This window comes from Sodalis sp. (in: enterobacteria) (genome assembly GCF_051710625.1).
Classification (GTDB): Bacteria; Pseudomonadota; Gammaproteobacteria; order Enterobacterales; family Enterobacteriaceae; genus JBPESN01.
In genome coordinates, this window is the sequence record NZ_JBPESN010000018.1 from 1 (window position 1) to 42758 (window position 42758).

At 56.1% G+C, this 42758-nt stretch carries 30 protein-coding genes, 17 pseudogenes and 1 other annotated feature; of the genes and pseudogenes, 23 read left to right on the forward strand and 24 right to left on the reverse strand.

From position 1 onward, the window contains the following. The first annotated feature begins 290 nt into the window (after nucleotides 1-290). Both ACTBDU_RS06845 and trpR read left to right on the forward strand, forming a co-directional pair. Nucleotides 291-1813: pseudogene (locus ACTBDU_RS06845) on the forward strand (transglycosylase SLT domain-containing protein). 79 nt (nucleotides 1814-1892) lie between these two features. Next, complete coding sequence (gene trpR / locus ACTBDU_RS06850; protein ID WP_438805966.1) at nucleotides 1893-2222, forward strand: trp operon repressor; 330 nt, start codon at nucleotides 1893-1895, stop codon at nucleotides 2220-2222. Here trpR and yjjX read toward each other — a convergent pair. Beyond that, the gene (gene yjjX / locus ACTBDU_RS06855) at nucleotides 2219-2755 is read right to left on the reverse strand and encodes an inosine/xanthosine triphosphatase (RefSeq protein WP_438805967.1); all 537 of its coding nucleotides are present in this window, start codon (nucleotides 2753-2755) and stop codon (nucleotides 2219-2221) included. The genes trpR and yjjX overlap by 4 nt on opposite strands. Before the next feature lie 49 nt (nucleotides 2756-2804). Between yjjX and gpmB the strand changes: the two genes are divergently transcribed. Next, nucleotides 2805-3452 (forward strand): 2,3-diphosphoglycerate-dependent phosphoglycerate mutase GpmB, encoded by a 648-nt coding sequence (gene gpmB / locus ACTBDU_RS06860; protein ID WP_438805968.1) that lies wholly within the window; start codon nucleotides 2805-2807, stop codon nucleotides 3450-3452. On the opposite strand, the gene robA is transcribed toward gpmB, so the two are convergent. Next, nucleotides 3449-4318: an MDR efflux pump AcrAB transcriptional activator RobA gene (gene robA, locus ACTBDU_RS06865; RefSeq protein WP_438805969.1), complete on the reverse strand. Its 870-nt coding sequence runs from the start codon at nucleotides 4316-4318 to the stop codon at nucleotides 3449-3451. The genes gpmB and robA overlap by 4 nt on opposite strands. A gap of 230 nt (nucleotides 4319-4548) precedes the next feature. Between robA and creA the strand changes: the two are divergent. Further along, nucleotides 4549-4967: pseudogene (gene creA, locus ACTBDU_RS06870) on the forward strand (protein CreA). A 212-nt stretch (nucleotides 4968-5179) separates the two neighbouring features. On the opposite strand, the pseudogene arcA reads toward creA, so the two are convergent. After that, nucleotides 5180-5869: pseudogene (gene arcA, locus ACTBDU_RS06875) on the reverse strand (two-component system response regulator ArcA). Nucleotides 5870-6617: 748 nt separating this feature from the next. Then, nucleotides 6618-6737: a sequence feature (Thr leader region), on the forward strand. Nucleotides 6738-6763: 26 nt separating this feature from the next. Here arcA and thrA point away from each other — a divergent pair. After that, nucleotides 6764-7051 (forward strand): annotated as a pseudogene (gene thrA / locus ACTBDU_RS06880) (bifunctional aspartate kinase/homoserine dehydrogenase I); the annotation flags it as partial. 77 nt (nucleotides 7052-7128) lie between these two features. Here thrA and ACTBDU_RS06885 read toward each other — a convergent pair. After that, nucleotides 7129-8138: pseudogene (locus ACTBDU_RS06885) on the reverse strand (IS3 family transposase); the annotation flags it as partial. 452 nt (nucleotides 8139-8590) lie between these two features. On the opposite strand from ACTBDU_RS06885, the pseudogene ACTBDU_RS06890 reads away from it, so the two are divergent. Then, a pseudogene (locus ACTBDU_RS06890) lies at nucleotides 8591-8905 on the forward strand (HdaA/DnaA family protein); the annotation flags it as partial. 334 nt (nucleotides 8906-9239) lie between these two features. Here ACTBDU_RS06890 and ACTBDU_RS06895 read toward each other — a convergent pair. The 3 genes and pseudogenes from ACTBDU_RS06895 to ACTBDU_RS06905 all read right to left on the reverse strand — a co-directional run bounded on the left by ACTBDU_RS06895 (nucleotide 9240) and on the right by ACTBDU_RS06905 (nucleotide 11857). After that, nucleotides 9240-10718 carry a M48 family metalloprotease gene (locus ACTBDU_RS06895; RefSeq protein ID WP_438805992.1) on the reverse strand — a complete coding sequence of 493 codons (1479 nt, stop codon included), beginning with the start codon at nucleotides 10716-10718 and terminating at the stop codon, nucleotides 9240-9242. A 93-nt stretch (nucleotides 10719-10811) separates the two neighbouring features. Beyond that, entirely contained in the window at nucleotides 10812-11279 is a 468-nt protein-coding gene (gene bcp / locus ACTBDU_RS06900; protein WP_438805970.1) for a thioredoxin-dependent thiol peroxidase, read from the reverse strand. 20 nt (nucleotides 11280-11299) lie between these two features. Further along, nucleotides 11300-11857 (reverse strand): annotated as a pseudogene (locus tag ACTBDU_RS06905) (glycine cleavage system transcriptional repressor). Between the two features lie 143 nt (nucleotides 11858-12000). Here ACTBDU_RS06905 and dapA point away from each other — a divergent pair. The 9 genes and pseudogenes from dapA to ACTBDU_RS06950 all read left to right on the forward strand — a co-directional run bounded on the left by dapA (nucleotide 12001) and on the right by ACTBDU_RS06950 (nucleotide 17833). Further along, nucleotides 12001-12879, forward strand: coding sequence for a 4-hydroxy-tetrahydrodipicolinate synthase (dapA, locus tag ACTBDU_RS06910; protein WP_438805971.1), 879 nt, complete (start codon nucleotides 12001-12003; stop codon nucleotides 12877-12879). Nucleotides 12880-12895: 16 nt separating this feature from the next. Then, nucleotides 12896-13946, forward strand: a pseudogene (bamC, locus tag ACTBDU_RS06915) (outer membrane protein assembly factor BamC). A 73-nt stretch (nucleotides 13947-14019) separates the two neighbouring features. Further along, the gene (purC, locus tag ACTBDU_RS06920) at nucleotides 14020-14733 is read left to right on the forward strand and encodes a phosphoribosylaminoimidazolesuccinocarboxamide synthase (protein ID WP_438805972.1); all 714 of its coding nucleotides are present in this window, start codon (nucleotides 14020-14022) and stop codon (nucleotides 14731-14733) included. Between the two features lie 96 nt (nucleotides 14734-14829). Next, nucleotides 14830-15689: pseudogene (gene ypfJ, locus ACTBDU_RS06925) on the forward strand (KPN_02809 family neutral zinc metallopeptidase). A 21-nt stretch (nucleotides 15690-15710) separates the two neighbouring features. Next, a complete protein-coding gene (locus ACTBDU_RS06930) occupies nucleotides 15711-16163 on the forward strand; it encodes a DUF441 domain-containing protein (RefSeq protein ID WP_438805973.1) in 453 nt (150 codons plus the stop codon). 1 nt (nucleotide 16164) lies between these two features. Beyond that, nucleotides 16165-16380 (forward strand): hypothetical protein, encoded by a 216-nt coding sequence (locus tag ACTBDU_RS06935; RefSeq protein WP_438805974.1) that lies wholly within the window; start codon nucleotides 16165-16167, stop codon nucleotides 16378-16380. Continuing rightward, on the forward strand, nucleotides 16347-16919 hold the full coding sequence (locus ACTBDU_RS06940; RefSeq protein ID WP_438805975.1) for a tRNA(Met) cytidine acetyltransferase TmcA domain-containing protein: 573 nt from the start codon (nucleotides 16347-16349) through the stop codon (nucleotides 16917-16919). Before ACTBDU_RS06935 ends, ACTBDU_RS06940 begins: the two co-directional genes overlap by 34 nt. Beyond that, nucleotides 16832-17419, forward strand: coding sequence for a hypothetical protein (locus ACTBDU_RS06945; protein WP_438805976.1), 588 nt, complete (start codon nucleotides 16832-16834; stop codon nucleotides 17417-17419). Before ACTBDU_RS06940 ends, ACTBDU_RS06945 begins: the two co-directional genes overlap by 88 nt. A gap of 54 nt (nucleotides 17420-17473) precedes the next feature. Further along, complete coding sequence (locus tag ACTBDU_RS06950; RefSeq protein WP_438805993.1) at nucleotides 17474-17833, forward strand: tRNA-binding protein; 360 nt, start codon at nucleotides 17474-17476, stop codon at nucleotides 17831-17833. A gap of 106 nt (nucleotides 17834-17939) precedes the next feature. On the opposite strand, the gene ACTBDU_RS06955 is transcribed toward ACTBDU_RS06950, so the two are convergent. The 5 genes and pseudogenes from ACTBDU_RS06955 to acrD all read right to left on the reverse strand — a co-directional run bounded on the left by ACTBDU_RS06955 (nucleotide 17940) and on the right by acrD (nucleotide 24232). After that, nucleotides 17940-18110, reverse strand: coding sequence for a YpfN family protein (locus tag ACTBDU_RS06955; RefSeq protein ID WP_438805977.1), 171 nt, complete (start codon nucleotides 18108-18110; stop codon nucleotides 17940-17942). 4 nt (nucleotides 18111-18114) lie between these two features. After that, nucleotides 18115-18762, reverse strand: a pseudogene (locus ACTBDU_RS06960) (M15 family metallopeptidase). After that, complete coding sequence (locus ACTBDU_RS06965) at nucleotides 18759-19475, reverse strand: M20/M25/M40 family metallo-hydrolase (RefSeq protein WP_438805978.1); 717 nt, start codon at nucleotides 19473-19475, stop codon at nucleotides 18759-18761. The pseudogene ACTBDU_RS06960 and the gene ACTBDU_RS06965 overlap by 4 nt, the downstream one beginning before the upstream one ends. Further along, nucleotides 19472-20053 (reverse strand): ArsC family reductase, encoded by a 582-nt coding sequence (locus ACTBDU_RS06970; protein ID WP_438805979.1) that lies wholly within the window; start codon nucleotides 20051-20053, stop codon nucleotides 19472-19474. Before ACTBDU_RS06970 ends, ACTBDU_RS06965 begins: the two co-directional genes overlap by 4 nt. A gap of 1036 nt (nucleotides 20054-21089) precedes the next feature. Then, a pseudogene (gene acrD / locus ACTBDU_RS06975) lies at nucleotides 21090-24232 on the reverse strand (multidrug efflux RND transporter permease AcrD). Nucleotides 24233-24447: 215 nt separating this feature from the next. On the opposite strand from acrD, the pseudogene nudK reads away from it, so the two are divergent. Then, nucleotides 24448-25033: pseudogene (gene nudK, locus ACTBDU_RS06980) on the forward strand (GDP-mannose pyrophosphatase NudK). 156 nt (nucleotides 25034-25189) lie between these two features. Here nudK and ACTBDU_RS06985 read toward each other — a convergent pair. From ACTBDU_RS06985 to ACTBDU_RS07010, 6 genes are all read right to left on the reverse strand, one after another. Further along, nucleotides 25190-25708: an ankyrin repeat domain-containing protein gene (locus tag ACTBDU_RS06985; RefSeq protein WP_438805980.1), complete on the reverse strand. Its 519-nt coding sequence runs from the start codon at nucleotides 25706-25708 to the stop codon at nucleotides 25190-25192. Continuing rightward, a complete protein-coding gene (locus ACTBDU_RS06990) occupies nucleotides 25699-26157 on the reverse strand; it encodes an ankyrin repeat domain-containing protein (RefSeq protein ID WP_438805981.1) in 459 nt (152 codons plus the stop codon). Before ACTBDU_RS06990 ends, ACTBDU_RS06985 begins: the two co-directional genes overlap by 10 nt. A 1176-nt stretch (nucleotides 26158-27333) precedes the next feature. Then, nucleotides 27334-27657, reverse strand: a complete 324-nt coding sequence (locus ACTBDU_RS06995; protein WP_438805982.1) for an ankyrin repeat domain-containing protein — start codon at nucleotides 27655-27657, stop codon at nucleotides 27334-27336. Continuing rightward, on the reverse strand, nucleotides 27654-28046 hold the full coding sequence (locus ACTBDU_RS07000) for an ankyrin repeat domain-containing protein (protein WP_438805983.1): 393 nt from the start codon (nucleotides 28044-28046) through the stop codon (nucleotides 27654-27656). Before ACTBDU_RS07000 ends, ACTBDU_RS06995 begins: the two co-directional genes overlap by 4 nt. Continuing rightward, nucleotides 28043-28960: an ankyrin repeat domain-containing protein gene (locus ACTBDU_RS07005; RefSeq protein WP_438805984.1), complete on the reverse strand. Its 918-nt coding sequence runs from the start codon at nucleotides 28958-28960 to the stop codon at nucleotides 28043-28045. The genes ACTBDU_RS07000 and ACTBDU_RS07005 overlap by 4 nt, the downstream gene beginning before the upstream one ends. A 457-nt stretch (nucleotides 28961-29417) precedes the next feature. Beyond that, nucleotides 29418-29624 carry a hypothetical protein gene (locus ACTBDU_RS07010; RefSeq protein WP_438805985.1) on the reverse strand — a complete coding sequence of 69 codons (207 nt, stop codon included), beginning with the start codon at nucleotides 29622-29624 and terminating at the stop codon, nucleotides 29418-29420. Nucleotides 29625-31475: 1851 nt separating this feature from the next. On the opposite strand from ACTBDU_RS07010, the pseudogene ACTBDU_RS07015 reads away from it, so the two are divergent. Then, nucleotides 31476-31667, forward strand: a pseudogene (locus ACTBDU_RS07015) (ankyrin repeat domain-containing protein); the annotation flags it as partial. 39 nt (nucleotides 31668-31706) lie between these two features. After that, on the forward strand, nucleotides 31707-32471 hold the full coding sequence (locus tag ACTBDU_RS07020) for an ankyrin repeat domain-containing protein (protein ID WP_438805994.1): 765 nt from the start codon (nucleotides 31707-31709) through the stop codon (nucleotides 32469-32471). A gap of 248 nt (nucleotides 32472-32719) precedes the next feature. Here the strand turns inward: ACTBDU_RS07020 and tkt are convergent, their stop codons facing one another. From tkt to hemF, 4 genes and pseudogenes are all read right to left on the reverse strand, one after another. Continuing rightward, the gene (gene tkt, locus ACTBDU_RS07025) at nucleotides 32720-34714 is read right to left on the reverse strand and encodes a transketolase (RefSeq protein ID WP_438805986.1); all 1995 of its coding nucleotides are present in this window, start codon (nucleotides 34712-34714) and stop codon (nucleotides 32720-32722) included. Nucleotides 34715-34780: 66 nt separating this feature from the next. Then, a pseudogene (gene tal / locus ACTBDU_RS07030) lies at nucleotides 34781-35684 on the reverse strand (transaldolase). A gap of 227 nt (nucleotides 35685-35911) precedes the next feature. Beyond that, the gene (locus ACTBDU_RS07035) at nucleotides 35912-36367 is read right to left on the reverse strand and encodes a YaiI/YqxD family protein (protein WP_438805987.1); all 456 of its coding nucleotides are present in this window, start codon (nucleotides 36365-36367) and stop codon (nucleotides 35912-35914) included. Between the two features lie 4 nt (nucleotides 36368-36371). Then, entirely contained in the window at nucleotides 36372-37286 is a 915-nt protein-coding gene (gene hemF, locus ACTBDU_RS07040; protein ID WP_438805988.1) for an oxygen-dependent coproporphyrinogen oxidase, read from the reverse strand. 265 nt (nucleotides 37287-37551) lie between these two features. Between hemF and ACTBDU_RS07045 the strand changes: the two genes are divergently transcribed. Continuing rightward, complete coding sequence (locus tag ACTBDU_RS07045) at nucleotides 37552-37977, forward strand: GNAT family acetyltransferase (RefSeq protein WP_438805989.1); 426 nt, start codon at nucleotides 37552-37554, stop codon at nucleotides 37975-37977. Nucleotides 37978-38019: 42 nt separating this feature from the next. On the opposite strand, the gene ACTBDU_RS07050 is transcribed toward ACTBDU_RS07045, so the two are convergent. After that, nucleotides 38020-38166 carry a hypothetical protein gene (locus tag ACTBDU_RS07050; protein WP_438805990.1) on the reverse strand — a complete coding sequence of 49 codons (147 nt, stop codon included), beginning with the start codon at nucleotides 38164-38166 and terminating at the stop codon, nucleotides 38020-38022. Nucleotides 38167-38319: 153 nt separating this feature from the next. On the opposite strand from ACTBDU_RS07050, the gene ACTBDU_RS07055 reads away from it, so the two are divergent. From ACTBDU_RS07055 to ACTBDU_RS07070, 4 genes and pseudogenes are all read left to right on the forward strand, one after another. Next, nucleotides 38320-38985: an RpoE-regulated lipoprotein gene (locus ACTBDU_RS07055; protein WP_438805995.1), complete on the forward strand. Its 666-nt coding sequence runs from the start codon at nucleotides 38320-38322 to the stop codon at nucleotides 38983-38985. A 271-nt stretch (nucleotides 38986-39256) separates the two neighbouring features. Next, a pseudogene (gene cysP / locus ACTBDU_RS07060) lies at nucleotides 39257-40280 on the forward strand (thiosulfate ABC transporter substrate-binding protein CysP). After that, nucleotides 40280-41264: pseudogene (cysT, locus tag ACTBDU_RS07065) on the forward strand (sulfate ABC transporter permease subunit CysT). The pseudogenes cysP and cysT overlap by 1 nt, the downstream one beginning before the upstream one ends. Nucleotides 41265-41297: 33 nt before the next feature. Further along, nucleotides 41298-42217 (forward strand): annotated as a pseudogene (locus ACTBDU_RS07070) (ATP-binding protein); the annotation flags it as partial. A gap of 322 nt (nucleotides 42218-42539) precedes the next feature. On the opposite strand, the gene ACTBDU_RS07075 reads toward ACTBDU_RS07070, so the two are convergent. Continuing rightward, entirely contained in the window at nucleotides 42540-42710 is a 171-nt protein-coding gene (locus ACTBDU_RS07075) for a hypothetical protein (protein ID WP_438805991.1), read from the reverse strand. Nucleotides 42711-42758 lie beyond the last annotated feature (48 nt).

Sequence of the window (42758 nt, forward strand, 5' to 3'; positions counted from 1 at the left end):
CAACCAGTTGAGCGGATTCGCGTTTGAATTCAGGACTAAAATTTTTTCTTTTCATTGGTGCACCCGTGTTGTTCTGAGGTGAGCATATCACCTCTGTTCAGGTGGCCAAATTCAGTGTGCCACTACATGCAGACTAAAAACATTAATAAATAATATTTGAATTCTTACATGTGGCTGGCGCGATTTCGCCAGCGTGTCTAGCATGTGAACGGAACCCGGTCGGTCAAGCGCGCAACGAAGTCCCCCCGATGGGACGGGTAATCAGCTGAGAATGTGTAGAGATGGTCAAAGTGGACAAATGGCGGTTGTGGGTAGCGGTAATCGGGATGATGGCGCTGCCTGTGCTGGCGCAGGCGGATTCCATTGATGCCCAGCGGCAGCGCTATCTGCAGGTGAAGCAGGCTTGGGACGCGCATCAGATGGACGTGGTGGCGCAATTGCTGCCTACGCTGCGTGATTACCCGCTGTATCCCTATTTGGCATACCGGCAGCTCTCGCAAGATCTCTCCCAGGTCAGTCCCGATCAAATCAATGCCTTTACCGAGGCTTACCCGACGACGCTGCCGCCGGTACGTTCGTTGCGTGCGCGCTATGTCAACGAACTGGCGAATCGCCAGGACTGGTATAGCCTGTTGGCTTTCAGCCCCCAACCGCCTAAACCAATGGCGGCGCGCTGTAATTATTATTATGCCAAATGGCCTACCGGCAAGCCGCAGGAGGCCTGGAACGGCGCGCGCGATATCTGGCTGAACGGCCATTCTCTGCCGGACAGCTGCAATAAGTTGTTTGGCGCCTGGGATCAGGCCGGCGAACGCAGCCCGCTGGCGACACTGGAGCGGATCCGGATGGCGATGAACGAGGGCAATGACCGGCCTGGTTAATTACCTGTCGAAACAGTTGCCTGCCGAATACCAGACCATGGGGAATGCGCTGGCGGCGCTACAAAATAACCCGGCGACGCTGGCGGATTTCGTCCGCAGCGTCGGCCCCACCGATTTGACCCGCCAGGCGACGCAGATAGCCTTCACCCGTCTGGCCCGTAGCGATGTGGAAAACGCCCGTTCCCTAATCCCGATTGTGGCGCGCGCCGCAACACCGGATCCGGCCTTGGCGCGGGAGCCGGCTATTATCGCCAGGGTGCGCGAGCTGATGTATTGGAATATGGACAATTTGGCGCGCAGCGAATGGGCCGCGTTGGTGGTGAGCCGTAGCCGGCCTGAACAAGAGCAGCTGGCACGCTATACGTTTTTACAGCAATGGCCGGATTTAAGCGTGCAGGCCACGATCAGCGGCAAGCTGTGGGACCATTTGGAAGAACGATTTCCGCTGGCCTGGCATCAAACGTTCCGTCAGGCGACTAACGATAAAGGGATAAGCCAGAGTTACGCTATGGCCATCGCCCGCCAGGAAAGTGCCTGGAATCCGAAAGTGCGTTCGCCGGTGGGCCGCTGCCGGACTGATGCAATTGATGCCTGCCACCGCGCAGCATACGGCGCAGATGTTTAATATGGCGAACTACACCCAACCCGGCTAACTGTTGGATCCGCAAATCAATATTGCCCTCGGCACGGCCTACCTGGAGTATGTTTATCAGATGTTCGGCCGTAATCGCATCCTTGCCAGTATCGCCTATAACGCCGGACCTGGCAGAGTTAACACCTGGCTCAATGTCAGTGCCGGCCGTGCCGACGCCATCGCCTTTATCGAAAGTATTCCATTTTCCGAAACCCGCGGCTATGTCAAAAATGTGCTGGCCTATGACGTGTTTTACCGCTACTTCCTGCCTGCGCCAGCCGGCGAAACTGCTGACTGACGCCGAGTAACAGCGCCGCTACTGAGCGGCAAAAAGTATGATAAGCTACTGTACTAGTTCAATGGTATTGCGGTAGCTTATGAACGCGACATCTTCCACCCCCGGCGGCGTCGCCGAACGTCTGGAGGAGGACTGGGGCACCTTCGCCCGCCTGCTGGGCCAGGCCTATGACGACGAGCTGCACGTACCGCTCTTGCAACTGATGCTCACCCCCGACGAACGCGAGGCGCTGGCGACGCGTATCCGCATCATTCAAACCCTGCTGGCCGGCGATGTCAGCCAGCGGGAGCTGAAAAATGAGCTTGGAACCGGTATCGCCACGATAACCCGAGGATCGAACAACCTGAAGTCCGCGCCGCCGGAGCTGAAACGCTGGCTCATACAGCAACTGCGGGACACGCCGCTCTAATTGCGCGGTCGGCGTAATTCCTGAAAGATAGCGTTATGGAAAGGCACCAACGCCAGTAATAGCGCTTGATGGTATACGCTAGCGCGCGTCAGACGGTCTTCCGTGAAGACGTTAATAGCCCCGTCGCGGCGCTTTATGTCCTCAATACCGGTTAATCGTGCCATTTTATGACCTAATTCTCGCCCTTCTGCGATTCCCTGTAATACACTATTAGGTAACATTAAACTGGCGGAGCGCGATTCACCCCGCAGATGTGCATTTTCAATCACCATCCAGGCAAAGGTCATATTCTCTTCCACGCCGGCTTCGACGCCGACCCAGAAGTCCGCCTCCGGATTGACCTGGCAGGCGGCCATCACCCGGTTGCGCGCGTCGCTGCGGGTTTGATGATCGCCCATCGGCTGGGACAGCTCGCCGCTGTCAACATCAATGCCCTCCACTCGGCAATTGCCCGCACCAAACGTATCGTCAAAAGCGTGCTGAATGGCGTCAATCTTGACCGGATTATGGGTGGCAGCGATTACATTGTACATAGTATCTGGTTAACTCCCGTCTCTTTCACGCAGTATAACGGAAAAAAGTATGTTACAGGTTTATCTTGTTCGTCATGGCGAAACTGAATGGAATGCGCTGCGCCGTATTCAGGGGCAATCCGACAGTGCATTAACCGCCAAGGGTGAACGCCAGGCGGAACAGGTCGCAGAACGGGCCCAATCATTGGGTATCACCCATGTTATCAGCAGCGATTTGGGCCGGACACGCCGTACCGCAGAGATCATCGCCGCCGGCTGCGGTTGTCCGATGACGATCGATGCGCGGCTGCGCGAGCTGGATATGGGGGTATTGGAAACCCGCGATATCGCGACCCTGACCGACGAGGAAGAAAACTGGCGTCGGCAATTGGTCAACGGCACCGAAGGCGGCCGCATCCCCGGTGGCGAGTCGATGACTGAAATGGCGACGCGTATGCATGCCGCCCTGAACGGCTGCCTGTCGCTGCCCGAGGGCAGCGCGCCGCTGCTGGTCAGCCACGGCATGGCCCTTGGCTGCTTGATAAGCACCATTCTGGGGCTGCCGGCCTATGCCGCGCGCCGACTCAGGCTGCGCAACTGCTCCCTATCGCGCATGGATTACCAGCAAAGCCTGTGGCTGGCACCCGGTTGGGTGGTGGAAACGGTGGGCGATGTCTTCCATCTGGATATGCCCGCCCTGGATGAGCTGCAGCGTTAACGCCGTACCGGAATCAAATACTCGCAGCGGATCGTGTGCGGCAGTTTCGCGTCCGGTTTGCGCTCCGGCGGAAAGAAGCGTTCGATATCGCATTCCTTACGGCGCACCAGGCTTTGCGACGGCAGGCAGGTGCCGGCCAGCGCCAGGATAAAGTCCTGCAGGTCGTGGGGCGGGCCCTGATAAATAAAGCGGGCATATTCACCGCCTTCCAAATGGAAGGGCTCGCCGCCGTGCACATTTTCCGGCATATGCTGCGGTTCGATGGCGGTGGTGTAAAGCACTTCCTGCTCGTCATCCTTTTCCAGACTGGGCCGGGTATGGTTCAGTCCGTACAGGGTGGGGGGCAGGCATTTGGCCTCGCCGAGATACTGGCGCCAAAAATGGATGCGCAACTCGGTACGGAAACTGCTCAGCTGCTCAAGGGTGCAGGTATAGCTTTGCGTAACGCCGACCAGTTCCATCGCCGGCAGCCGGATGAACTCCACCTGCGGCAGCGCGAAGTGTTTCAGGCGAAACGGCGGTCTAATGCCGGCGGAATCCCACTCCTCTTTGCGAGGATACAGCGCCGGCGTCTGGGCGAATTGCTTCTTGAAAGCGCGGGTGAACGTCTGCTGAGAATCGAAACGATATTGCAGCGCGATATCCAATATCGGCCGGCTGGTCAGCCGCAGGGCCACCGCGGCCTTGGACAACCTGCGCGCGCGAATATAAGCGCCGATGGCGTGGCCAGTCACTTCTTTAAACATACGCTGCAGGTGCCATTTGGAATAGCCGGCCTTGGCGGCGACATTATCCAGCGATAGCGGCTGGTCCAGATGGCTATCGAGCCAGCTTAACAGGTCACGAATAATACCGACTTGATCCATAAGAATCCTCAGAAAGCGGTGGTGGCGTCATTAGAAAAGTGTCGACGCATGATAGCAATAATTTGGCTAACAGGTCGCCAAAGGTTTATCATTTTATTATTTTCAGTTGATATTAACTAGTCCTGCCGACGTCTTCGCGCCGGCGGTCCCTAAGCACTACAGAAAATCATGCAACGACTATAAATAAAAAAATCGTTTTCGCCCTGATAGGTTGAACCTTTAGCCTCGGTCTGGCCCAGGCCGAGGAAGTCGGCTCCGTCGACACCGTGTTCAAGCTGTTCGGCCCGGATCACAAAATCGCGGTGGAAGCGTTTGACGATCCCGGTGTCCCCAACGTGACCTATTATCTCAGCCGTGCCAAAACCGGCGGCCTCGGCCTGGCGGAAGATACCTCCGATGCGGCAGTTTCTTGTCAACAGGTCGGCCGATTACCCTGAGCGATAAAATCAAAAACGGCCAACGACACGGTAGCGTGGTGTTTCAAAAACGCACCTCGCTGATATTTAAGCGCCTGCAGGTGGTCCGCTTTTATGATCCCAAACGTAACGCGCTTGTCTATCTGTCCTATTCGGATCGGGTGGTGGAAGGTTCGCCGAAAAATGCGCTGAGTGCGGTACCGATTATTCCCTGGGGCGAACAGCGTCCGTAACTGTTTTATCAGGCGTCATGTTTCAGGCGGCGTCACACTAGCCGGCGGGGGCCGGTAGTAAAACGCGTCAGCTTGCAACGAGGATGAGCGCCTGAGCCGGTCGAGGGATAGCGGGGGTAACGGGCGGCAACCGTTCGGGGCGACGCGGAATTGTTTACCGGTGGGGGAAATCAAACGCCCGCCCCTTGCGGGGAAGGCGCCATTGGTAAAACTTACTCTTCTAAATCGCCGCAGAAACGATACCTTTCGCCGTATCCGGCGTGGATACAAAATACTTGCGTATGCGAGGGATGGTGACGTCACCGGTACAGTCGTAGGCCTTCAGCTCATGGCCGGTCATTTTCTTCAGCAGCTCGGCGCGCGATTAAATCTTGCCGGGATTTTCGCAAAAGTGCAGCGTGGCGCGAAACTCGCTGGGGGGCAGTTTATAGCTCTCGCTGTGAGGACTTAGCAAAGAACAGCTATTAATATCGAGCGCCCAACCGCTAAATTTGTAGCTTTCCACCAGCTTGCGCTCTTCAAGGGCGCCGCCCAGATTCATGGCGGGACAGCAGATTGCGCGCACGGATAGTGAGTTCGCGCGGGTTGAATAGCTTGGTAATATAATCGTCGGCGCCAATTTCCAATCCGAGGACTTTATCTACCTCGTTATCGTGGCCGGTAAGAAACATCAGGGCGACGCTGGCATGCTCCCGAAGTTCTCGCGCCAGCAACAAGCCATTTTTACCCGGCAGGTTGATATCCATGATAACCAGATTAATATCATGTTCCGACAGCGCGCGGTGCATCTCTGCGCCGTCGGTAGCTTCATGAACCATATAGCCCTCAGCTTCAAAAATGCTTTTGAGGGTATTAGGGGTGACTGACTCGTCTTCAACGATAAGAATGTGCGGGGTCTGCATGTTTGCTACCTAAAATTACCAACATAATTGAAAGAGGAAGTACTCAAGCCGCTGTCGTCCTTAACAATAGCGGAGGAACAAAATGCATCCTTTAAGGCTTCGGGCCTAAGCACTTCAACGTGCTCTATCGTGATTAACGCTTTGTTACCAACGACGCTATACCTGTATATAGGACTTGATTTCTCAAGCTTAAATGCTGCATAGCTTACCCTTATTAACAATAATATAACAGCGCCAACCGAATTTACCACTCAAGAAAATATCATTTTGCTGACGTATATCAAAATATACCCTAACACCCGTGCCATTTTACTGGACGGGATTAACAGCGTGGCCTTTAAGATAACTTTAATGTCTCTTTATGTATTATTATTTTATATTGGTTAACCCGGCGCGATGAGAGGGGAGAAATAGCCCCGGCCGAGCGGCTGCCGGTCGCGTCATAGGGGCGTTGCGCGAGTAAGGCTGGGGAGCAGGCCGGTATCGCGGTGGCGGGCATCATCGGCGGCCAAATTCTGACGGTGTTACCTGCCGTGATATCTTTCATTGATAGCATCACATGCTGGATAGTTGGGAGTTAGTAAACATTACGGCGTGCCTGCTGCGCCGGGATGTCAATATTGAACGCCACGGCATGCACTGCGCGCCGCCGGGCAAAAGCAGATATTCATTGGCTTTAGCGCCTAATTGCTTTAACCAATAGGGTGTTAACAAAAAACAGTGATAACACCCACTGGCATGCGTACTCGCTTCAGCCACAGCACCATTATTATTACCACCACCGATACCACCACGGGTAGCGCCGCGGGCTGACGCATACAGGAATCCAGAAAAAAGCCCGCACTGTCAAGGTGCGTGCTTTTTTTTAAGCTTAATTCAGGAGATGAAACAAAAATGCGAGTACTGAAATTTGGCGGTACCTCTGTCGCCAACGCGGAACGTTTTATCCGCGTCGCCGACATCCTCGACGCTGAACAAATCTTTAGCCAACTTTTAGACGGTTTGCCCGCCGCGCCGCCGGAGTTTAATCACGCGGCGTTGCGTAGTGTGGTCGAGCAGGAATTCGCCCAGCTCAAGCAGCTGTTGCACGGTATTTCGCTGCTAAAATATTGCCCTGACAGCGTCAACGCCACCATTATCTGCCGCGGCGAAAAACTGTCCATCGCGCTGATGAAAGCGCTATCGTGTAGCGATGCAAAATCTATAGCTAAGGCGGGCGTCAAGCTTCTCCAGCTACTCTCCTTCGGAGATTGTAGTGGTCAACTAAAACTGGCCACCGCGTTAGAATTTTTCCAGTATCTATTTTCTGATTCGTTTGGTGGCAACCCACCGTTATATTCATGCGGCCTGAGTGCGCTGTAATATCCCACGATATAGTCGGTAATTTCATAAGCTGCTTCGCTGAAGCTTATGTAGCCCGTTACCGGTATCCACTCGTTTTTCAGACTTCTGAAGAAGCGCTCCATCGGACTGTTATCTCAGCAGTTACCCCACCGACTCATGCTTTGTTTGATCCGGTAACGCCACAGCAACTGTTGGAACTGGCTGCTCGTATAGTGGCTACCCTGATCGCTGTGGAACATCACTCCGGCTGGTTTAGCACGCGTTTCCCATACCATTTCCAGTGCTTTGATAGTCAGTCTGCTGTCTGGGGAGAACGATATAGACCAGCCCACCGGTTTCCTCGCGAACAGATCAAGAACAACCGCAAGGTATGCCCAGCGTTTCCCGGTCCAGATATACGTCACATCGCCGCACCATACCTGCTTTGGCTCCGTTACAGCGAACTGGCGCTCAAGATAATTCGGGATCGCAACATGCGCCTGACCGCCACGCTTATACCTGTGCGTCGGCTGCTGACAACTGACCAGCCCCAGCTCTTTCATGCGCCTGCCTGCGAGCCAGCGCCCCATCCTGAAGCCTCTCTGGGTTGTCATGGTGGCGATACTTCTCGCGCCAGCGGCACCATGGCTGATACTGTGCAGTTCATGAACCTGACTGCGCAATACCGTTCGCCTGCCGTTTGGCCTGTCAGGACGACTTTTCCAGTATTTGTAACTGCTGCGATGAACCCTGAACACGTGGCAGAGTGTGGCCACAGGATAATGCGCTCTGAGTTTCTTGATTAACGAGAACTGTTCAGGGAGTCTGACATCAAGAGCGCTGTAGCCTTTTTTAATATTTCGTTTTCCATTTCAATGCGTTGTACCTTCTTCTTGAGCTCACGTATTTCGATTTGTTCCGGGGTTATGGGAGAGGCTTCTGGCGTTATCAGGACGTAAAGATGACTTAGATAGCCTGTTACTCCAACTTCCAAAAGAAGAAAAAGAACGTCTGATAGCCCTACACGAAGCTAAAAAGGGGCGGTATCTGAAGAGTGTGCAGTAGAAGATGTGGCAAGCTTAAACTGTAAGAAAAGTGGAGCGGCCTAAATAAAGATTAGGCCATTATCTATCTCGTTTCATTATTTTTATGATTTACTAAAATTTTTTAACCTAATTCACATATATCTAATGGATGCCCAAAAGGCGTTTAAACTACCTTTAAATCTGCTCAAACCACAGTCATTCGAGTCCAGAATTTAGTGCAAAAAAATCATTTTTTGTCCATTTTTTTGCGACGAGTCCAGAATCTGTAAAATCTCTGTAAGCCGCGCCATTAAAGGGCTTCCGGCTAACCCATCGTTTAACTTAAGAGTCCAGAAATGATTGCCACCCCACAACCCGGCTTATCATCAGCGGCAACTGCCCGCCCCGCCAATTGAATATCAGCTTGCCGGATTTGGCCTCGCGCCTGGATTGGGGGCAAATTTATCGCCTGCAGTCGCTTTCCGATGAGGAGAAGGGTTATGCATTGCAAATGCGGGCGAAACTGCGCGGCTTTGAATTGCCGGAGGATGTCAACCGTTTCTTGCTGAAAAGATTGGAAAGGGATATGCGCACCTTATCGGCGACGCTAGATCAGCTGGGCCATGCCTCTATCCGCGCCCAGCGCAAACTGACCATTCCTTTTGTGAAAGCGATTCTGAACCTTTAGGGGGTACGCTTTAACCCTGTATTGGCAAGATGAGCGCTGCGGGGGCGGCTTACATTACCTATTCCGTGCAGGGCTGACGCTGAACTCTCCCTACGTTACCGCCTGCCGCCTGCATTCTGCTTGTTGGCATCCAGCCTGTGGCATTCTGCCTGCTGCATCCTGCGCCCGGGATGGCCTGCCGGGTAATTTGCCCAGCGGCGCCATAAGGCGGGGCCTGTATGGCGCCAGGCGGTGGCATGTCTCACCGTTCTTCCAAACTGGTGCAGGTGCTGGCCTCGAAAGACTCTGCCAAGCGTTAGCGCGTGCCCGGTCAGGTTGCCTGCGGCGTAAGTAACTATCGGCGCGCGCCTTTGTCATACTGCGCGAAGCGCAACTGCAACTGCCTGAGCTGATCGATGCGCGCGTCATAGCGTGCCTGCTGCAAACTGCCCAGTTTCACCCGGCTGCTGGCTTCGCTTAACGCCCGTACCGCCTGGTCCAACTGTCCCATCAGCGACAGCTGCTCGGCGCGCGCCGCCAGTTCTTGATCGCCCAGACCCTGACCAGCGCCCGCCTGGGCCAGTAAATCCCAGCCATTGGTGTCGTCGAGATGGGAAAAAGTATAGCGATTGAGGATTCGCACGGCATCGCTATAGCGATGCCCCTCGACGTAAGCATTGGCGAGATTGAGCAGCAGCACCGGGTTGGCATCGCGCTCATTGCCGCGTACCAGTGCTTCCAGGCGGGTGATGGCCTGCGGCGCCTGTTGCAGCGCCAGATCGATATCTGTCATCAAATCCACCAGCCAGATGTTGGACGGTTGCCGGCTAAGCAAAGGCTGCAGCGTGCGTTTGGCGTCGTCGTATTTTTTCTCCTGATAAAACAAAATCGCCTGGCCGTACTGCGCGGCCAGCTGCTGGCGGGCGTTGCCTTTTTTCCAGGCTTCGAGCACATCGTTGCGCAACAGATTGTCGCTGGAGCCGAACATTCCCAGGATGTGCGCCTTCGCCAGATAAAAGTCCTGGGATGAGTCGATAACAATATGCTTCATCTGGTTAGCGCGGTTGCGGGTATCCGTTAGCCGGCATAGCGGCAAGGGGTGGGTTTGCAGCATTTCCGGCGGCGCGATGGAATATCGGTTCTGATCCGCCAGTTTTTGCAAGAAGTTCGGCATCGCCTGGGGATTAAAACCGGACCGCTGTAGTACCTGCAAACCAATGCGATCCGCCTCTTGCTCGTTGGCCTGGGTGAAACTAATGTTGCCCTGCGCGGAGCCGGCGATGGTGCCGGATAGCGCAGCCATGCCCAGCTGCGAATTGGCCATTGTGAGCAGAATGGAGCCCAGCGCGCCGACCCAGGTCAGCGGGGCGCGGCGACGCTTTTCCTCCATGGCGCGCGCCAGATGACGCTGGGTGACATGGGACAGTTCATGGGCCATGCCCGACGCCAGCTCGCTTTCGTTGTCGGTATAGTTGAACAGCGCCGAATGCAGCACCACGTTGCCGCCGAAAAAGGCAAACGCATTGAGCTCGTCGCTGCGCAACAGGAAAAAATGAAAGGGGGTACGCACCGAGTTGGCATGGGCCACCAGCGTGTCGCCCAGATGCTTGATGTATTGATCAAGCAGTGGATCGTTGATAATCGGGGCGCCGCCGCGCAGCTGGCGCACGAAATAGTCTCCCATTTGCATCTCTTCACCAATGCTTAGCGTACTGCCAGCGGTGGTCCCCATATCCGGCAGATTGTCCTGAATCTCGTCTGCGTGCGCCGGGAACGTGCCGGTCAACGCGGTCAGCACCAGCGCGATAAGGCTTTTTTTCAAGCGAGTAACCATAGATGACTCATTTTGCCGGCGGCGGCCGGCCGTCATCCCGCGTCGCCGCCCGCACCGCCGTGAGAGCACGTCAATCTACGCCGCGGGCTGCGTTCAAACGTTTTTCAGATAGGCCAGCACGATATCGTGGTGATTGCTGGTTTTGAAATCGTCGAACACTTTCTCGATGGCGCCGTCGACACCCACCAGGAAACTGATGCGGTGAATGCCATCGTAGGTTTTGCCCATAAAGCTCTTCTCACCCCAGACGCCGAACTGGCCGGCAACCTGATGGTCTTCATCGGAGAGCAAGGTGAAATTCAACAGCTCTTTTTCAGCGAAGCGGGACAGCTTTTCGGGTTTGTCGGTACTGATGCCCAGTACCTCCACCCCGGCCTTTTTCAGGCCGTCCATATTATCGCGCAACCTGCACGCTTGCACGGTACAGCCTGGCGTCATCGCTTTGGGATAAAAGTAGACCAATACTCTTTGTCCCTGGAAGTCGGGAAGGCTGATGAGTTCACCGTCCTGATCGGGCAGGCTAAATTGTGGTGCTATATCACCGGCTTTCAGTGGCGTCATTGCAATACTCCGTCTCTTTCCTAATGCTGTGGATGATTGATAACTCTAATACTGCCTTGCGCATGCAGTTCTGTACAGAGTTGATGAAACCTCTGTTTAATCAGCAGAACTTGACCTCCGGCCGGACCGTGTGCGGTCATCGAGAGCGTCAGCCGGGAGGGGGATTGCGCGCTCGCCGTCTTGCTTATCGACGCCAGTTCCGCCAGCATCATCTGATGGCTATCAAATAAATCGGCATAGCGCTCAATAAGATGGAGGGAGTCATCCACCTCCACCGTCACCCACACCGTCGTCGGATTTGCCAGCTGCTTCTGGGCCGTGGTGCGCTTCATCACAATCAATAAATCCAGTTCAGCACCTTTCAGCGGCAGGGTGGATTCTATCTGGGCGATGCCGTTCCTGCCCCCTGAGAGCAGCATAATTAATTAAAGGTAAATTCCTCACCCAGCATGGCGAGGCGGCTATCTTCTATGTTGCAGCCGCCGCTGCTGACGTGGCGGGTAATAGGTATTGACAATACCAGGCCGGTCTGTGCCCAGCGCGGTGATAACCAGATAATGTTGCTGTAACGGTGGCAAAATGGCGCTTCCTGTCCGGCGGGTTGTGATTTACATGGTAACCCTAAAAAAAACCTGCTGCCAAGGTTACCTGGCCGATGTTTGCTTGCTTTTGGATAGGTGACAAAAGTACCATGAATAACCTGTTTGTGGAGGGATGGTCAATGTTTACGGGAAGCATAGTTGCACTGGTTACTCCGATGGACGAAAAGGGTGCCATCGACCGGGTCAGTCTGAAAAAATTAATCGATTATCATGTCGCCAGCGGTACCGCAGCGATCGTGGCCGTGGGAACGACCGGCGAAACGTCTACCCTGAGCCACGAAGAGCATGGCGATGTGGTGATGTGGACCCTTGAGCTCAGCGACGGGCGCGTTCCCGTTATCGCGGGCACCGGTGCCAACTCTACCTCCGAGGCCGTGTCGCTGACCCGCCGCTTTAACGACAGCGGCGTGGTGGGATGCCTCAGCGTTACGCCGTATTACAATCGGCCGAGTCAGGAAGGATTGTTTCAGCATTTTAGGGCCATCGCTGAAAGCAGCGATTTACCGCAAATTCTGTACAATGTGCCGGCGCGCACCGGCTGCGATATGCTGCCGCCTACCGTTGCCCGCCTGGCGGAAATCAAAAATATTATCGGTATTAAGGAAGCAACGGGGAACTTAAGCCATGTCAGCCAGATCCAAGAGCTGGTCAATGACGATTTCCTGCTGCTGAGCGGCGACGACGCCAGCGCATTGGACTTCATGCAACTAGGCGGCAAAGGGGTGATTTCCGTGACGGCGAACGTTGCCGCGAAGGAGATGACGCAGCTTTGCGCCCTGGCGGCCGACGGCAATTATGTCGATGCGCGCCGTCTTAATCAGCGCCTGATGCCGCTGCATCAGAAACTCTTTTTTGAACCCAGCCCCATACCGGTTAAATGGGCTTGTAAAGCATTGGGATTAATGGCGACCGACACCCTGCGCCTGCCGATGACACCCCTGACCAAGGCGGGCAGCCGCGTGGTAAGACAGGCGTTAACGGATGCGGGTTTGCTGTAACTCTTAGGGAGATTTAATGTCTTATTCAATGCAAAAGGTGCAGGTAGCGAAAGTGGTCGGCGTCTCGCTTATCATGCTGCTCGCGGCCTGTACCAGCGATCAGCGCTATAAACGTCAGGTAAACGGAAACGAAGAGTACCTGAAAGCGCCTCCGCTGCGCGCACTTAGCAGCCCTTCCGGTATGATTTTGCCCCTGCAGAACGGCGATTATGAGATTCCCGCTGTCCCGCGCAACGGCGCCGTGGGCAAAGGGCTTGATATTCGGCCCCCTGCGCAGCCGCTGGCGCTGCTGAACGGTTCCCGTTCACAATATTCCGGCAATAGCGCCGTTATTCAGCTGGAAAATAACGCCCAGGGTCGTGATCTGTGGTCGCAGGTCGCGGCGGTGGTTCAAAGCAAAGGCTATCCGATTGCCTCACGCCAGGCCGCGCTGCAGAGCCTGAATACGGATTGGATCGTCTGGACCAGTGTTGATGAAGATGAACAGTACAGCGGCCGCTATCAAATAAGCCTGGCGACCCAAAACTATCAAACTTCGCTCCAGGTAACGTCCCTTGTCCTGCAGCAGAAGGGTAAACCCGTTACCGATCCTGCGCTGGTACAGCGCTATACCGTTGAGATGCTTAACAGCGTCGCGAGCGGGCTGCAGCAGCTTAACGACGATCGCGCCAACCGTATCGCCCAGGGCGAAACTGCCGATCTGGGCGTACAAAGCGGCACTGACGAAAGCGGACTGCCGCTGCTGGTGGTGCGCTCGTCGTACAATACCGTATGGACGCATCTGCCGTCGGCGTTGTCGCGCATCGGCATGAAAGTGAAGGATAGCAGCTATCCGCTGGGTACCCGTTTCGGTCATCTATGACGCGCCGGGCAGCGCTACCTGGGACGATTTGGGCGCCAAAGACCCTGATTTGCGTAATGGCGACTATAAACTGCAGGTCGGCGACCTTGACAACCGCAGCACGCTGCAGTTCACTGATCCGAAAGGGCATACCCTGACCCAATCGCAAAATGACGCGCTGGTAGCGGTATTCCAGGCGGCATTCAGCCGGTCAACATCCTGTTAAATCAACAGGAGGCTTCCTTCGGCCCCCTTTTTTACCTGTATCAAAGCGTTATTTGCCACTGGCATATGTAAAGATGCAAAAGTTAGCTGAGTTGTATCGCGGAAAAGCGAAAACGGTCTATACCACCGAGGATCCGAATTTGCTGATCCGGACGTTCCGCAACGATATGTCAGCACTGGACGGTCAGCGTATCGAGCAATTCGATCGCAATGGCATGATTAACAATAAGTTAAATTACTTTATCATGACCAAGTTAGCTGAGGCCGGCATTCCAACCCAGATCGTGCGCGTGCTTTCCGATAATGAAGTGCTGGTGAAAAAACTGGCCATGGTGCCCGTGGAATGCGTGGTGCGCAACCCCGCGGCCGGCTTGCTGGTAAAGCGTTTAGGCGTAGAGGAAGGCCTGGTCCTGGATCCGCCCTTGTTGGATCTGTTTTTGAAAAACAACGCCATGCACGATCCGATGATTAACGAATTCTACTGCACCACCTTCGGCTGGGTCAGTGAACCCCATCTGGCGCGGATGAAGCAGTTGACCTATCAGGCTAATGAGGTGCTCAGCAAGGTTTTCGACGATGCCGGGCTGATTCTGGTGGACTTCAAGCTGGAATTTGGTCTGTTTAACGGCGAGATTGTGCTGGGGGATGAATTTTCCCCGGACGGTAGCCGTTTGTGGGATAAAACCACCCTCCATAAAATGGATAAAGACCGGTTCCGCCAGAGCCTGGGTGGCGTTATCGAAGCCTATGAAGAAGTCGCCAAGCGTATCGGCGTCACGTTGGACTAACTGCGCAATCGTTTACCTGGGCGGCAGTACCGCTGCCTGTCCAGGGTTATATGCTATCCTCATCATTAAATGAATAACGTTTAATTGGGGATGACGGTGCGTTGGCAAGGCGGTCGCGAAAGTAATAATGTGGAAGACAGGTGCGGACAGTCATCCGGTCTGGGGGGCGGTGGTTTCCGGCTGCCGATTCGCGGTAAAGGCGGCATCGTGCTGCTCATCGTGGTGGTAGTAGCGGGCTATTATAACGTCGATCTCACGCTACTGCTTACCGGCGTGACAGTCGGGTTCGCAGGTGAGCCAGCAACCCCGCATCAGTTCCAACGACGACGAGGCGGCCAAGTTTATCGCGGTGATCCTCGGTTATACCGAAGATACCTGGTAGCAGACTTTCCAACAAATGGGCAAAACCTATCAGCCGCCAAAGCTGGTCATGTATCGCGGTGTGACGCAAACCGGTTGCGGTACCGGTCAATCGGTCATGGGGCCGTTCTATTGCCCGGCGGACAGTACGGTCTATATCGATTTATCTTTTTACGACGACATGAAAAATCAGCTCGGCGCAGGCGGCGATTTCGCCCAGGGCTATGTGGTCGCTCATGAGGTCGGTCATCACGTGCAAAAACTGCTCGGGATTGAAAGCCGGGTTCGCCAGCAGCGGCAGGGCGCCCCGGAAAAAACGGTTAACGCACTATCGGTGAAGCTGGAACTGCAGGCGGACTGTTTCGCCGGCGGTGTGGGGCCACAGTATGCAGCAGCAAATCCTCGACAAACAGGATCCGCAGGAAGCCCCGAATGCCGCACGGGCCATCGGCAACGATCGGTTACAGCAGCGGGGACAGGGCAGGGTGGTGCCGGACAGTTTTACCCATGGCACTTCAGAGCAGCGCTATCATTGGTTTAAACGCAGATTTGACAGTGGCGATATTCATCAGTGTGATACTTTTGCCGGTGGTTAAGAAATTTTTCAGGGACAGTGTATGAATTTTTCCGATCCGACGCTGCTGATCCTGCTGGGTCTGGCGGCGCTCGGTATTATCAGCCACAACAATACCGTGACCGTGGCGATCCTGGTGTTATTAATTATTCGCCTTACGCCGATGGAACAGTATTTTCTCTGGGTAGAGAAACAGGGATTAACCATTGGTATTATCATTCTTACCATCGGCGTGATGGCGCCCATCGCCAGCGGTACGCTGTCGGCGTCTACCATCCTCCACTCCTTTTTGCACTGGAAATCGCTGCTGGCGATAGTGATTGGCGTGGCAGTTTCATGGCTGGGCGGCCGCGGCGTCTCGCTGATGTCCAGCCAGCCCTCCGTGGTCGCCGGACTGTTGGTAGGCACGGTGCTCGGGGTGGCATTGTTCCGCGGTATGCCGGTGGGGCCGCTCATTGCCGCAGGGCTGCTGTCGCTGCTCGTGGGCAAGACCTGAGGTGACTTCCCTGCCGCCGCCCTACCTGGCCGGCCTACGTGGTGCAGAAACGGCGGCAATGAAACGAGCCGGCGTGCGGCGTTTGCTGGTGATTAGCGGCGCGTCTGGCTGGTGCGGCCAACAGGCGGCGGCGCTTGGCGACGCCCTTGACGGCGACTGGCTATGGGTGGGGGAGCAAAGCGAATGCGGTACCGGCAGAGCCGCCCGGCGGCGCTGAAAACCCTGCTCGGTCGTAAGTTTCTGCATGCGGTGTTCGATGCCCGTCAATCGCTGGCGGTGGATACGTTGGCGGCGCTGGCCGGTACGCTGGTGGCGGGCAGCTGGTTGGTGCTGCTGGTGCCGCTCTGGTCGCGTTGGCCCCGGTTGCCGGATGGCTATTCGCTGCGCTGGAGTGAACAGCCGCAACCGATCGCGATGCCGCATTTCACCCGATATTTTCGCGCTGCGCTGTCGGCGGATCCGGCGGTGGCGTTACTGTGTCAGGATCGCGCGCCACAGATAACGCTTCTGGCGTCCCGCCTACCGTGGCATCCCCCCGTCCCCGGCCGGCCCCACCGCCGATCAGGGCCGGCTGTTGCGCCGGTTGGCGCAGGCAAAGCCCGGCATCTATGTGATGATTGCGCCGCTACGCGGGCCCGGGCGCTCCCTTTTTCGCCCCCGATGCGCTATTGGCCCGCTGCCGGGCGGGGAGGAGCGCCCGCTGGCTGCTGGTGGATGAAGCCGCCGCGCTGCCCTTACCGCTGCTGCGTCAATTGATGGGGTATTTTTCCCATGTGCTGCTGACCACTACCGTCGCGGGGTATGAGGGCACAGGGCGCGGATTCCTGCTGAAGTTTTGCGAAACGCTACCGTGTTGGCACCCGCTCAGGCTGGATGAGTCGTTGCGCTGGGCGGCGAATGATCCGCCGAAGCGCTGGCTGACCGAAACGCTCTTGCTGGAGGACGCCGAGGTAGTGGCCCTTGCCGGCAAAGGCGCGCCGCAAAATACGGATGCGGGCGCCGCCGGGCAGGGCGATGGTGCATCGGTAACGTCGGCGCCCGGACGTGGCGCGGCAGGGCTGATGGGGGGGGGGTTGACGTCACCCCTCGCGCACGACGTCTGGGCGGGCTACCGTCGGCCGTCGGGCAGTCGGCGGCGCAATCGCTGGCGCGGCCGCACGGAAGCGCCTGGCGAGCGCCGCCGCGGCGCCTACAGCGCGTCGTCGCGGTATCGGGCTGGCGCTGATTGCCAAGGCGGCAGAGCAGGTTGCCGGTGAGAGGCGCGATTTTCTGTCGGTCAGTTTTGCTTATACCGCCGCGCTGTGGTGTTTATGGCAGCGGGCGGGCTTCCAGCTGGTTGCGAATGGGGACACACCGCGAGGCCAGCAGCGGGCCTGTACAGCGCCATAGCGCTGCTGCCCCTGAGCGACGCGGGACGTAGACTGACGCTGCGGGCGGCGGACGGTTTCGAGCGCGATTGTCGGCTGGCGGCCGGCGAGCAACAGGATCTTAGGATGGAGGACTGGCGCTGCCTGGCGGTGGCGGGTTTTGCGTTCGCCCAGCGGCCGCCTGAAGCCAGCCGCAGCGCGCTGCCGCTACCGGCGTTGCGCCTGTGGTTGACGCAGCCGATGCCGGACACCACGCTGGCGGTGCGGTTGGCGCTCAGCGGGAAAAAAGCGCGCTGGCGGTAGGAAACGGCGGCGGCCATGGCAGCGGCAGATGCGCGCTTAACGCGCCGCTGGCAACGGATTTGTCAGCAGCAGGCGCGCTAAACCGAGAGCGTTATGGCTTTTTCGGCTAGTCGTCTTCCTCATCCCACTGCGCGTTATTGTCCCGATGCGGCGGCAACTCGGAGCGATTTTTCAGATGGCTTGTGGCATCCACCCGGCGTAGTGCTTTCACTCCGCTAATCAGCATGCCCGCCAGAACCAGCAGCACGACCCACCAATAATCCGCTAACCATCCCATAGACCTACTTCTTATCGATATTGTCAATGTAGAGCCGGAAGAGATACGCCAACTGCGGCGCCAGCCACGCGCTACCCGCCACCTTCTGGCCGCGCCAGGCTTGCAGCAGCACCCCGGGGGTCAGCGCCTGCGCGGCAAGGTCCGCCAGCGGTCGGTAGCTGATGTGTTAGGGCTCCACCGCCACACCACCGCGATCGCGCGCGTAAGGCCGGAAAAAGCCCTAGTCCCCCAAATGCCGATCCAGCCAGCGGGTGAGATGGGCGAAATAACCGCCGGGCAAATACTCTTCGGGCGTCAACTGCAACCGTGCGCCGGGAGGCAGCAAATCGGGATCGTAAATATCCAGATCGGTACCCCAATGGTGGCGGCTGACGCCAGGCAGCGCCGACCAGTGCAGGATTGCCTCACAGCGTGCGCCTGTCGCCAAAGTAAGCGCATCAAGAGGCCGGCTTTGTCGATCCAATAATGGTCGTTGACCGTGAAATTTGCCATTCCAGATGCTTATTTGGCGGTCAAAGTCACGAAAACTGCTGGCAGGGCGCAGGGAAAACCCCGCCTGGGCCGCCGCCGCTTCCGACTGTAGCCGATGACCCGGCTCCAGGGGAACAACGTGTTTGTCGGTGCGGCCGGTAACCGTCAGGGCATCCATCATAGAATCAACTGTTCCATGATGCGCTGGTACATCCGGCTTAGCAGTTGCAAATCGGCGGCGCTGACGCATTCGTTGACTTTATGAATAATGGCGTTCACCGGGCCGAGTTCCACCACCTGCGCACCCAGACGGGCGATAAAGCGTCCATCGGGAGTGCTGCCGGTGGTTTCCAGGCGCGGCGTTAGCTCCTGATAATGCACCACCGCCCGCACAGCCGAGTCTACCAGCTCACCGCGCGCCGTCAGGAAGGGCTGGCCGGAAAGCGACCAATCAATGCGGTAGCGCAGACCGTGATGCTGCAACAGCGCGTCTACCACTTTGACGGTGCCGTCCTGAGCGTCGGCTTCTTCATCGGAGGTAATCAGGAACGCCAGCCGGCCCTGATGCTGCGGATGCTGGGCGACAAAACGTTCGGCGGCGACAACCATGGCGGACAGCGAGCCTTTCATATCGGCCGCGACGCGGCCGTAAAGCATGCCGTCGCAAAGCGTTGGCTCGAACGGCGGGTTATCCCAATGCTGAAGATCGCCGGCCGGCACAACATCGGTATGGCCGGCGAAGGCCAGCGTGCGGCCCTGTCCACGCCAGGCCAAAAAATTGAGCGTATCGCCGAACGGCATCGATTCAATGGTGAAACCCAGCGCCTGCAGGCGAGCCGCAATGAGTGCCTGGCAGTCGGCGTCGTCGGGGCTGAGGGAGGGCCGTTTGATCAACTGTTGTGCGAGTTCGAGTACGGGACAAGACGTCTTAAACCTCGCTGGCGGTAAAGCCGTGGTACGCTTGCGGGGGAAAACCCAGCAGCAGACGGCCAATCCGCGGTCTCCAGCAGGAGACGCTTAATCATCGTCGGCTGGCTGAGCATCAGCGCCGCGGCGCGCTGGGATTCGCTAAGTTTGCGCCAGGTGTTGCCGCGGGTGTTGAGCAGCGGCTGCCACCCCAACTGGTCGATAAAGCGCTGTAAAAGATCGGCATCAAGGCCATCGCTGTGGTAATCATGAAACCGGTAGGGGGCCTGCCGTTCGTCAAGCCAGCGGCGGGCCTTTTTGACCGTATCACAGTTTTTGATGCCGTAAAGCGTAACTCCGGGGTGCTGCAAATCGTTGGACATACCAAAAGCTACCTTAAGCGGGAAAAAAGCGCCTGCCGACTCTTTTTTCCGCCCGCCCAGGTGAACGCACGCTTCCATGATGACGGAAAAAAACGGCGGGATCCAGCGCCTTGGCCAGCTTGTGCGACGCCGGTGCCAGCGGCGGATGCGCTCTTTGCACTGTGGCCGGTAAAGGGTGGGCACGGTGGTACCCTTTAGACGGACGTCGGTCGGCGCTGGTGCGGTGGCCCGAAAGCGTGGAGGGGTGAGTAGGGCCCGCATTGCAGGTAAAACGAGTGATTCAGAACCGGGGTTGCGATCGTCTAATGGCGATAACTATAATAAGCCGGAAAAATAGATGACACAAATAATTATTTGTATATTAATGATAATTACAATTAATTATTTACCCGGCTGCGGCCTTGCCGCCACTGGCTACGCCACAGAGCTGAAGGCGGTTATTTATTGATTTTCTCGACACCAGGCAGACCCTAGGGGACGTGCTCAACACGCTGATTGACGGTCCCGAAGCGCTTCACAACGCCACGCCGGCGCGGTTGTTGAATGTTGTCGCTATGCCTCAACCGGCCGTGCCGGGCTCACAGGGGGGTAAAGCCGCGCCGCCGCTTTAGTAACCGCAGATCAAACAAGTTAATTTGCCGGGTTTATAATTACTAATTCAATTAAAAGATATCTTATCAAATATATGCCATCTATTTTACTTTTACTGAACACAGGACCTGCGCGCCCGATTTTGGTGTCGCTTTATTTCCTTTTCTGCGTTTTCTTCATTGCTGATTATATTTTTTGTGCGCTCAAGAATGTTATTAGTATTGGGCGATGGGTATAATGCCGCCAGGATTAAGATAAGGTAATTATGTTAAATAAAAAATTAGGCAATTGGAACAACTTTATGGAAGCTATGCTGCGCAACCAGCAGCAATATCAGTACCGGTAAGCGCATAAAGTTTCGCGGCAACACCGAGAAGAGGGTGTTGGCCAGGGCACGGTATTCACACCGCCGGCGGTTCTATTTTTTCAGGTGCTCAGCCCTATCGTGGTTGCCCTTAATCTGAAAGGGTACGCAATGGTCTCTGCAATTTATTCCCCGTCGTGCTCACGCCATTAAGCTGCTGACTGCATCCACGCAGCAACGGTGCCGGAAATCCGGCACGATGCATCGGTTGGGGGAGAAAGATATTTTTTTCACCCGTGAACGCTCCCGGCGCTAACCCGGGCATCACACCTCGGGCCTCGTCTTCTGCGTGTCGCTGACGGTTGTCGACACTGTCGGCGCCGTCTCGGGAGTTAGCGGGAAGCGCCGCCGGATCAGCACGTAGAACAGCGGAATGAAAAAGATCGCTAGGAAGGTGGCGCTAAGCATACCGCCGATGACGCCGGTACCTACTGCATACTGGCTGGCGGAGGCAGCGCCTTGACTGCTAGCCATCGGCAATACCCCCGAACGCCAGCGATGTCATCACTGTTGGCCGTAACCGCATCCGCGCCGCCTCAAGTATCGCCTCCATCAGCGCCATGCTGCGCAGATGCAGCTCATTGGCGAATTCAACGATAAGAATCGCGTTTTTAACCGACAATCCAATGACCGTTAACAGTTCCATCTGGAAATAAACGTCATTATCCAGGCCGCGGAACCAGGTCGCCAGCAGCGCCCGCAGCACCCCAAGCGGAACCACCAGCATGACCGAGAAAGAAATCGACCAACTCTCGTACAGGGCCGCCAGACAAAGGAATACGACCAGCAGCGAGATGACATAGAGCGCGGGCGCCTGAGCGCCTGATAGCCGCTCCTGATAAGACATGGCGGTCCATTCCAGCCCGAGCACGCCCGGCAACTGGCGCACCAGCTTTTCCATTTCGTCCATCGCGGCGCCGCTTCGCCGACAATCTGAAGCAAGGAGTAGCCGTTATAGCGTTTTAATCGCGGTGCGCCATATTCCCAGCGCGAGCTGGCGAAGGCCGAAAAAGGAACCATGCTGCCGCTGCTGTTACGGACATACCAACGATAAATATCATGCGGCAGCATGCGGTATTTGGCTGCCGCCTGGACGTACACGTGTTTGCCCCGTCCGCGATCGAGAAGATCATTGAGGTAGCTGGGAACCCCAGGCGGTTTGCAGCGTGCTATTGATATCAGCCACCGACAACGCTGAGCGCCTGTGCTTTGCACTGATCGATATCGATTTGCAACTGCGGGCTGTCATCAAGGCCGTTATGCCGCACGCGAGTCAGCAACGGAGAATCCGTGGCGGCGGACAGCAGCTGGTCCCGTGCCGCCATGAGCGCATCGTGGCCGATGCCGCTGTGATCTTCCAGCATCAAATTAAAACCGGCGGCGTTGCCCAGCCCCGAAATGGCCGCCGGGTTGTTGGCGAGCACTTTCGCCTCTGGGATCTGGTTAAAGGCCTTCGTGGCGCGTTCGATAATGGCAAAAAACGAGCGATCGACGCTCGCGCGATCCTCCCAATTCTTAAGCCGGATGAACAGGCGTGCCACGTTCTGGCCGTTGCCGCCGGGACTCGCACCTACCGTGGAAAATACCGACAGCACATTGTCCTTTTCCTGGGTCATGAAGTATTTCTCGACCTTCTCCACCACTTTCAGCGTTTGTTGCTGCGTGGAGCCCACCGGCAATTGCACCTGTGCCATGAACACGCCGCGATCCTCATCGGGCAGGAACGAGGTCGGCAGATGGATAAATATCCACGCCATTACACCCATCAGCAACGCATATAACAGCAGCCAGCGGGTGGCGCGCTGTATCACGCCTGCGACGCCGCGCTTATAGCGCAAGCGCGCTTTAATTAAAACAGCGGTTGAACCAGCTGAAAAAACCGCGCCGGCCGTGGTGTTGACCGGCGGCCAGGGGTTTAAGCAGCGTGGCGCACAGCGCGGGGGTCAGTATCATCGCCACCAAGACCGACAACACCATCGCCGCCACGATAGTCACGGAAAACTGGCGATATATTGCCCCCGTGGTGGTGCCGAAAAACGCCATCGGCACGAATACTGCGGATAACACCATCGCAATGCCAACCAGTGCGCCTTGGATCTGCTCCATGGATTTACGCGTTGCCTCGCGTGGAGAAAGCCCTTCTTTGCTCATCACCTGTTCGACGTTCTCCACCACCACGATGGCGTCGTCCACCAGCAGACCGATGGCGAGCACCATTGCGAACATGGTGAGAGTGTTAATACTGAAATTGAACAGGTAAAGCACCGCGAAGGTACCCAATAACACCACCGGCACGGCAATTGTGGGAATAAGCGTGGCGCGGAAGTTCTATAAAAACAGATACATTACCAAAAACACCAGCACGATGGCTTCGCACAGGGTTTTCACCACATCGCGGATCAAGGCGCTGACGAACGGGGCGGTTTCGTAGGCGATTTTCGCCTCCAGCCCGTGGGGAAAGAACGGCGCCAGCTCTGCGATTTTTTTTCACCGCCAGGTTGGTTTCTAATTTATTGGCGCCGGAGGCCAATTTGATGCCCATGCCCGACGCGGCCATGCCATTGTAGCGCGTTAAATAGTCATAGTTTTCCGACCCCAGCTCCACCGTGGCGACATCGCCCAGAGTGATATAGGAACCGTCCGGATTGACGCACAATGTAATGGCGCGGAATTGATCCGGTGTTTCATGCTGCACCTACGCATTGATGGTGGCGTTATGGGCCTGGTTGTCTACCGCAGGGGTTCCGCCCAACTGGCCCACCGCCACCTGGCTATTTTGCGCCTCAATGACTGAAACCACGTCATCGGTCGTCAGGCCGTAGTTATTCATTTGATCGGGGTTAAGCCAGATGCGCATCGCATACTGCGAGCCGCAGGCGTCTATACTGCCGACGCCGCTTACCCGGCTTACCGGATCCTGTACATGGCTGACCACATAGTCGGCGATATCCTGTTTATCCATGGACCCGTCGGTAGACACGAAAGCCACCATCATCAAATTGGTGTCGCCGGTTTTGCTTACGGTCACCGCCCTGGCTTTGCACCGCCTGGGGCAGACGGCGCTGTGCGGCCTGCAGTTAATTTTGCACCTGCTGCATTGCCTCGTTGGGATCGGTCCCGGCGAGAAAGGTAAGCGTGGTGGTGGCGCGGCCGGTATTGGTGCTTTGTGATGTCATGTACAACAGATTATCAAGGCCGGTCATGTTCTGTTCGATAATCTGGGTGACGGTATTTTCCAGCGTTTGTGCAGAGGTGTTGGGATAATTAGAGGAAATACGAATCGTCGGCGGCGCCAGCCGGGGATATTGCTCTATCGGCAGCGATATGATGGTCATCACGCCAGTCAGGCAAACAATAATTGCCAGTGCCCAGGCAAAAATAAGACGATCAACAAAAAAATTAGCCATCCAGTCATAACCTCAAGGCAATAGCTTATGTGGTCGGCGCTGCGCAACCCTGACGCGCCGGTGCCCTGTACTTTACCCGTCCGCTACGGATAAAACATGGAGAAATAAAGGAGATATTGTAAAAAACTGATCCCCCGGACTGGCCTGACACCGCAGGGCGTATTAGGTTATGATCATTTTCACGCTATCCTCCTGAAACAACCATCGGAAAAATTATGTCTTTTAAGATTAAGATCATTGAAAATACGTTGTTATCTCAGCATTGGTTTGTTCTGCGTAAAATTGTTTACGATCTGATAAAGAAGGACGGCGGCAGTCAGCGTCAGATGCGAGAAGCGTACGATCCCGGTAACGGCGCGACAATATTGCTTTATCACCGCGGGAAAAACAGCGTGGTGTTGATCCGTCAGTTCCGCATGCCGACCTATATCAATGGTAATGCCGACGGTATGTTGATAGAAACCTGCGCCGGGTTGCTGGATGAGGATTCCTCCGAAGAGTGTATCAGGCGCGAAGCGATGGAAGAAACCGGATTTGCGATCGGCGCCGGGGAAAAACTGTTTGCGGCTTATTATGTCTCCCGGCGGCGTCACCGAGCTGGTGCATTTCTTCGCCGCCGAATATGACGATACTTCGCGCCGCGGCGAAGGCGGCGGGGTCGAGGACGAAGTTATCGACGTCTTGGAAATATCTTTCCCGGAAGCGCTGGCGACGGTGTGGGACGGCCGCATTTGCGACGGCAAAACCATCATGTTATTGCAACAGGCCCAGCTTCGCGGCTGGTTGTCGCCGGCGGACTAACCACCGCGCCGCAAACGCTGCCCGGCGCAAGGCGGTCAATGTCAACGCGTGGAAGGGTTGTCTCTCCCCGCTGCTGCTACGGCTGCGCTAGTGTAGTTTCCGATAGCGTCGATCGCGATGCTCAAGGATCAAACGAACGATTTGATCATGCCCTTGCTATAAAGCACACATTGCGGGGGTTAAACCGGCATGATTTGTCTTATCGACGTCAATGTCTACCGTCTGTAATAAACGCCGCGCCATTGGCGTCCTGCCATTGTGGGCCGCTAGATGCAAGGCGCTGTCTCCCGCCTTATTAAGCGCGTTTACTGCCTCATTGCCCTGTGCCACCAGAGCGCTGATATAGGACAGGCGCCGATGCTGCACCGCCAGATGCAGCGCTGGATTTTTCTTTTTTATCGCCAATATCAGCGTCGTCATGCCGTTCTGATCCTGGCGGTTCACATCAATATGCAAGTCGTTGAGCAGTAGCGCCTGCCGATCTACCTTACCCTTATCGGTGGTGCACATCAGGGGCGTGACTCCGTCCCTATCGGCGCGATTAACGTCAATATCCTCCCGGCAGCGCAATGCGCCCATTGTGGCGATCCGGCCGGTATCGGCGGCCAGCCACAGCGCGGTCCGATTCTGATGGTTGACGCTATTGACATCGATTTCCGCCACATTCAAAAGCATCTGACACACCCTGGCGTCAACGTGGTGTACTGCATACACATCAGCGGCGTCCAGGCGCCGTTATCCGCTTGATTGACGGCCTTCTTGCAGTAGGCTGCCATCGTTTCCAGCACGGCAAGATGGCCCGACATGGCGGCGAGATGCAGCAGCGTTTCCCTGTTTGGCGTGATTACCGACAGACTGGCGTTGTGGGTGAGCAAAATATTGACCGCCTCGGCGCGCCCGTTGCGCACGGCATGTTGCAACGCCGTAAAACCATGGGCATCTGGTGTGTCAATGGCGGGGCGAGAGCGCAGCCAGGTGTTAACGCGTGATGTCCCACTGTTCTGCCGCTTCCGGCAGGGATAGCGGGAGGGGAGCTGCTGGGGTATGCCCGCATGCCAGCGTACCCCTGGGCGACAACGTGACGTCTCTTGCAGAGGCGGCGTAATCCGCGAAGGCCGCCACATTTCCTCATCGTAACGCTGGGCATTGCGGCATTTCTTGCGCGGCGTGGGGCGCTGGAGTTGCTGTTCGATGGGGGCCGGCCGGGGGGGTCGATCTTAACACCGGCAGCCTGATACCGACTCAGGCCGGCTGTCGGAACGACGAGGGGCGAATGCCCCACGGCGCTTCGCTTGGAAAGGGCTCAGGCACCAAAGGGTCGGGCAACGATGATGGCGCCGGCGCCGTTCGTAAGCCGTGTATGGCCCTACGCCCCGCGGGTAGTGCGTTTGGGGCATTGTGTGGGCGTCAGGGGCGGCTGCCACGGCGCTAAGTTGGTTTAGCAGCAACAGACTTATTATGACTATGGGAATCGGCAAAGACGGAAGGGCGTTTACTTGCCGGGTCCCCTGGCAAGACGACGTTCGGCGGCAGTTTTTTTTGGCGGCGGGCGGTGGGTGGAGGTGATGTATGGCCTATATGGTGGCGATAGGAAGATAATCCATTTAACATATATTCTCCTATTAACGTTTCATGTTATTTGCGTTGTGCGTATTCAGGTTGCGGTAAATGTCCGGGCACTATATCGCAATTTTAATGCCCGCTGATGCATTAACTTCTTTCTTATGGCGACCAGGGGCTCGGCGAGAATAAATAATAATAACATCGTCCGCCAAAGATAATATGGCTGCTGGCGCAGCCAAGTCATGACGGCGGGGAAATGTACGTGGTTCGTACCCGTCGCTCTCTCCGCCCGTCTGGCCCCGGCACCTGAGGTGCCCGCCATCGCTGCAAGGGGATCCCAAAACCGCGCCGGTAGAAATTTTTTTGCATTTTCATGCACGCGCAATAGGTATCAGGCGATGGCAAATGGCTATCTCGGCGCTTGCTTAATTGTCTGGGAAGAAATATACGGCCATGCCGCGATGGCTTATTTTTTCATAGCAAAGTGGCAATTGTCGTTAATCATGTCTGAGGTTAATGCTAGCGCAAAGGCTAATAAATCATCGGCCAGCTGAGCATATTGTAATCAAAAAGCGTACGCGATAACGATAATGCAGCTCTGCTGGTCAATTAGCTTGTCCGGCGAGAGAGGTAATTGACCTAGAAACGGCCTGCCAGGGAACACGGCGGCGTACCGCCGTTTCTGGTCTGACGGCATAAGGGGTCACCGTAACGGTGCCTCGCCGGCGTCGTACCGATCAAGCCACTGCGCGATACGCGGATATTGCCCGTGCTGCGCCATTGTCAAGGCTGTGCGGCCGGCGTTGTCCTTCTAGTGGATGTTGGCTCCCGGCACCGACAACAGCTGTTGCACCGCCTCGGTGTCCCCTTTCCACCGCCAGCGATAGGGCGCTCATCCCGCTGATATTGCGCAGGTTCAGCGCGGTGCCGGGGTGCGTCAACAGTTCGGCTATCACCAAGGGGTGGTTGCCCTGCGCCGCTCGCATTAACGGCGTGAAGCCCAACTGATCCGCGCGATTGATTTCGATACCCGCCTGACCCAGTAAAATCTGCACGGTCATCGCATTACCGCGCTTCGCGGCGTAGGCCAGCGCTGTGGCCCGCGCCGATCTCGCCGGTTCACGTTGACGCCCGGCGCGCGCAGCAGATTGATGACATTTAAAGGGATATCGCTCTCGACCGCCCGCATCAGCGCGGTTTCGCCAAACGCGTCAGCGGTATCCAGGGCAATGCCGGGGGCATTCAATAACCGCAGCAGACACAGCAACCGGTCCTGGCTGACGGCCAGGCTAAGCGCACTCAGGCCGCCGTCACAGGACGAATTGACGTCAAGAAGCGGATTTTTGAGCAGTTGATCTACCAACTCGGCATCGTTGATCTCCACCGCGCTCATCAGCGGCGTAAAGCCGGTAAGATCGGCATCATTGACGTTAATATTTGGCAATTTCAACAAGCGGAGGGCGAGGTCGCGCCGTTCAAGCGACAGGGCATTAAATCCCAGATGATTGCGCTGGTTATAGTGTCAATTCCTGGTGCCTTCAGCAGGGCCTCCACGCAGCGGCGATGATTGTTGCGGACCGCCAACAGCAGCGCACTGTCGCCGTCGTGACGCGGCGCATCGATGTTGCAGCCGGGCGCGGAAGCGATGGTGCGCACGATACTGGCCTCGCCGTTCTCAGCGGCTATCATCAGCGCCGTTATACCTTGTTGATTGGCAAAATTGATAGCGATGCCCGGTGCCGCCAGCAACAGGCGTACCATCCCTCTTCGGCCGTGCTGTGCGGCCTGAATCAGCGGCGTATGCAGGTTCAGGTCGGAAAGATTGACTTTAATGCCCTTCGCCTGGAGCAGCGTTTGCAAAATGGCGGGATGATCTTCATTGGTCGCCCACAGCAGAACGCTGGCGCCGGTGTAGTTCATCCGATTGACATCAATCGTCGGCGCGGCCAGCAGCAGCAGCCGTACCGCTTCGTGATCATGACGAATCTCGGCCATCATTAACGGTGTCAGCCCTTCGTTATTGCCGTTATTAACCTCAATGCCCGGGGTGCGTAGTAGGGCGGGAAGCATGCCGGTACGTCCCCTGCGTGCGGCAATGGCCAAGGCCGTATTGCCGGTGAGATCGCGCAGATTAACATCGAGCCGTGACTGGCGCCGCAATGCATGGGCTACCTTGGCATGATTGAGTTCCAGCGCATACATCACCACCAGATTCACCCGGTGTCGAAGCGATAAGACAGCATCGTCCTGCGGATCGAGCCGGTGATGCTGTAGCAGTAGGGTAAATATGGTCTGCCTTTGCGCCTCGTGCAGCGCGGGCGCACCGTTTCTCGGCGACGCCGGAGTCTCGTGCTGCGGCTTCACCTGTACAGTTACGGTGGTTACCCTTTTCGGCGCCGGGGACGTTAGGCGGACTTTATCGCTTTGGGGCAGAGAGTCCCAAGAGGGGGGGCTGCACTGAAGGAGAACGCGGTACTAAAAGTAAAAGGAGGGGACATTGTGCTGGAAGGTAAGGCTGCGCTGGCAGGGGATGTTACGCTGAAGGGGGACGCCGAATGAGTAGAAGACCTCCCGTTAGCAGGGAAACCCGTACCGGCGGAAAGTCCGCCTGCAGGGGCGAACGCTCTCGACCCCGGGAAGGGCGTGTCTAAGTCCTTCGCCGTGGGCGTCGTCGCTGCTGGTTGGGGGAATCGCGCTACCCCGGGCAGATCCAGCGTCAGCGCACGCACCCGCCATCGCCCCGCCCCTGGCTGAAGAGGGCGCGGTCCGCCGGCGGACCGCGCCTGGGCGCCTTCAGCGCGACCGGGCGACGTCCGAGCGCTTATGACAGTTGTAGCTGTACCGACAGGAGCGCCAGAATAAAAATATTCGCCATGGCTTTATGATAGCCGCTATGATTATCGCGATGAGCACATTTACCCACCGAAGACCCGCGCGACCGCTTAACGCTTTTCGGCGAGTGGCTTGTTTGCAAATCATTATGATAATTCCCAATACTTTTACGATGGCGGTCAATACTGGTAGGCATAAGCGTTTTCCAGAATATTAATGATTAGGACGCAATTAAATGGCTGACAGGCGTCATCAATGAAACGATTATATTTTCTCATTACGCCTCGCTGGACGACCAGCGTGGCAAATATACGCGCTCTATACCTGTACCCGACAGCGATCGTTGCGCTGCAGGCGGTGCCCCCGGGCAGCCACTACCTAGCATAACCCGCGGCGATAAGTGGCGTGATGAAGGTGTTGTACCATCGGCTCTGTTGGTTTTAATAAAATTATTGGTAATAAATTAAGCGTCAATTACCGAACCCGCTTCAGCGGCTTTACACTGCATCCACGCATGAATGTACTAACGCATCAACGCGGAATGTCCTCGACATTAATGAAGTTACCCCGCGCCTTGTCAATAATAAATCAAATTTTTACGGCATTAATCGATTCGTTTAGCATAAAATCTGCTATTACTGCCAGTGAATAAAAAAGACGATCATTATTCAAATTATCTTAATCGGCTAGCGAAAATCGGACGAGCAATGTTGATGGGCGCCATGACGATATCTCATGCCCCCGCCGTCCAGTGGAAACGTCCCGGCAAAATGACGCCCCGGCGTTTTGCAACTTAGCCTGGCCTTGCTCAACCTATGCCGATGAGGGTCAGCTTTTATCCCCCGGGCATTGCCGGTAAAACCCTGCGGCGATTATTGGCAGCGCCGATTTCTGACGCATTGTCTGCTTCGCAAAGTGTAAACGCTGTTTATCCTTTATTGTTCATCGCCATCAATGAGAATAAAAATAGCGGCGTCCGCCGGTTTATTTCTCTCTGTCTCAATATGGCTGTCAATAAGAAGACGGTTCTGATATGTATGCGCAGAAGTTTTTTCTAGGAAACTAAGACAAAATAAGTAAAAAGTTAAAGTCATTAAATTTAATGATGAATTGAAGTAAAATATAAACAATTTTCGGTGTTTTGTTGCCGTTGTTTTTCATCATTTCTCCGAGCTAATCCGCTATTATTAATGGCGAAAATAATCTCTTTTGTTGTGTGCTGTTATATCATTTTCTTTATTGTTCGCGTGGAAAGGTGTTAATTCACCCCGGAAGGCGATAATTAAGATATAGTTCCTGCTTGTTAGCGCATTCGATAGCTAATAAAACCAATTGTTCCCTGTCAATAAAGGAGAGACATGATGATTACAGAAATAACGTTATACCGCCGTCAGATTGGTAGCCACCATAACCGCCAATTACATCCGGGTAATGCGCAGCGCAATTCCGCGGCCAGAAATGACGCAAATAATTCCCGTACTGCGCCATTGCGGTGTAGCTATTAATAATAGGCTTGTTGCTCAGCAACCAGATAGGTCTGGCGCTGACCGCCTCCTCCCAGCGTTACGCGAGGGCAGCATGACCCTCCACCGCGCGGTGCTGGCGCGTTGCGCACCGTCAAACAGATAAGCACAGCGCCTCCCCCCGAGCAAAAGTTTCGCACCCGCGGCATCCGCCTTGGGCGCTGGACGCACGCCAAGGCAACCCGTATTTCCCTGCCGGTCCAACCGGGACCACGTGCTTAACCTTCTCCCACGCCCGGACGAAGCGCAAGCGCCGCCGGCATGCGCCGCTGCACAAAAAAACGCACGACATACAGGACTTCTGAGTCGGTCTATGTTATTGGTTGTGAACATCTATCAGAACGTCTGAATCTGACTCTCCCCGCATCGCAGTGCAAAACCGTTACCGCGTCGCGTTGTCGGTCCCGGCCACGCGCCGAGGCAGCGGCTTCCGCCGTGACGTTACCTCTCTCTCTCGCAAGCCGCCAAGGAGGGGGGTGTCGATTGCGTTGATGCCTGCTTAACGCGCGGGCAGCGCCGTCAACCAACTTGATGAAAATAAATACACGCCGCTACAGTTGGCCATAAATAATGGCCACCTCGTTGTGGTGGAGCGCTTACTGAACCATAACGCCAGCCTCTCGGTTGTCACTCAGGACAGGAACGCCACCGTACTACATTTGGCTGCACGCGCTGGTTGTCCCGACGTGTTGACCCTGCTGGCTGATGTTGCCAAGGACTATATCAATCAGAAAGATAGCTGGGGCTGGACCCCATTGATGATTGCCACTCAATGGCCCGACCCCACACTGTGCTCAATTCTGCTTAATGTCACGGGAATCGATGTCAACCTCACTAATGCTTATCATCAAAGCACCCTGTGGCTGGCGACCGCCTATGGCAAGAAGGGGGGCTTTGAGCCGCTACTTCAATGTGAGGATGTCGACGTTAATATTGCTGATGTAAACGGCTCCAGGCCGCTGATGGAGGTGGTCAGAAAGGGTAAAAATTACCGCCTAAACCAACTTCTTAATAACCCAGGGATAAAGATTAACCTGCAAGATAAATGGTACAAAACTGCGCTAATGCTGGCGATCGAACACAACAAGACGGTAATGTTTGACACTTTACTCGCGACTAAGGGACAAAATACCGGCCTCCAGAACCTTTTTGGCGAAACGGTGCTGCATAGGGTGGTGAAATCGGGCAATTTACCTTTCGTTCAGAAACTGATGGCAAAAAGTCCTGACGACATTAACGCGACAGATGATGACGGCAACACCGCGTTGTCTATGGCGGCCTGTGCTGGCAACCAGACCATCGTCGAACAGTTGCTCACGGCAGAAGGCATCAACGTCACGGTTAAAAACCGCACCGGGGAAGATGCCCAACATTGCGCCGTTTCTCAGGGCCATATCAACACAAATAGGGTGATTGTTAACTATATAATTCACCACAATATCAGCTCCATCGACGCCGGGGAGGCCGACGACGAGATTGCCATAGATCTGCGTGGGGTGACCCGGGCGCCGTTGATGTAAAGCGCCCGCATTGTGCCGGCAACCTGCGCAATACAGAGCGGCCCGCGCTGTTGTGTCGGCGAACGGCGCGCATTAAGGGAAACCCGGTACGGCGAATGCGGTCTCGGCGGCGTGTCACAGCGTTGGTGAGCAATACCTCGGGAATACAGGGCGCAACGGCCAAGGGGATACTAGGTGCAACGGAGTAAGGGGATAAGACACAAAAACGCCGGTACACGAGGGTCGCCGGCGTAAGGTGAGGCGAAGTCTTACTTCAACAGCGAACGCGCTTTGTTCAGTACGTTCTCTTTGGTGAAGCCGAACACCTTGAACAATTCCTCCGGCGGCGCCGATTCACCGAAGGTGGTCATGCCGACGATCTGCCCGTCAAGGCCCACGTACTTATACCAGTAATCGGCGATGCCGGCTTCGATAGCAACCCGAGCCGTCACCGCTTTTGGCAGCACCGATTCGTGATAAGCGTCGTCCTGCGCATCGAAAACGTCGGTAGAGGGCAGCGATACGACGCGCACTTTGCGGCCTTCAGTCTGCAACTGCTCATAAGCGGCTACCGCCAGCTCCACTTCCGAACCGGTCGCGATGAAGATCAGTTCCGGCTGTCCCTCGCAATCTTTCAGCACATATCCGCCGCGGGCGATATCCGCCAGCTGCTGTGCCGTGCGATCTTGCTGCGCCAGATTCTGACGCGACAAAATAAGCGCGATAGGACCGTCGTGGCGCTCGATGGCTTTCTTCCATGCAACCGCGGTTTCCACCTGATCGCAGGGACGCCAATTGCTCATATTCGGCGTCATGCGCAGGCTGGCCAACTGCTCGACCGGCTGATGTGTCGGGCCGTCTTCACCCAGACCGATTGAATCATGGGTATAAACCATGATGTGGCGCGCTTTCATAAGCGCCGCCATGCGCACCGCATTACGGGCGTATTCGACAAACATCAGGAAGGTAGCAGTATAGGGCACAAAACCACCGTGATGAGCGACGCCGTTACCGATAGCCGTCATGCCGAATTCGCGTACGCCGTAGTGGATATAATTACCGGCAGGATCGTCAGCAATCGAGGTGGATTTCGACCAGATTGTCAAATTACTGGGCGCCAGATCCGCCGAGCCGCCTAGGAACTCCGGTAGCATGGGGCCAAAGGCTTCCAGTGCGTTCTGCGAGGCTTTACGGCTGGCGATCTTTGCCGGCTTGGCCTGGAGCTGTTCAATGATTTTCTGGCTTTCCGCCTGCCAATTCACCGGCAGCTCACCGTTCATACGGCGTTTGAACTCGCGCGTCAGTTCAGGGAACGCTTTTTCATAGGCGGCAAATTTATCATTCCAGGCCGCTTCTTTCTTTTTGCCCGCCTCTTTCGCGTCCCAGCCTTGGTAGATTTCCGCCGGGATGACGAAAGGCGGCTCGTTCCAGCCCAGCGCTTTGCGCGTAGCAGCGATTTCATCGTCGCCTAAAGGCGCGCCGTGGGCGCCGTGGGTGCCGGCTTTGGTCGGTGCGCCAAACGCGATGACGGTTTTACACATCAGCAGCGACGGTTTATCGGTGACGGCGCGGGCGTTTTCGATGGCCGCCTTAACGGAGTCGCTGTCGTGGCCGTCCACGCCGCGTACGACATGCCAGCCATAGGCTTCAAAACGGGCGGCGGTGTCATCGCTGAACCAGCCTTTGACGTCGCCGTCGATGGAAATGCCGTTATCGTCGTAAAACGCCACCAGTTTGCCCAACTTCATCGTGCCGGCCAGCGAGCAGACTTCATGGGAAATGCCTTCCATCATGCAGCCGTCGCCGAGGAAAATATAGGTATGGTGATCGACAATCTCATGGCCGGGACGGTTAAACTGCGCCGCCAGCGTGCGCTCGGCGATCGCCATACCGACGGCGTTGGCAATCCCCTGGCCCAGCGGCCCGGTGGTGGATTCCACGCCATCGGTGTAACCGTATTCCGGATGTCCCGGGGTTTTGGAATGCAGCTGCCGGAAGTTTTTCAATTCTTCCATCGGCAGATTGTAGCCGGTGAGATGCAACAGGCTGTAGAGCAGCATTGAGCCGTGGCCGTTCGACAGAATAAAACGGTCGCGATCGGCCCATTTCGGATTGGATGGATTATGGTTCATGTAATCGCGCCACAGGACTTCGGCGATATCCGCCATGCCCATCGGCGCACCGGGGTGGCCGGAATTGGCTTTTTGCACGGCATCCATGCTTAACGCACGGATAGCGTTGGCAAGCGCTTTTCTTGATGTCATTAGATGCTCCAAAGGTTACAGTTTTGCTGCCAAAAGATCTTCCAGGCTTTGTTGGTCAACCGCGAACTAACAGATACCTTCGGCCAGTTTGTCCACGGCCATCGCATCCTGGTTATGTTCCCAGCGGAATTCCGGTTCAGACAGCGGGGCCGGCTGATGAAAACCTTCGGTGGAGGGAGACAGTTTGCGTTCAACGCGCGCGTCGGCTTTATGCAACTCTTCCAGCAGGGCGGGGGAGATGGTCAGGCGATCGCAGCCGGCCAGCGCCAGAATCTATTCGACTTTACGGAAGCTGGCGCCCATGATATCGGTTTGATAACGGTGCTGTTTATAATAATCGTAGATTTTGCGCACTGAGACCACACCCGGATCCTCGTCCACCAGGTACGGATCGAGCGGTTTACGCTGGTTATACCAGTTATAAATGCGCCAGACGAACGGCGAAATCAGATATACACCGGCTTCGGCGCAGGCGCGCGCGCCTGGGCGAAAAAGAGAACAGCAGCGTCAAGTTACAGTTAATCCCTTCTTTTTCCAGTTCTTCAGCGGCCTTAATCCCTTCCCAGGTGGAGGCCAGCTTGATGAGAATGCGGGATTTATTGATCCCCTGTTCCTGATACAGGGCAACCAGTTTGCGGGCCTTGGCCACACACATGCCGCGATAGGAGGAGAGGCGCGCATCCACTTCGGTAGAGACACTTCCTAGTACGCTTTTCAAAATCTCCACGCCGATATTGACCGCCGATTTGTCAGAGGCGCTGATAATCTGGGTTTCGCGGGTGCCTTCCTGTTTGCGGGCATAGGCCAGCGCATTTTCAAACAGTGGTTGATAGGCGGTGAGGCTGGCGGCTTTCAGGATCAGGGATGGGTTGGTGGTGGCATCTTGCGGCGCATAGTGGCGGATGGACTCGATGTTTCCGCTGTCGGCCACGACGGTGGTAAATTGTTTCAGGCCTTCTAACTGGTTCATTTCTCTACTCCATGAATTGAATACTATCACCCGCATAAGTGACGGTTAACTTTAGGATAACACTGCATCAACAAGACGTAGAATGAAATACGCTTTTTCTGATTATTATGATAACTCTAATCGATGGCCGCGCAGAAGGCAGCGACCGGATGGCCGGCCGGCGCTGTTGCGTAAGGTCAACAATCTACTTTATCTTCTCATAAATAATTGTGAAAGAGTGCTCTATATTAACGCCGTGCCTGAACCTGGTGCAGCCATTTATCCAGCTGGCGCGCAAATTCCTGGCGCTCGCGTTGCCCGAGCGGCGGCGGACCGCCCGTTTGGATGCCGCTGCCGCGCAGGGTATCCATAAAATCGCGCAGGGTGAGTTTCTCGCGGATCGTGGCCTGCTGGTAAAGTTCGCCGCGCGGGTTAAGCGCCAGCGCCCCCTTTGCCAGCACTTCCGCCGCCAACGGAATGTCAGCGGTAATCACCAGATCGCTCGCGGCGGCGCGTTTGACGATCTCGTTGTCCGCCACGTCGAAACCGGCGGCCACGCGCAGCGTGCGGATAAAGCGTGACAGCGGCACCGGCAGCGATTGATTGGCGACCAGCGTGGTCTGTATCTCGTGCCGTACTGCGGCGCGAAACAAGATCTCTTTTATGACCCGCGGACAGGCATCGGCATCCACCCAGATTTCCATGATGTTACTCCTTAAGCCAATCGCGGGCCGGCAAAAAGTCGCGATATAGCGCGGCCTCGGCGCCGTCGGGCGCCGGATCATAATGATATTGCCAGCGGGCCAGCGGCGGCATCGACATCAGAACTGATTCGGTGCGGCCGCCTGATTGCAGACCAAATAATGTGCCGCGGTCCCAAACCAGATTAAATTCGACATATCTGCCGCGGCGGTAGAGCTGAAACTGCCGCTCGCGCTCGCCCCAGGGATGGGACTTGCGCCGCTCGACGATGGGCAGATACGCATCCAGATAGCCTTGGCCCACAGCACGGCAAAAGGCAAAAGCCTCATTGAAATCGGGGGCGGATAAGTCATCGAAAAACAGCCCACCGATGCCGCGTGCCTCGTTGCGATGCTTGAGAAAAAAATAATCGTCACACCAGCGCTTATAACGGGGATAGACCGCGTCGCCGAACGGCTGGCACAGCGCCTGTGCAGTGCGGTGCCAGTGGACGGCGTCCTCATTGGAACCGTAAAACGGCGTGAGGTCGAAACCACCGCCAAACCACCATATCGGTTTTGCCCCCGGTTTTTCGGCGATAAAAAAACGCACATTGGCATGGCTGGTGGGAATATAAGGATTTTCCGGATGCACGACCAGCGATACGCCCATTGCCTGATAGGAGCGCCCCGCTAATTCCGGCCGGTGGGCGGTAGCGGAAGCCGGCAGGGCGCCGCCGTACACGCGCGAGAAATTGACGCCGGCCTGCTCAAAGACCCGACCCTGGCGCAATACCCGCGTTCGTCCGCCGCCGCCTTCGTCCCGCTGCCAGAGGTCTTCATGAAAAACAGCGCCGCCATCGGCGGCGGTTAACGCAGCGCAGATGGTTTCCTGCAGTGCCAGTAGATAAGCGTTGATGTGTTCGATATCCGGTTGGTCCATCGCGAAAATCCCTGTAGGTAAGCGGCGAAAAGGTGAGGCCAGGCCAGTATAACGCCGGCGGGGCCGTAACACTAACCGTTGCGGGCGAAAACGGCGCTTCCAAGGGCCGCTTACGCCTTCACTATGAACAACAACGGCGATGTAGAGGGAATTCGAGCGAAAAGGGGCGAAATAGTCATAAACTGCCCCAGAGTTATTTGCCTTCATCGTAAATAACGTGATAATCAGCTAAATCATTCATTACTCTGCACCGGCGGCGGCTATTATGGAAATTCGGGTATTTCGTCACGACGATTTTGAAGAGGTGATTACGCTTTGGGAACGCTGCGATTTACTGCGGCCGTGGAACGATCCCGAAATGGATATCGAGCGTAAGCTGAACCATGATCCCGATCTTTTTCTGGTAGCGGAAGTGGCCGGGGAAGTCGTAGGGTCGATAATGGGGGGCTATGACGGCCACCGCGGCGCCGCTTATTATCTGGGGGTCCATCCGGATTATCGCGGGCACGGCATCGCCAACGCGCTGATAAGCCGCCTGGAAAAGAAACTGATAGCCCGCGGTTGCCCCAAAATCAATCTGATGATCCGCGGCGATAATGATGCAGTGATCAGCATGTACGAAAAACTCGAATACGAAATGCAAGATAGCGTGCTGCTGGGCAAACGGCTGATTGAAGATCAAGAGTATTGAGGCAGGGCGACGCCGGCGGGGCGGCGGTGTCGCCTATTACGCTTACTGTTTTTGCAATTGCTGAACGTTGACCGTTTCCCCCTGCGGGCCTTTATGCAGCGTACCGCTTACGATGATGAGATCGTCGGGGGCGGCCAGAACGCTGGGGCTGATTAAAGCCATAAGCAGCGCGAAAGTAGTTTTCTTCATCCTGACTCTCCTTATTATCAATCTAATTTGTCTGGCTGCGGCCGGCCAGGGATAGTAACATCCTCAGATTAAGGCCATGTCGATACCCTTTTAAGCATGGCACAGCGACGCCGATTTGCGAGCCGGCGCCGTCTTGTTATTCAAGGAGAAATGATGAAGTCGTTCCGTTCATTAATCATCGGCCTGCCCCTTATGCTGGCTGGATGCTCAACGCTATCCGGCCTTTCCTGGTCAAGTTTTTCCCCTTTCCATTGGTTCGGCGAGAGCCGCAAGGTGCGCGACCAGGGTGTCGGCGAAATCACCGCCGCCACGCCGATAACGCAACCCGCCCTGGAGAAGGCGCTGGACGGCGATTACCGGCTGCGCGGCGGTATGGAAACCCGCAACGGCGAAATTGTCAGCGTTTACCAGGCGCTTGCCAAGGATCAGGTCAAACTTACCGTTTACGGGCCGTCGTCCGGCCGGGTTACCGGCGTGGTCGTAACCGATGAGGCTATCGAAAGCGCCTGGGGCGTCAAGATCGGCACGCCGTTCAGCGCAGTTTATCAGAAAGCCTATGGCGCCTGCAGCAAGGGCAGCGGTGAGGATCGCGATGCAGTCGTCTGTCAGGCGCCGCAAAGCAGTCATGTCAGTTATGTGTTCAAGGGCATCTGGCACGGGCCCGAATCGCTGATGCCGGCCGATGACCAACTGCGGACCTGGCAGGTAAATAAAATCATCTGGCGCGCCTCTGGCGCGCTCGACAGCGTCGGCCGCGGGCTGATGCTCTCTGCATGCCAGCCGGGCATGCGGCGTTTTCAGACGTCGGCCGCGGGCTGAATGTGCCTCCTGTCGACCGCGTGGCGGGATGCTCAAGCTTAGACCCTCGGCTAATGTTCCTTTCGTTGACCCCACACCGCGACGACCCGCAACCTTCCCGGTCCGCGAGTCTGGCTGGCTGCTTCCCTGCCGCGCAGGCCGCTGCCTTATGCCTTTTGTGACTTGCAAATCACCAATCGATATATAAAAGCGTTACGGGTTATCCCCTCGTTATAAATAAACTGTAAGACTCTCGGGGCGGCCTTTTTATCCATCACCATCAGGACACAACATGACCTTTACGCTTTTTTCCGGCCGGGCAAGACACATTTGCGCCGTAGCGGCATTGCTGGCATGCGGACAGGCACAGGCCACCACATTGCTTAACAGCTCCTATGACGTGGCACGTGAACTTTTCGCGGTCCTCAATCCCGGTTTTATCGCGCAGTGGCAGCAGGAACATCCGGGCGACAAACTGATCCTGCGCCAGTCGCACGCCGGCTCTTCCCGGCAGGCGCTGGCCATACTGCAGGGATTTCCGGCGGATGTGGTGACCTATAATCAGGTCACCGATGTGTAGATTCTCCACGATCGCGGCCAATTGATTGCTGCCGATTAGCGTGACCGCTTACCCAATCAGAGTTCGCCTTATTATTCAATCATGGCATTTCTGGTGCGCAAAGGAAATCCAAAAGGGTTCCATGACTGGCGCGATCTGGCCCGTGACGGCGTGCAGCTGGTGTTTCCCAACCCCAAGACCTCGGGAAACGGTCGTTACACCTATTTAGCCGCCTGGGGCGCGATGGAGCAGGCGTTTGGCGGGCGATCGCGCGCGTACCCGCGCCTGGATGCAGAAATTTCTGGCCAACGTCGATGTGTTCGATACCGGCGGGCGTGGCGCAACGACGACCTTCATCGAACGCGGTCAGGGGGATGTGCTGATAAGTTTTGAATCAGAGGTCAACACGCTGCGCGATCAGGCTGGCGCCGGCGACTACGAAGTTATCGTGCCGGCCACGGATATTCTGGCGGAGTTTCCGGTGGCCTAGGTTGATAAGAACGTGGAAAAGAACAGAACCGCGCAGGCGGCGAAAGCGTACCTCAACTATCTCTACAGTCCGGCGGCGCAGCACATTATCGCCGGGTTTTATTATCGGGTAAACGATACACAGATGATGAACACAAACAAAAGCAAATTTCCACAAACCCGGCTGTTTCGTGTTGAGGACATATTCGGCGGCTGGCAGTCGGCCATGGCGACGCACTTCGAGCGCGGCGGCGAACTGGATCAATTATTGGCGACGTGGCATCGCTGATGCTGGCCCTGACCACCAAACGGGTTCTGCCCGGTTTTGGCCTGAGCCGCGGCGGCAGTGTGCTGTTCGTCTGTCTGATCCTGCTGCTGCCGTTAAGCGCGCTGGTCATGCAGTTAGCGCAGATGAGCTGGTCACAATACTGGGAGGTCATCACCGGCCCGGAGCTGCTGGCAACCTATAAAATCACTCTGACTCTGCGCCGGGGTGGCGTCGTTGTTCAATGCGGTGTTCGGCATGCTGATGGCCTGGATCCTGACCCGCTACCGCTTTCCCGGCCGTGCGCTGCTGGACGGCCTGATGGATCTGCCGTTCGCCCTGCCTACCGCGGTGGCAGGTTTGACGCTGGCCACGCTGTTTTCCACCACCGGCTGGTACGGCGGCTGGCTGGCCCAGTTTGGCATTAAAGTCTCCTACACCTGGCTCGGCATCGCCGTGGCGATGGCCTTCACCAGCATCCCGTTCGTGGTGCGTACCGTGCAGCCGGGGCTGGAAGAGCTGGGGCCGGAATACGAAAAAGCGGCCCAAACGCTCGGCGCCGGGCACTGGCAGATATTTCGCCGCGTCACGCTGCCCAATATCCGCTGGGCGCTGCTGTATGGCGTTATCCTAACCAACGCCCGCGCCATCGGCGAGTTCGGCGCAGTATCGGTGGTATCGGGGTCTATTCGCGGCGAAACCTATACCCTGCCGCTGCAGGTGGAATTACTGCATCAGGATTACAACACCGTGGGCGCGTTTACTGCCGCCACGGCGCTAAGCGACGGCGCCGATAAAGCCAGAACGATAGCAGGAAGCGATTCCTACTCCACCGACAAGGGCGCGAGTCCGGTTGCCGTGCCTGGGGGCAGGGGCCGTCGTCGACGGCGCCTCGCCTGCCGCCATCCGGTACGGGGCGCCGGGATACCCGGCGTTTCAACGGTTGGAACGTATTGCCAACAGGCAGGTCGCGGCAGCCGATGGGCAGCAATGTCTGCTGCATTATGACGTTGAAACTTACGCGGGTTGTATCATAATGGCTACAGAAGCAACATCCTTAATATGCCCAGCCCGCTGTTTTGGCTGGGATTGACGGGCGGTTTGCTGTTCAGTTTTCTCCTGGCGTGGAACCTAACTCGCCCGATGCGCCAGCTTCGTAGCGCCTTTGAGCGCGTGTCGCTGAGGTATTTGTCAGTGCACCTGTACCCCGTTATGCGGCGCCGCCACGATGAGATAACCGAAGTAACCAAGGATTTTGACGCCATGGTCGAGCGGCTACAGGTTCTGGTCGCGGCGCGCGAAACGCTATTGCATGACATTTCCCATAAACTGCGCACGCCGCTGGCCCGATTGCAGCTGGCCATAGGACTAGCGCATCAGAACCCGGCCAATGTAGACACCTCTCTGGCGCGTACCGAGCAGGAAGCCGAGCGCCTTGACCGCATGGTGGGTGAGTTGCTGGCGCTTTCACGCGCGGAGCATCAGGGCATGGTGGCGGAGAAGTATTTTGATCTGCTGGGGCTGGTAGAAGCGGTAGTCAATGATGTTCGCTACGAGGCGCAGCTCACCAAGGTCACCATCACCATCACGCTCACCACCCGGCAGCCGGCGGATTATACCGTCAAAGGCAACGCGGAAATGATGCGTCGCGCGGTGGAAAATATTGTGCGCAACGCATTGCGTTTCTCCATGCCGGGGCAAAAGATTGCGGTGACGCTGGCGGCGGAAGATCGCCTGCTGACGATTAGTGTGGCGGATCAGGGCCGGGCATCGCTAGAGAAAAACTCTCCAGCATTTTCGATCCCTTCGTGCGGGTGAATTCTCCCCAAAGCGGTAAAGGTTACGGCCTGGGTTTGGCTATCACCCGAAAGGTACTGTTAGCACACGGCGGATCGGTCGAGGCGCATAATGGTCGCGAGGGCAAGCTGCAAATTCATCTGCGGCTACCGCACTGGCAGTAACCGCTTTCGGGTCGCCCGCGGTTGTCAGGGCTGTGGGGTGGCAATCATTTCTGGACTCTTAAGTTAAACGACGGGTTAGCCGGAAGCCCTTTAATGGCGCGGCTTACAGAGATTTTACAGATTTTGGACTCGTCGCAAAAAAAATGGGCAAAAAATGATTTTTTTTGCACTAAATTCTGGACTTGAATGACTGTGGTTTGAGCAGATTTAAAGGTGGTTTAAACGCCTTTTAAGCATCCATTAGATATATGTAAATTAGGTTAAAGACTATTAGTAAATCATAAAAATAATGAAGTGAGGTAGATAATGGCCTAATCTTTATTTAAGCCGCGCCATTTTTCTTACAGCTTAAGCTTGCCACATCTTCTACTGCACACTTTTCAGATACCGCCCCCTTTTTAGCTTCGTGTAGGCCTATCAGACGTTCTTTTTCTTCTTTTGGAAGTTGGAGTAACAGGCTATCTAAGTTATCTTTACGTCCTGATAACGCCAATACACCCTTTCCCCCTTCTTACAAATCAGGCATTATTAATGCCTCTAA

Bases quoted from the DNA above. Each gene is read 5' to 3' on its own strand.
- ACTBDU_RS06895 (WP_438805992.1), bottom strand. From the start codon at position 10,718: ATGGTTACTCGCTTGAAAAAAAGCCTTATCGCGCTGGTGCTGACCGCG.
- ACTBDU_RS07035 (WP_438805987.1), bottom strand. From the start codon at position 36,367: ATGGAAATCTGGGTGGATGCCGATGCCTGTCCGCGGGTCATAAAAGAG.
- ACTBDU_RS06930 (WP_438805973.1), top strand. From the start codon at position 15,711: ATGAATTTTTCCGATCCGACGCTGCTGATCCTGCTGGGTCTGGCGGCG.
- robA (WP_438805969.1), bottom strand. From the start codon at position 4,318: ATGGATCAAGTCGGTATTATTCGTGACCTGTTAAGCTGGCTCGATAGC.
- ACTBDU_RS06985 (WP_438805980.1), bottom strand. From the start codon at position 25,708: ATGCTTTTGAATGTGGCGGAAATCGATGTCAATAGCGTCAACCATCAG.
- ACTBDU_RS06990 (WP_438805981.1), bottom strand. From the start codon at position 26,157: ATGTGGCGGCCTTCGCGGATTACGCCGCCTCTGCAAGAGACGTCACGT.
- ACTBDU_RS07055 (WP_438805995.1), top strand. From the start codon at position 38,320: ATGAAGTCGTTCCGTTCATTAATCATCGGCCTGCCCCTTATGCTGGCT.
- ACTBDU_RS07050 (WP_438805990.1), bottom strand. From the start codon at position 38,166: ATGAAGAAAACTACTTTCGCGCTGCTTATGGCTTTAATCAGCCCCAGC.
- purC (WP_438805972.1), top strand. From the start codon at position 14,020: ATGCAAAAGTTAGCTGAGTTGTATCGCGGAAAAGCGAAAACGGTCTAT.
- dapA (WP_438805971.1), top strand. From the start codon at position 12,001: ATGTTTACGGGAAGCATAGTTGCACTGGTTACTCCGATGGACGAAAAG.
- hemF (WP_438805988.1), bottom strand. From the start codon at position 37,286: ATGGACCAACCGGATATCGAACACATCAACGCTTATCTACTGGCACTG.
- ACTBDU_RS07045 (WP_438805989.1), top strand. From the start codon at position 37,552: ATGGAAATTCGGGTATTTCGTCACGACGATTTTGAAGAGGTGATTACG.
- ACTBDU_RS06950 (WP_438805993.1), top strand. From the start codon at position 17,474: ATGGCAGCGGGCGGGCTTCCAGCTGGTTGCGAATGGGGACACACCGCG.
- ACTBDU_RS06955 (WP_438805977.1), bottom strand. From the start codon at position 18,110: ATGGGATGGTTAGCGGATTATTGGTGGGTCGTGCTGCTGGTTCTGGCG.
- gpmB (WP_438805968.1), top strand. From the start codon at position 2,805: ATGTTACAGGTTTATCTTGTTCGTCATGGCGAAACTGAATGGAATGCG.
- tkt (WP_438805986.1), bottom strand. From the start codon at position 34,714: ATGACATCAAGAAAAGCGCTTGCCAACGCTATCCGTGCGTTAAGCATG.
- trpR (WP_438805966.1), top strand. From the start codon at position 1,893: ATGAACGCGACATCTTCCACCCCCGGCGGCGTCGCCGAACGTCTGGAG.
- yjjX (WP_438805967.1), bottom strand. From the start codon at position 2,755: ATGTACAATGTAATCGCTGCCACCCATAATCCGGTCAAGATTGACGCC.
- bcp (WP_438805970.1), bottom strand. From the start codon at position 11,279: ATGACGCCACTGAAAGCCGGTGATATAGCACCACAATTTAGCCTGCCC.
- ACTBDU_RS06940 (WP_438805975.1), top strand. From the start codon at position 16,347: ATGCGGTACCGGCAGAGCCGCCCGGCGGCGCTGAAAACCCTGCTCGGT.
- ACTBDU_RS07010 (WP_438805985.1), bottom strand. From the start codon at position 29,624: ATGCCTACCAGTATTGACCGCCATCGTAAAAGTATTGGGAATTATCAT.
- ACTBDU_RS06995 (WP_438805982.1), bottom strand. From the start codon at position 27,657: ATGACCGTGCAGATTTTACTGGGTCAGGCGGGTATCGAAATCAATCGC.